Annotated in this window: 52 protein-coding genes and 1 tRNA gene (1 of these 53 only partly in view); 24 read left to right on the forward strand and 29 right to left on the reverse strand. The window is 68.3% G+C overall.

The annotated features are described in order from the left end of the window. Window positions 1-108: 108 nt before the first annotated feature. Window positions 109-1821, reverse strand: coding sequence for an extracellular solute-binding protein (locus AZOLI_RS12665; RefSeq protein WP_244442483.1), 1713 nt, complete (start codon window positions 1819-1821; stop codon window positions 109-111). A 300-nt stretch (window positions 1822-2121) separates the two neighbouring features. Between AZOLI_RS12665 and ppa the strand changes: the two genes are divergently transcribed. After that, complete coding sequence (gene ppa, locus AZOLI_RS12670) at window positions 2122-2679, forward strand: inorganic diphosphatase (protein ID WP_014249059.1); 558 nt, start codon at window positions 2122-2124, stop codon at window positions 2677-2679. A 23-nt stretch (window positions 2680-2702) separates the two neighbouring features. On the opposite strand, the gene AZOLI_RS12675 is transcribed toward ppa, so the two are convergent. Then, window positions 2703-3755, reverse strand: coding sequence for an NAD-dependent epimerase/dehydratase family protein (locus tag AZOLI_RS12675; protein WP_162488070.1), 1053 nt, complete (start codon window positions 3753-3755; stop codon window positions 2703-2705). A 43-nt stretch (window positions 3756-3798) separates the two neighbouring features. On the opposite strand from AZOLI_RS12675, the gene AZOLI_RS12680 reads away from it, so the two are divergent. Then, window positions 3799-4749, forward strand: coding sequence for a LysR family transcriptional regulator (locus AZOLI_RS12680; protein WP_244442484.1), 951 nt, complete (start codon window positions 3799-3801; stop codon window positions 4747-4749). 2 nt (window positions 4750-4751) lie between these two features. Here AZOLI_RS12680 and AZOLI_RS12685 read toward each other — a convergent pair whose 3' ends face one another. Next, complete coding sequence (locus AZOLI_RS12685; protein ID WP_014249062.1) at window positions 4752-5702, reverse strand: L-lactate dehydrogenase; 951 nt, start codon at window positions 5700-5702, stop codon at window positions 4752-4754. A 267-nt stretch (window positions 5703-5969) separates the two neighbouring features. Here AZOLI_RS12685 and AZOLI_RS12690 point away from each other — a divergent pair, with 267 nt between their 5' ends. Next, window positions 5970-8666, forward strand: coding sequence for a bifunctional acetate--CoA ligase family protein/GNAT family N-acetyltransferase (locus AZOLI_RS12690; protein WP_014249063.1), 2697 nt, complete (start codon window positions 5970-5972; stop codon window positions 8664-8666). Between the two features lie 61 nt (window positions 8667-8727). On the opposite strand, the gene AZOLI_RS31130 is transcribed toward AZOLI_RS12690, so the two are convergent. The 4 genes from AZOLI_RS31130 to AZOLI_RS12710 all read right to left on the reverse strand — a co-directional run bounded on the left by AZOLI_RS31130 (window position 8728) and on the right by AZOLI_RS12710 (window position 12210). After that, window positions 8728-9794 (reverse strand): IS630-like element ISAli3 family transposase gene (locus AZOLI_RS31130; RefSeq protein WP_076611116.1). Its coding sequence is split into 2 segments (ribosomal slippage): window positions 8728-9308 and window positions 9308-9794, totalling 1068 coding nucleotides; the frame shifts between segments, so codons are not numbered across the junction. Between the two features lie 200 nt (window positions 9795-9994). Then, window positions 9995-10411: a hypothetical protein gene (locus AZOLI_RS32495; protein WP_162488071.1), complete on the reverse strand. Its 417-nt coding sequence runs from the start codon at window positions 10409-10411 to the stop codon at window positions 9995-9997. A gap of 54 nt (window positions 10412-10465) precedes the next feature. Then, on the reverse strand, window positions 10466-11506 hold the full coding sequence (locus AZOLI_RS12705) for a hypothetical protein (RefSeq protein ID WP_044550150.1): 1041 nt from the start codon (window positions 11504-11506) through the stop codon (window positions 10466-10468). 71 nt (window positions 11507-11577) lie between these two features. Further along, the gene (locus tag AZOLI_RS12710; RefSeq protein ID WP_014249065.1) at window positions 11578-12210 is read right to left on the reverse strand and encodes a type II toxin-antitoxin system Phd/YefM family antitoxin; all 633 of its coding nucleotides are present in this window, start codon (window positions 12208-12210) and stop codon (window positions 11578-11580) included. A gap of 343 nt (window positions 12211-12553) precedes the next feature. Between AZOLI_RS12710 and AZOLI_RS12715 the strand changes: the two genes are divergently transcribed. Continuing rightward, window positions 12554-13879 (forward strand): monodechloroaminopyrrolnitrin synthase PrnB family protein, encoded by a 1326-nt coding sequence (locus AZOLI_RS12715; RefSeq protein WP_014249066.1) that lies wholly within the window; start codon window positions 12554-12556, stop codon window positions 13877-13879. A gap of 83 nt (window positions 13880-13962) precedes the next feature. Then, window positions 13963-14730: an alanine--tRNA ligase-related protein gene (locus AZOLI_RS30370; protein ID WP_014249067.1), complete on the forward strand. Its 768-nt coding sequence runs from the start codon at window positions 13963-13965 to the stop codon at window positions 14728-14730. Here the strand turns inward: AZOLI_RS30370 and modD are convergent. The 5 genes from modD to AZOLI_RS12750 are packed head-to-tail and all read right to left on the reverse strand — an operon-like array spanning window position 14711 to window position 18100. Next, complete coding sequence (gene modD / locus AZOLI_RS12730) at window positions 14711-15541, reverse strand: ModD protein (protein ID WP_014249068.1); 831 nt, start codon at window positions 15539-15541, stop codon at window positions 14711-14713. The two genes, AZOLI_RS30370 and modD, sit on opposite strands and share 20 nt — an antisense overlap. A gap of 19 nt (window positions 15542-15560) precedes the next feature. After that, entirely contained in the window at window positions 15561-16556 is a 996-nt protein-coding gene (locus tag AZOLI_RS12735) for a magnesium transporter CorA family protein (protein WP_014249069.1), read from the reverse strand. Next, the gene (gene folD, locus AZOLI_RS12740; RefSeq protein WP_014249070.1) at window positions 16553-17470 is read right to left on the reverse strand and encodes a bifunctional methylenetetrahydrofolate dehydrogenase/methenyltetrahydrofolate cyclohydrolase FolD; all 918 of its coding nucleotides are present in this window, start codon (window positions 17468-17470) and stop codon (window positions 16553-16555) included. Before folD ends, AZOLI_RS12735 begins: the two co-directional genes overlap by 4 nt. Window position 17471: 1 nt before the next feature. After that, window positions 17472-17813 (reverse strand): DUF167 domain-containing protein, encoded by a 342-nt coding sequence (locus AZOLI_RS12745; protein ID WP_014249071.1) that lies wholly within the window; start codon window positions 17811-17813, stop codon window positions 17472-17474. Window positions 17814-17815: 2 nt separating this feature from the next. After that, window positions 17816-18100 (reverse strand): YggT family protein, encoded by a 285-nt coding sequence (locus AZOLI_RS12750; RefSeq protein ID WP_014249072.1) that lies wholly within the window; start codon window positions 18098-18100, stop codon window positions 17816-17818. Window positions 18101-18394: 294 nt separating this feature from the next. On the opposite strand from AZOLI_RS12750, the gene AZOLI_RS12755 reads away from it, so the two are divergent. Further along, window positions 18395-18470, forward strand: a tRNA-Ala gene (locus AZOLI_RS12755). Between the two features lie 180 nt (window positions 18471-18650). Here AZOLI_RS12755 and AZOLI_RS12760 read toward each other — a convergent pair. The 7 genes from AZOLI_RS12760 to trpB are packed head-to-tail and all read right to left on the reverse strand — an operon-like array spanning window position 18651 to window position 25182. After that, window positions 18651-19709: a DMT family transporter gene (locus AZOLI_RS12760; RefSeq protein ID WP_014249074.1), complete on the reverse strand. Its 1059-nt coding sequence runs from the start codon at window positions 19707-19709 to the stop codon at window positions 18651-18653. 54 nt (window positions 19710-19763) lie between these two features. Next, entirely contained in the window at window positions 19764-21110 is a 1347-nt protein-coding gene (locus tag AZOLI_RS12765) for a bifunctional folylpolyglutamate synthase/dihydrofolate synthase (RefSeq protein WP_014249075.1), read from the reverse strand. A gap of 34 nt (window positions 21111-21144) precedes the next feature. Further along, entirely contained in the window at window positions 21145-22143 is a 999-nt protein-coding gene (gene accD, locus AZOLI_RS12770) for an acetyl-CoA carboxylase, carboxyltransferase subunit beta (protein ID WP_014249076.1), read from the reverse strand. Beyond that, window positions 22140-22604 carry a HEPN domain-containing protein gene (locus tag AZOLI_RS12775; protein WP_044550157.1) on the reverse strand — a complete coding sequence of 155 codons (465 nt, stop codon included), beginning with the start codon at window positions 22602-22604 and terminating at the stop codon, window positions 22140-22142. Before AZOLI_RS12775 ends, accD begins: the two co-directional genes overlap by 4 nt. Beyond that, window positions 22601-23071, reverse strand: coding sequence for a hypothetical protein (locus AZOLI_RS12780; RefSeq protein ID WP_014249078.1), 471 nt, complete (start codon window positions 23069-23071; stop codon window positions 22601-22603). Before AZOLI_RS12780 ends, AZOLI_RS12775 begins: the two co-directional genes overlap by 4 nt. Window positions 23072-23110: 39 nt before the next feature. After that, window positions 23111-23956 carry a tryptophan synthase subunit alpha gene (gene trpA, locus AZOLI_RS12785; RefSeq protein ID WP_014249079.1) on the reverse strand — a complete coding sequence of 282 codons (846 nt, stop codon included), beginning with the start codon at window positions 23954-23956 and terminating at the stop codon, window positions 23111-23113. Window positions 23957-23964: 8 nt separating this feature from the next. Then, a complete protein-coding gene (trpB, locus tag AZOLI_RS12790) occupies window positions 23965-25182 on the reverse strand; it encodes a tryptophan synthase subunit beta (RefSeq protein ID WP_014249080.1) in 1218 nt (405 codons plus the stop codon). Between the two features lie 236 nt (window positions 25183-25418). Here trpB and AZOLI_RS12795 point away from each other — a divergent pair, with 236 nt between their 5' ends. Next, window positions 25419-26300, forward strand: a complete 882-nt coding sequence (locus AZOLI_RS12795; protein ID WP_014249081.1) for a response regulator — start codon at window positions 25419-25421, stop codon at window positions 26298-26300. Window positions 26301-26315: 15 nt separating this feature from the next. Here AZOLI_RS12795 and AZOLI_RS12800 read toward each other — a convergent pair whose 3' ends face one another. Both AZOLI_RS12800 and AZOLI_RS12805 read right to left on the reverse strand, forming a co-directional pair. Then, entirely contained in the window at window positions 26316-26525 is a 210-nt protein-coding gene (locus AZOLI_RS12800; RefSeq protein WP_014249082.1) for a cold-shock protein, read from the reverse strand. A 288-nt stretch (window positions 26526-26813) separates the two neighbouring features. After that, window positions 26814-28232, reverse strand: coding sequence for a sigma-54-dependent transcriptional regulator (locus AZOLI_RS12805; RefSeq protein WP_014249083.1), 1419 nt, complete (start codon window positions 28230-28232; stop codon window positions 26814-26816). A 222-nt stretch (window positions 28233-28454) separates the two neighbouring features. On the opposite strand from AZOLI_RS12805, the gene coaBC reads away from it, so the two are divergent. The 6 genes from coaBC (at window position 28455) to AZOLI_RS12830 (ending at window position 36959) form a co-directional block, all read left to right on the forward strand. Beyond that, window positions 28455-29678 carry a bifunctional phosphopantothenoylcysteine decarboxylase/phosphopantothenate--cysteine ligase CoaBC gene (gene coaBC / locus AZOLI_RS12810; protein ID WP_014249084.1) on the forward strand — a complete coding sequence of 408 codons (1224 nt, stop codon included), beginning with the start codon at window positions 28455-28457 and terminating at the stop codon, window positions 29676-29678. A 163-nt stretch (window positions 29679-29841) separates the two neighbouring features. Beyond that, window positions 29842-30297: a dUTP diphosphatase gene (gene dut, locus AZOLI_RS12815; protein ID WP_014249085.1), complete on the forward strand. Its 456-nt coding sequence runs from the start codon at window positions 29842-29844 to the stop codon at window positions 30295-30297. A gap of 131 nt (window positions 30298-30428) precedes the next feature. Further along, entirely contained in the window at window positions 30429-34124 is a 3696-nt protein-coding gene (locus AZOLI_RS12820) for a hybrid sensor histidine kinase/response regulator (RefSeq protein ID WP_244442485.1), read from the forward strand. Window positions 34125-34297: 173 nt separating this feature from the next. Next, window positions 34298-35179 (forward strand): PAS domain-containing protein, encoded by an 882-nt coding sequence (locus AZOLI_RS33245; protein WP_244442486.1) that lies wholly within the window; start codon window positions 34298-34300, stop codon window positions 35177-35179. A 21-nt stretch (window positions 35180-35200) separates the two neighbouring features. Then, window positions 35201-36577: a sensor histidine kinase gene (locus tag AZOLI_RS33250; RefSeq protein WP_244442487.1), complete on the forward strand. Its 1377-nt coding sequence runs from the start codon at window positions 35201-35203 to the stop codon at window positions 36575-36577. Window positions 36578-36647: 70 nt separating this feature from the next. Beyond that, window positions 36648-36959, forward strand: a complete 312-nt coding sequence (locus AZOLI_RS12830) for a polyhydroxyalkanoic acid system family protein (protein ID WP_014249087.1) — start codon at window positions 36648-36650, stop codon at window positions 36957-36959. A gap of 171 nt (window positions 36960-37130) precedes the next feature. On the opposite strand, the gene AZOLI_RS12835 is transcribed toward AZOLI_RS12830, so the two are convergent. Genes AZOLI_RS12835 through AZOLI_RS32880 form a run of 3 tightly spaced genes read right to left on the reverse strand, consistent with a single transcriptional unit; the run spans window position 37131 to window position 40252 of the window. Beyond that, the gene (locus tag AZOLI_RS12835; protein ID WP_162488073.1) at window positions 37131-38132 is read right to left on the reverse strand and encodes a site-specific tyrosine recombinase XerD; all 1002 of its coding nucleotides are present in this window, start codon (window positions 38130-38132) and stop codon (window positions 37131-37133) included. A 28-nt stretch (window positions 38133-38160) separates the two neighbouring features. Next, window positions 38161-40131 carry a hypothetical protein gene (locus AZOLI_RS12840; protein WP_014249089.1) on the reverse strand — a complete coding sequence of 657 codons (1971 nt, stop codon included), beginning with the start codon at window positions 40129-40131 and terminating at the stop codon, window positions 38161-38163. Beyond that, complete coding sequence (locus AZOLI_RS32880) at window positions 40112-40252, reverse strand: hypothetical protein (RefSeq protein ID WP_167331734.1); 141 nt, start codon at window positions 40250-40252, stop codon at window positions 40112-40114. Before AZOLI_RS32880 ends, AZOLI_RS12840 begins: the two co-directional genes overlap by 20 nt. 398 nt (window positions 40253-40650) lie before the next feature. Between AZOLI_RS32880 and AZOLI_RS12845 the strand changes: the two genes are divergently transcribed. The 5 genes from AZOLI_RS12845 to AZOLI_RS12865 all read left to right on the forward strand — a co-directional run bounded on the left by AZOLI_RS12845 (window position 40651) and on the right by AZOLI_RS12865 (window position 44495). Then, entirely contained in the window at window positions 40651-41298 is a 648-nt protein-coding gene (locus tag AZOLI_RS12845; RefSeq protein ID WP_044550903.1) for a shikimate kinase, read from the forward strand. A gap of 51 nt (window positions 41299-41349) precedes the next feature. Continuing rightward, complete coding sequence (aroB, locus tag AZOLI_RS12850) at window positions 41350-42495, forward strand: 3-dehydroquinate synthase (protein WP_014249092.1); 1146 nt, start codon at window positions 41350-41352, stop codon at window positions 42493-42495. Between the two features lie 132 nt (window positions 42496-42627). Further along, window positions 42628-43119: an SRPBCC family protein gene (locus AZOLI_RS12855; protein ID WP_014249093.1), complete on the forward strand. Its 492-nt coding sequence runs from the start codon at window positions 42628-42630 to the stop codon at window positions 43117-43119. 166 nt (window positions 43120-43285) lie between these two features. After that, window positions 43286-43747 (forward strand): CBS domain-containing protein, encoded by a 462-nt coding sequence (locus AZOLI_RS12860; protein WP_014249094.1) that lies wholly within the window; start codon window positions 43286-43288, stop codon window positions 43745-43747. 127 nt (window positions 43748-43874) lie between these two features. Further along, window positions 43875-44495: a DUF2889 domain-containing protein gene (locus tag AZOLI_RS12865; protein WP_014249095.1), complete on the forward strand. Its 621-nt coding sequence runs from the start codon at window positions 43875-43877 to the stop codon at window positions 44493-44495. A 69-nt stretch (window positions 44496-44564) separates the two neighbouring features. Here AZOLI_RS12865 and AZOLI_RS12870 read toward each other — a convergent pair whose 3' ends face one another. Both AZOLI_RS12870 and AZOLI_RS12875 read right to left on the reverse strand, forming a co-directional pair. Continuing rightward, a complete protein-coding gene (locus AZOLI_RS12870) occupies window positions 44565-45044 on the reverse strand; it encodes a ribbon-helix-helix domain-containing protein (RefSeq protein WP_048816489.1) in 480 nt (159 codons plus the stop codon). Between the two features lie 264 nt (window positions 45045-45308). Continuing rightward, window positions 45309-45584 carry a BolA family protein gene (locus AZOLI_RS12875; protein ID WP_014249097.1) on the reverse strand — a complete coding sequence of 92 codons (276 nt, stop codon included), beginning with the start codon at window positions 45582-45584 and terminating at the stop codon, window positions 45309-45311. A 194-nt stretch (window positions 45585-45778) separates the two neighbouring features. On the opposite strand from AZOLI_RS12875, the gene AZOLI_RS12880 reads away from it, so the two are divergent. The 4 genes from AZOLI_RS12880 to cobT all read left to right on the forward strand — a co-directional run bounded on the left by AZOLI_RS12880 (window position 45779) and on the right by cobT (window position 49894). Continuing rightward, complete coding sequence (locus AZOLI_RS12880) at window positions 45779-46363, forward strand: J domain-containing protein (RefSeq protein WP_014249098.1); 585 nt, start codon at window positions 45779-45781, stop codon at window positions 46361-46363. A gap of 74 nt (window positions 46364-46437) precedes the next feature. Beyond that, entirely contained in the window at window positions 46438-47442 is a 1005-nt protein-coding gene (gene cobS, locus AZOLI_RS12885) for a cobaltochelatase subunit CobS (protein WP_014249099.1), read from the forward strand. Between the two features lie 91 nt (window positions 47443-47533). Then, window positions 47534-47917, forward strand: a complete 384-nt coding sequence (locus AZOLI_RS12890; protein WP_014249100.1) for a GxxExxY protein — start codon at window positions 47534-47536, stop codon at window positions 47915-47917. Window positions 47918-48022: 105 nt separating this feature from the next. Beyond that, window positions 48023-49894, forward strand: coding sequence for a cobaltochelatase subunit CobT (cobT, locus tag AZOLI_RS12895; protein WP_014249101.1), 1872 nt, complete (start codon window positions 48023-48025; stop codon window positions 49892-49894). Window positions 49895-49959: 65 nt separating this feature from the next. Here the strand turns inward: cobT and AZOLI_RS12900 are convergent, their stop codons facing one another. Then, complete coding sequence (locus AZOLI_RS12900; protein WP_014249102.1) at window positions 49960-52008, reverse strand: adenylate/guanylate cyclase domain-containing protein; 2049 nt, start codon at window positions 52006-52008, stop codon at window positions 49960-49962. Window positions 52009-52115: 107 nt separating this feature from the next. After that, window positions 52116-53588: a M48 family metalloprotease gene (locus tag AZOLI_RS12905; RefSeq protein WP_162488076.1), complete on the reverse strand. Its 1473-nt coding sequence runs from the start codon at window positions 53586-53588 to the stop codon at window positions 52116-52118. A 76-nt stretch (window positions 53589-53664) separates the two neighbouring features. On the opposite strand from AZOLI_RS12905, the gene AZOLI_RS12910 reads away from it, so the two are divergent. Continuing rightward, window positions 53665-54513, forward strand: a complete 849-nt coding sequence (locus AZOLI_RS12910) for a thermonuclease family protein (protein WP_014249104.1) — start codon at window positions 53665-53667, stop codon at window positions 54511-54513. After that, on the forward strand, window positions 54510-55394 hold the full coding sequence (locus AZOLI_RS12915) for a cytochrome c (RefSeq protein ID WP_162488077.1): 885 nt from the start codon (window positions 54510-54512) through the stop codon (window positions 55392-55394). The genes AZOLI_RS12910 and AZOLI_RS12915 overlap by 4 nt, the downstream gene beginning before the upstream one ends. A gap of 54 nt (window positions 55395-55448) precedes the next feature. On the opposite strand, the gene ptsP is transcribed toward AZOLI_RS12915, so the two are convergent. Next, window positions 55449-56505, reverse strand: the 3' portion of a protein-coding gene (gene ptsP, locus AZOLI_RS12920; RefSeq protein ID WP_014249106.1) for a phosphoenolpyruvate--protein phosphotransferase. It continues 815 nt past the right edge of the window; only the last 1057 of its 1872 coding nucleotides appear in the window; its start codon lies beyond the right edge, outside the window; it ends in the stop codon at window positions 55449-55451.

Below are 56505 nucleotides of genomic sequence, written 5' to 3' on the forward strand. Positions count from 1 at the left end.
AATAGCAACGATCGATTACCGGACGTCAGTCAGGGACCATCCCGATCACCCGCCCGCCGGAGATTGCCTCCGGGGCCATCACTGGGTGCCCGCCCGGTCGGCAAGGGGTTAGGGCGCCACCCACCAGCTTTCCAGCATCGGCCCGTACAGCGGTGTATTTACCGGACGGTGCAGGGTCGACCGGCGGGCAATCCGGTCCACCGGGCTATGGAACAGCGGGACCATGTAATGCCCCCACAGCAGCACCCGGTCCAGCGCCCGCACGCGACCGATCAACTCCGCCCGTGTGGTGGCCACGGCGATGGAGCGGGCGAGTGCGTCGACCACCGGGTCACGGATGCCGGCCAGATTGCGGCTGCCCTCCTGACCGGCCGCCTCGGAGCCGTAGTAATAAAGCTGCTCGTTTCCGGGAGACAGGCTGGACGCCCACCAGCGCATGGTCATATCGAATTCGAGTCGGTCCAGGCGGCCCTGGAACTGGGCGCTGTCCACCGTCCGGACGCGCGCGTCGATGCCCAGCGGCTCCAGCGATCGGGTGAATTCCAGCGCCACCCGCTCCTCCGACGGATCGGACAGGAGGATTTCGAAGGCAAAACGATTTCCGGCCGCATCGGTCAGCCGGCCGTCACGCACCCGCCAGCCGGCCTGCTCCAGCAGCCGCAACGCCTCGCGCCGGTTGGCGCGCAGGCCCGCCGGGCCGCTGCCGGTCCCGCCATCCGGCAGGGTGAAGGGGCGGATGAACAGCTCCGGCGGCAACCGGTCGCGGAAAGGCTCCAGCGCCCGCAACTCCTCCCCCTCCGGCAGGCCGCGGGCGGCAAGGTCGGAGTTGGGGTAATAGCTGGCGGTGCGGGTCAGCAGTCCATGGAACAGGCTGCGCCCGATCCAGTCGAAATCGGTCGCCATGCCCAGCGCCCGGCGCACCCGCAGATCGGCGAAGATTGGACGGCGTGTGTTGAAGATCAGTCCGCGCGCCGGCTCCGGCCGCCGGTTCGGCAATTCCTCCCGCACAATGCGCCCGTCGCGCCGGGCAGGGCCGTCATAGCCGGTGGCCCATTTGGCCGGATCGCTCTCGTAGCGGACATCGCCCTGCCCGGCCTTGAACGCCTCCAGCGCCACGGAATCGTCACGGTAATAGTCGAATTCTAGCCGGTCGGCGTTGAACTGCCCGAGGCGGGTCGGCAGGTCGCGGCCCCAATAGTCGCGCACCCGCTCATAGACGATGCGCCGTCCAGGATCGACGGTGGCGATGCGGTAGGGACCGCTGCCCATGATCGGCTCCAGCGTCGTGCGGTTGAAGTCGCGGCCTTCCCAGAAAGCTTTCGAATGGATCGGCATCAACCCCATCAGCAGCGGCATCTCGCGGTCGATGGTCCCATCCGCGTTGGAAGCGAAGGCGAAGCGGACTGTCTGCGGATCGGGCGCCTCGGCCGCCGCGACCTTGGCATAGAACAGGCGGCGGTTGGGTGTGCCGTGCCTCCGCTGCATCTCCAGGGAGAACAGCACGTCGGCGGCGGTCACAGGCGTCCCGTCATGCCAGCGCGCATTGGCGTTGATGCGGAAGGTGACGGCGGAGCGGTCGCCGGCCACCTCCACCCGGTCGGCCAGCAGGCCGTAGAGCGAGAAGGGCTCGTCCCACGACCGCGTCAGCAGGGTTTCGAACACATGGCCCAGCCCCAGCGCCGGCACGCCCTTGACGATGTGCGGGTGGAGGCTGTCGAAACTGCCGGTCACCGCCTGCCGGATGGTCCCGCCCTTCCGCGCCGCCGGGTCGACATAGGGAAAGGCGGTGAAATCCGGCGGCAATGCCAGGTCGCCATGCATGGCTATGCCATGCGTTACACCGGCGTTCATGGCGATGCCGTGCGTCGGTGCGCCGTGTTCGGGGACCTCCGCGCATGCCGGACGGAGCGCCGGCAGAGCCAGAAGGATGAGGAGAAGGAGGATCGGGCGGGCCATGCCCGGCAGGGTTGCCCCTTTGCCGCACCTGCGCAAGAGCCCACGCAAGTTCCTTGGCCTTGATCGGCGTTCCGCCTAAACTCCGGCCCCGCGTGGCGCCGGACCGGGCATCGGCGCCGAAACAAGAACGTGCCCTGAATACGCCAGTCGAAGGAACGCGATACCATGGATCTGAGCAAGCTCGCCGCGGGTAAGAATGCCCCCTGGGACGTGAACGTCGTCATCGAGATTCCGATCGGCGGCCAGCCGGTGAAGTACGAAGTCGACAAGGAATCGGGCGCGGTGTTCGTCGACCGTTTCCTGCACACCGCGATGTTCTATCCCTGCAACTACGGCTTCATCCCGCACACCCTGTCGGGTGACGGCGATCCGGTGGACGTCTGCGTCGTCGGCCAGCACGGCGTCGTCCCGGGTGCGGTCCTGCGCTCGCGTCCCATCGGCGTCCTGTACATGGAGGACGAGGCCGGCGAGGACGAGAAACTGCTGGCCGTTCCGGTCGACAAGCTGCACCCCTTCTACACCGACGTGAAGAACTACACCGACCTGCCGTCCATCGTGATCGAGCAGATCGCCCACTTCTTCGAGCACTACAAGGATCTCGAGAAGAACAAGTGGGTGAAGGTCCGCGGCTGGGGCAACGCCGAAGAGGCCGCCAAGAAGATCGAGGAAGGCCTGGCCCGCGCCCAGGAAGCCAACAAGGGCATCCCGGGTCCGGTGGTCTGAGGTAGCGTTCGAACCGCGTTGCCTCAGCCCAGGCGGCTTGAGGCAACGCGGTCGGATATGCATTTCCCCGCCTCCGGCGATCCCGCCAGCTGCGCGGGGAGATGCCCCAATCCGGCAAGCGTCCGACGCACCGCAAGGTCCAGCGGTGTGTGCGGTTCCTCGCCCAGGAAGGCCAGCAGGCGGCGGTTATCGAGCCGCACCGGTTCCTGCCACAGATAGCGCATCTCGCTGAGTTCGCGGAAGAGCGGCACCGCCAGACCCGCCAGCCGCAGCATCCACCAGGGCATCCGCCACACCGGCAGGTCTGGCTCGTCCAGTGCGCGGGCGATGGCCGCGACCATCCGGCCGCCATCGGCATCCCAGTGTCCATCCATGTGGAACATCGCGTCGTCGCCCAACTCCGCCTCGCGGTCGAGCAGGCGCATCGCGGTTTCCGCCACGTCGGGCAGATAGGCCCATTGATGGCCGATCCCCGGCCGGCCCGGCTGGTTGATCCGGGTCGGCGGCTTGCCGGGCGTCAGCAATCCTTGGCTGAACCAGCTGTTGCCCGCCTGCGGACCGAAGAAGTCGCCGCAACGCAGAATCAGCAATCTCGCCCCCTGCCCCACCGCGCGATGCAGGCGGCGCTCCATCTCCACCCGGATGGCACCCTTGCGGGTGAGCGGGTTCTGCGCCGCCGTCTCCGGGATCAGCGGGAAGACGTCGGGGCCGTAGTTGTAGACGGTGCCGGGCAGCAGGATGCGGGCACGGTTGACGCAGGCCGCGGCGATGCTGTTGTCCAGCATGGGTAGAACCAACCGGTCCCAATGCCGGTAGCCCGGCGGATTCACCGCGTGGACAATCAGCGCTACGCCCTCGGCCGCCGCCGCCACGTCGGCGGCATACATCGCGTCGCCGAACATCCACTGAATTCCGTCCTGCCGCCACTCTTCCGCCGGCTTGCGGCGCAGGCCGCGCACCGTCCAGCCGCGCGCCGCCAGCGCCCGCGCCATCTCGCCGCCGAACCCGCCGGTCGCACCCAGAACCAGGGCGGTCCTTGCCGTACCGGTCGCCTGCCGTTCCATCGCTGCCTCCATCGCTTTTCGCTTCGTGATGGCGGAAGGATGGGCCGGGGAGCGGTTGAACGGAATTGTCGAACTGCGGCGGGTTGCTATACTGAAACCGATGAATCCACCACCACCCAGCTGGGACCTCTACCGCAGTTTCCTTGCAGTGATCCGTCAAGGGTCGCTGTCTGCGGCGGCGCGCGCCCTGGGGTTGACGCAACCCACCCTCGCCCGCCATGTCGCGGCGCTGGAGGAGGCGGTCGGCGGCTCGCTGTTCGTGCGCTCTCCACGCGGGCTCGATCCGACCGACGCGGCCCTGGCCTTGCGTCCGCAGGCAGAGGCATTGGACGCGGCGGCGGCCAGCCTGTGGCGCACGGCGTCAGGATGGGGAGCGGAGGTGCGCGGCACGGTGCGGGTCACCGCCAGCGAGGTGGTGGGCGCCCGCATCCTGCCGGCGATCCTGGCCGGCCTTCGGAGCCGCCACCCGACGCTGGAGGTCGAGCTGGTGCTGTCCAACGGCATCGACAATCTGCTGCAACGCGATGCCGATGTCGCCGTGCGCATGGTGGAGCCGGACCAGCAAGCGCTTCTGGTGCGGCGGGTCGGCAGCATCGCTCTGGGTCTGCACGCCCACCGCCGCTACCTGGAGCGCCACGGCACCCCACACAGCCTGGAGGAACTCGACGGCCACAGCCTGATCGGCTTCGACCGGGAGACACCGGACATCCGCGCCATGATACAGCGTGTGCCGGGCCTCACCCTGCCCCGCTTCGCTCTGCGCACCGACAGCCATCTGGCCCAGCTGGCGGCCATCGAGGCCGGGTTCGGCATCGGCATCTGCCAAGTCCCACTGGCGCGGCGGAACCCCGATCTGGTCCGGCTGCTGGCCGGCCGCTTCGAGTTGCCGATGGGGGTGTGGATCGCGATGCACGAGGATCTGCGCTCCACCCCCCGCTGCCGTGCCGTCTTCGACGGGTTGGCGGCGGGCTTGGTGGATCATCTGTCAGCGAATCACGTGACGTAGCATCAACTGGTCCAGCCCATCCGGCGCTCCACCCCGTCGGCGGCCTCCTTCAGGATTTCGGCGCTGCGGCGCAGGGCCGCCGCCTCCTCCGCCGACAGGTTGGGCAGCACGGTGTCGAGCACACCGCCGGCGCCGATGACGCGCGGCAGCGACAGCACCACCTGCGGCACCCCGCAGACATCGTCGGTCAGCATGGCGCAGGTCGCCACCATCCGTTCGTCGGCACCGATGGCCGATACCAGCCGGGCCAGCCCGCCGGCGATGCCAAAGGCGGTGTGGCCCTTGCCGTTGATGATACGATAGGCGGCGCGGCGCACCCCCTCGTCGATGGTGGCGCGGTCCTCCGCCGTCAGGCTGCGGCGGAGCTGGTCGGCCGCCTGCTCCACCGGCAGGCCGGCGACGGTGGCGCTCGACCACAGCAGAACCTCCGAGTCGCCATGCTCGCCGACGACATGGGCATGGACGGAACGCGGGGTCACCGCCAGCTGCTCGGCCAACAGGGCGCGAAAGCGCGCGGTGTCCAGCACCGTGCCCGACCCGATGACCCGGGTGCGGGAGAGGCCGCTGATCCGCGTGGCGATCTGCGTCATCACATCCACCGGGTTGCTGGCGACCAGCAGGACGGCGTCGGGGGCGGCCTTCAGCACCTCCGGAATGATGGCGCCGAACACCTTTGCATTGCGCTCCAGCAGTTCCAGCCGGGTTTCCCCCGGCTTCTGGGCGACGCCGGCCGACAGCACGACCACCCCCGCTCCCTCCAGCGCGGCATAGGAGCCGGCACGGACGGTGACCGCATGGGTGAAGGGCACGGCATGGGCGATGTCCTGCGCCTGCGCCTGGGCCAGCGCCTCGTTCATGTCGACCAGCACGACCTCGCTCGCGGCGCCGGTGGTCACCATGGCGAAGGCCGCGGTGCTGCCGACGAACCCCGCCCCGACGATTCCGACCTTCATGAACAGGCTCCTTTGCGCAAGTTGGCGTCCGGTGGGCCGACAGCTTGGCGACGCTCGGCATCCCGCCGCAAGTGCGCATCCTGTCAGCTGGGCGGTTTTGCATAGGCGCGACGAAACGCCCCTTGCCCAATGGTCATACCAGCCCGTAATGTTGCGGCGCAGCAAATGGCAGGGATGAAAGTCCGGGCCCGCGCTGTTCGTCATCAAAACCGTCGGCGACCCATGGCAGACTGGGGCCGGCGCCCTATCCCAGCACCGGATCCGGTCATGACCGTTCGCAACCTCGACAAGCTGTTCAAGCCCGCCTCCATCGCCCTGATCGGCGCCAGCCGCAAGCCGGGCACGGTGGGGGCCGTGGTGGCCCGCAACCTGTTCCAGGCCGGGTTCGACGGACCGGTGATGCCGGTCAACGCGACCGAGCGCGCGGTGGAAGGGGTGCTGACCTACAAGACGGTGGACAGCCTGCCGATCACGCCGGACCTCGGCGTCATCTGCACGGCCCCCGACACGGTGGCGGCGACCATCGACGCGCTGGGCAAGCGCGGGACCAAGGCCGCCATCGTCATGACCAACGGCATGTCCGCCGACCAGACCCAGGCGATGCTGGACGCGGCGAAGCCCTATCTGATGCGGGTGCTGGGTCCCAACAGCCTGGGCGCCATGGTGCCGGGCCGCGGCATGAACGCCAGCTTCGCGCCGGTGGCGCCCCGCAAGGGCGACGTGGCGCTGGTGGCGCAAAGCTCGATGGTGCTGACCTCCATCGCCGATTGGGCGACGTCGCGCGGCATCGGCTTCTCGCATCTGGTGTCGCTGGGCGACCGCGGCGACGTCGATTTCGGCGACCTGCTGGACTATCTGGCCTCCGACGTCACGGTGCGCGCCATCCTGCTCTATATCGAGAGCATCACCCACGCCCGCAAATTCATGTCGGCCGCCCGCTCCGCCTCGCGCCAGAAGCCGGTGATCGTCATCAAGGCCGGCCGCTCCGACGAGGCGCAGGAGGCCGCGGCCTCGCACACCGGCGCTTTGGCCGTATCGGACGCCGTCTATGACGCGGTGTTCCGCCGCGCCGGCGTGCTGCGGGTGAACGATCTGGCCGAGTTGTTCGATGCCGCCGGCACGCTGGGCACCGGGGTGCCGATCACCGGCGACCGGCTGGCGATCCTCACCAACGGCGGCGGCATGGGCGTCATGGCCACCGACAAGCTGATCCAGGCCGGCGGCCAACTTGCCGCGATGGCACCGGAGACGCAGGAGGCGCTGGCCAAGGCTCTGGGTCCGCAGCCGGGTGGCGCCCCCTTCCGCAATCCGCTGCGCATCGGGGCCGACGCCACGCCCAAGCGCTATGCCGAGGCGTTGAACGCGCTGATGCAGGACACCAGCAACGACGCGGTTCTGGTCCTGCACTGCCCGTCCGCCCTGACCGACAGCGAGGCCATCGCCCAGGCGGTGGCGGAGACGGTGCAGGCCAACAAGGCCCGCCGCCATCCGGTGCTGACCAGCTGGATCGGCGACCAGTCGGCGGTGGAGGCGCGCAAGCTGTTCGCCGACGCCCGCATCCCGACCTACAACGGCCCGTCCGACGCGGTGCGCGCCTTCATGCATCTGGTGCGCTACCGCCGCAGCCAACAGCTTCTGATGGAGACCCCGCCGTCGGTGGCGGAGGATTTCCAGCCCGACGAGATCACCGTGAAGAAGGTGGTCTCCCGCGCCATGGCCGAGAAGCGCGAGTGGCTGAGCGAATATGAGGCAAAGCGCGTGCTTGCCGCCTACGGCATTCCGGTGGTCGACACCCGCGTCGCCGAAACGCCGGAGGAGGCGGCGACCGCCGCCCGTGTCATCGGCGGCCCGATCGCGCTGAAGATCCTGTCGCACGACATCACCCACAAGTCCGACGTCGGCGGCGTGGCTCTCGGCCTGACCAGCCCGGAGGACGTGAAGGCGGAAGCCGAAGCCATGCTGGCCCGCGTCGCCGAACTGGCGCCCGAGGCGAAGATCGAGGGCTTCACCGTGCAGGAGATGGCCGTCAGCCCTGACGCCTACGAACTGATCGTCGGCATGACCGAGAACGAGATGTTCGGCCCGGTCCTGCTGTTCGGCGAGGGCGGTATCGGCGTGGAAGTGGTGGAGGATTACGCGCTGGCCCTGCCGCCGCTGAACATGAAGCTGGCGGCCGAGCAGATGAGCCGCACCCGCATCCACCGGCAGCTGCAGGGCTTCCGCTCCCGCGCCGCGGTCGATCTGGATGCGGTGGCGCTCACGCTCAACAAGGTCAGCCAGCTGGTGGTCGATTTCCCCGAGATCGCCGAGATGGACATCAACCCGCTGCTGGCCGACGCCAACGGCGTGATGGCGCTGGACGCCCGCATCAAGGTCGGCGTGCCGGCCCTGGCGGGTGCGGCACGGCTGGCGATCCGGCCCTATCCCAAGGCGCTGGAGGACCGCATCACGATCAAGGACGGCCGCCAGTTCCTGGTCCGCCCGATCCTGCCGGAGGATGAGCCGCTGGTGCATCATCTGGTGGAGAACCAGACGGCGGAGGATCTGCGCCTGCGCTTCTTCGCCCCGTTGAAGCGGCTGTCGCACCAGGCGGCGGCGCGCCTGACCCAGATCGACTACGACCGCGAGATGGGGCTGATCGCCGTCGGTCCGGACCCGCAGACCGGCGACACCATCATGTACGGCGTGGTGCGCATCACCGCCGATCCCGACAACCGCCGCGCCGAATATGCGGTGATGGTACGGTCCGACATGAAGGGCCAGGGGCTGGGCTATATCCTGATGAACAAGATCCTCGATTACGCCCGCTCGCGCGGCATCCGGGAAGTCTATGGCGAGGTTCTGCGCGAGAACACCAACATGCTGAACATGTGCCGCGCCCTGGGTTTCGTCCGCAAGGAGAACCTGGACGAGCCCGGCGTGGTGGAAGTGCGCATCGAACTGGGCGGCGGGCTGGCGGGGTAGGGCTGAAGCGGAGACGCCAGCCCGGAATCGTTACATCGCGATTTGGGTAATACCAGCGGCTTTAGACATTGACCGCTGCCCACGAGCGTGAGGCGATTGAGCGAATGATTTCGGGTGCCTGGGCGAGAGCGTTCCACGCCTCGCAGCAGGCCTCGACGATGGCGGCATAGGAATCGAAGACGCGATGGCTGAGGTGGTTCTGTCGCAGGAACTGCCAGATGTTTTCGACCGGATTGAGTTCCGGGCAATAGGGCGGGAGATGCAGAAGGCTGATGTTTTCGGGCACGACCAGCTTGTCGCCCGGCTGGTGCCAGCCTGCGCCGTCGAGGATGAGCACCGCATGGTGGCCGTCGCTCACTTGGCCGCTGATCTCGGCCATGTGCAGGGTCATTGCCGCGGCGTTGGCCTTGGGCAGGACCAAGGCCGCGGCGGCGCCACGGCTCGGGCAGACGGCGCCGAACAGGTAGGCCCAGCTATGGCGCTGGTCGCGGGGCGCGCGTGGCCGGCTGCCCTTGGCGGCCCACACCCGGGTCAGGGTCCCTTGCTGGCCGACCCGGGCTTCGTCCTGCCACCAGAGCTCCAGCGGCTTGCCGCGGGCGGTGTCGGGGAGGGCGCCGGCAACCAGAGCGGCAAAGTTTTTTTGTGAGCCTCGAGCGCCTCGCCATCCTGCTGAGGATGCTGGGGGCGCACCGACAGGCGACGGAACCCCAGACGGCGCAACAGCCCGCCAACGCTGCGCTCGGCCAGCACCACGCCGAACCGGCGCTCGATCTTGCGGGCCAGATCGCACCGCCGCCACCGAACCACGCCATCCTCGGCGAGGTCCGGACCGGAGCGGACCCAGGACGCCACCTCCGCTTCCTGCTCCGCCGACAGCTTCGGCTTGGCTCCCGGTGCCTTACGATCCCGCAGCCCCGCCACGCCTTGGGCGTTGTAGCGGTGAACCCAATCCCGCAACGTTTGCCGATCCATCCCGCAAGACCGCGCGGCGTCCTCGCGAGATCGCCCCTCCAAAACCAGAGCTAGGGCGAGAAGGCGCCGCGCTACATCCGGATCGCCAAAACGCACCGCCCGCTGGCGCAACTCCGCTGAACTCAGCTCCAGCCGCGTGATCGCAATCGCCGCCATACCCGCCTCCTTCCGAGAGCTGGCAGCGAATCACAGGGCGGACCAAAAGGGAATCCACCGTGACGAGTCACACTTCAAAGCCGCTGGTATAAGTTGGCACGGCTGGAATTCCCGATCCCGAAGGTCCGTGATCGGGAATTCCAGCCATCCGAGGCGCCGCTATATTTCCCGCCGGCATAACGCCCCATCATCGACAACAGTCACTCATCTCGCAATGACATAGCCAGCCTCTCCACCTCTCCACAAAGACTCATGTGGTCACAGCAAGCATTATCGACTTCGTCTTGAACTCCGGTTCCAGTCATCAGAAAAAGAGATCCAAGTATAATAGAGAAATTGACAGCGCCCATATCAGGATCCAATACAATCCTTCTCATTTTACCCACACCAATATGGGAAATGTTATTCTCGGCCTCCAAAAACAACTTTTTTATAAATGGATAGAGTTCAATATACTTCTCGATTATTTCTTCACTCAGCGTAGATTCGTTATGGGTTATTGCTGGGATAAAAATTTTGTCCCTATAGAACAGAACGGCGAAATGCGGAAAGAAGTCACCTTCCTCGAATTTCCTCTCGAGGAGATTCCTGAACTTTTGCTTGTGAATTTCCAGCATTTCCGCAACTCCAAGACGTATAGCGGGACTAGCGGCGCTCATATAACATATTCATCATATTTTCTCAATCTTTGAGCCTATGTTGAACCTTCCTTTCCACTCTTTGTTTGTCACCGTATGGAGGATGTTCACCGAGAAAATTGCCGGTACGGCAACAGAAATTATCTCTGGATGAAATCTTTCGAACAGCAATGCCAGGAGGATTGCCGTCATTCCATTCTGCTGTGCCAGAGCGATATAAATCCGGTCGGCCTTGTCCAAACCGGCGGACATTGGAAGCGACACGATCAAATGAGCCAGGAACACGCCGATACCGATGCCAATGCCGAGCCAGACCATCGATACATCGGTGAATAAGAGACCAATCAACAGCGCTGACATGAACAGTGCCATTTTCGTCGCAAAGGCAAGATATCGGTCAATCGCCGGTCTGAGAAAAAGGCCAAGAACCGCAGGTGCCAGCATGAACTGGAAATATGCTGCCGAAAAAAGCACCGACACCAAAAAAACAGGGCTGTATTTTTCAATGTACCGAAAACTCGAACAGATCCATATGAACACAACGCCCAAAACAATTATCGATAAATTTCCAATTACCTCTAATATAATCCCGTAATATGAAATATTATCATTGGCCCCTAAATACCGATACAGAATGAAAGCAATGATGATCGTCACAGGATCATCGAATGAACACCAAACGCGTATGATGTTCTGCGCCCGTGCCGAGATAACGATGGAGCGGCCCACTCGTCCCGATGACAGGGCCGCCGCCACCGAAACCGGATCAATCTGCGCCAGCGATATCCCCAGGACGAGGGCGAGAACAGGATCCCCGGACAGAAATTGGACAGCCGCGGCGATCAGCACGGCTTTGGCGGCGACGCCAACGGTGATCGCCAGGAGGATACGCCCCAGATCGGTGCGCAGGACACTGCGGTCGATGCCATGCACGCTTCCATACAGGCCGACGGCAAGGAGACTGTAGACCAGGAACTCATACCAGGCGCCGGACGGATCGATCCCGATACCTGTCGACACCTGCAACAGCAGGCCGGACACGGCCGCCAGGCCGAACAGTGCGAACTGGCTCACTCTTCCCCTCCACTCAGCCGAACGGGAAGAGGACGATGCAAGGCATCGCCCCCAAGGCATCGCCCCCGTCCTTATTTCCCCCGCTGATCCGCTTCCGCATCCTTGCGGGATTGAGGGTCGGTTATGGAAATCTTGGTTCTTTCCAACGCGATTCCGGCGTTGACCGGCCGGTCGGCCAACCGGACAACAGTCCCGTCCCCGGCCGGCAATTTGATCTTCTCGCCATCGGACAGTTCCAGAATCACAAGATAGCCTGGACGCGCCAGGGTCACGGCACCGGTGAGGACCTGCCGTCCCTCCTCATCGAGATTGAGGGCAAGCCAGCCGCTGCGGACCAGATCGTCGTCGCCGAACCGCATCAGCGCGACCGTTCCGTCGGCTTCCCGCGCTTCGCTGGTCCGCGGAAATTCCATCAGTCCCCTCGCTCCCGAGACGCGCTCCTGCACCGCAAATTTCAGGGAGGCGACCAGATTGCGTCGGACGAAATCCCGCTTTCCTTCCTCAGGGCCGCCGTCCTGCAACGAAAGCGCTTCAATAACCTGATCGACCGTTTCCGCCGAGCCGAGCTGTTCCAGAAATGACAACGCCGCCGGCGAGACGACGGCGGCGACGATCTGATTGTTCCTGTCTATTCCGATCCGATTCCCAGCGAAGGCGGAATCGAGCAAATCCGCGAAATGCTGCCGCGCATGGCGACTGTTCATTGAATATTCCGGCACCGCTCCAACCCACTCTTCCATGCAGATGCGGACCCATCCTCGGGGGATGCGTCCGCTGTCAAGAACTACGTATACATTCCTTGCGGGCGGTACGCAATATAGGATTCACCCCAATTTTTTAAACCATCTCTCGAACGATGAACGCACATAGCTTCCATGCGGAAAGATCTGCCTAGTTCGAGGGAATAAGAAAGAAACACCGTTGCAGAGAAGTGAACACAATGTCAGATTTGGTACGCGTTCAGCGCGACACCGGGAATTTCCCAAGAGCTACGACGCGAGCTGCCGTTAGTGCCCTCCCCAACCGCCATGCGAGAGGACCAGCAACATGCGTACTCAGCCGACGACCACGCGAACTTCCACCCAGATCACCACCGTCGCGAACGATAACGACGGCCATCCGCGGCCGCCCGCGGCGGCGCTTCGGATGCCGATCCCGGATCGGCAGGCCGAAAAGGCATTGAGGGAACTCGAGGCGTTCCTGCGGCGCCTCCCGCTGCTGAATCGCGGAGTGGAGTATGGCACGGTCAGTTTCAGCATGAGTCTCCTGGAACGCGAGGTTGCGGCCCACATCGATCCTCAGATCATCGGCCCCATCGTGTATTCCGGTCATGTCGATCAGGAACTGGCTCTGCGCTATCTGGGCCTCCTCGGCTTTGCCGTCAGTTCCCTGGAACGCCATGCCCAGGGAGCCGGCCGTCCGGCCGGCTCGGCGCTCGCGGCGATGCCCGGCGTCGAACGCTGTCTCCTGGAACTCGGCAGGATCGCCAATCATCCGCCACGCGATAGCCACTATACATATTGGCTTAACAATAACTCTGACGACCCATTGACCTTTACTGGAGAGACAGGAGAGAAATTCTTCAATTTCGCGGTCAACCAGACCGATCTTCTGCTCGGAAATGCAGCAGACTATCTGCTCGATATCCGCATCGGCGCCCTGTCTCTTCGGGATCCGCAGGCGGTCCTCTGCATCGAGGAGGCCGCCGCTTCCATCGCCATATTGCGCCGGGTCTATCTCGATTACCGGCGTCCGGTGGAAGGCGGCACCGGCGCGCGGATGACGCCGCTGGATTTCAACCGCATGCGCAACTATCTGCTGCCCTACCCGGTCGGCGGGATGATGCACAGCGGCCCGAATGCGACGAATGTCGCCGCCTATCCGCGCGTGGATCTGGCGATCGGCTGGGCCGACGAGGCGTTCTGCGCGACCATCGCCCAGCGGCTTTCCCACATGAACGACCGTGATGCCGCATTGGTGAGACGCGATCTCGGCTTGCCGAGCCTTGCCGAGCGCCTGCTCGACCTGATCGGTCTTCGGACGGAGAAAGGAGTGTCGCCGACGATCGAGCAGTTGATCGATCATATCCGGCAATCGGGGTCAGATGGACGCAAAGTCGCGCATGCGTACTCACTTTTGGTAAAGGAGGCGCATGCGCTCAGTGCGCTCCACTGGGGACACATCTCGCATTACCTCGTCCATGGCGGCAAGACCATCCCGGCCGAAATGGCCGCGACCATGCCGCTCAAGCCGCACACCGGCGTCAGCGGTTCCAGCCTGGACCGAACCCATGCCCTGATGTCCGGACGATCGGCTCACTGGACCGTGACCTGTCTTCCTAAGGCGGTGGATCGGCTGACCTTCGCCGACTGACCGCCGGCGGCCCGCCCTTGCTCCCGCGGCAGGGGGCGGGCCGCCCCCTCTTCGCCTCACAGGATTTTGAAAGGAGACTCGTCATGGCCACGAACTGTCGCCTTCTCTATCTCGACAATATGACGGACCTGACCGGCAATGCCGAAATACTCGACCTGACGGATCGGGAGACCGGAGAAACCGACCTGCGGCTGGATCGAACGGTGTTTTACCCGCAGGGCGGAGGGCAGCCTTCGGACACTGGCACGATCATCAGCGACACCGCCGTCTTCCAGGTGGAGTCGGTAAGACTGTGCGATGGCGCCGTCATCCACAAAGGCCGTCACCTGTCGGGCCGCCTCCACGCCGGCCAATACGCACGGCTTTCCGTCGACCGGGAAAAGCGCCTGCGGCACACGCGTCTGCATTCGGCAGGCGAATTGATCTGTACAGCAGTTCGCATGCTGGGCGTCGATTGGCCCGCCGTCTCCGCCAACCATTTCCCCGGCGCGTCGAAAGTCGTGTTCGAAGGATCTTTGGATCCGAAGGCAAGGGATCCGATGGAAAAGGAAATGGTGGCGCTGCTGAACCGCCTTGTGGCGGCGAATCAGAACATCACCATTGAATCGACCGACGATCTGGACGAGGTGGAAAGGCTGTGCGGATTTCGCCCCACCTATCTGGATGCCGGCTCCACTTATCGGGTGGTGGTGATGCCCGATGGAATTGGACGCCCTTGCATGGGCACCCATGTCGGCAGGACCGGCGATATCGGTGAAATCAAGCTTCGCCATTTCCGTGCGAAAGGCGGTCGGATCGACATCGGCTATGACCTTGCCGATGAACCGCCGGTCACAGCGGCACCAACCTGACCTTCACGTCGGCGGGCTGGCCGAAGAAGGGGGCGGAGGTGATCAGCAGGCGGCAGCCGGCCGCGGCATAGGCGGCGGCGTTCGCCTCGGTCACGCCGCCGGCCGGGGCGACCAGCGGCGGCGGGGTCAGGTGCCTTGTCGCCCCGATCACCGCGCGGGCGGCCTCGGGCGGCAGCTTTTCCAACTGGATCACGTCGGCGCCGGCCGTCGCGAAGGCCACCGCCTGCTCGACCGATCCGACCTCGACCACGATCTTCTTTTCCGGCGCCTTGCGGCGCAGTGCCGCGATCCATGTCTCCGGCGGTTCGGTCAAAAAGGTGCGGTGTTCGGGGAAGACCAGAAACGTTTCCGACAGGCCCAGCCTGTGCATCACCGCCCCGCCCGCCTGCACCGCCTTGACGCTGAGGTCCTTGGCGCCGGGAAAGTTCTTGCGGGTGCAGGCGACGGTGACGGCCGGAGCGGCCTCGACGATGCGCCGGGCGCGGGTGGCGATGCCGGAGGCGTATTCGACCAGGGTCTGCGCCACCTTCCAGGCCCGGTGCAGCGACCCGGCCGGGCCGTCCGCCTCGAGGAAGACCGCGCCGGCCTCGGCAGCGGTGCCGCTGGGCTCGACGCGAAGGACATGGCCGCCGGCTTTCTCCACCAGCCGCGCCGCTTCCTCCGTCCCCGCCAGCACCATGGCGCCGCGGGCGGCGAAGCTCATCCGCGCCGGACGGGCGGCGATGCCGAGCGCGTCGGTGGTCAGGTCGCCGTAGGGAACATCCTGCGCCAGAAGCGCGTCGAGGGCGGCGTCGGGCAGGATGGTCGTCATCGGCGGGATTTCCTTAATTCTAAAGCCAGCCGCGCCGGCGGAAATACCAGAGCGGGACCACCGCCGACAGCACCATCAGCAGGATGGCCAGGGGATAGCCGAAACTCCACTCCAGTTCCGGCATATGCTTGAAATTCATGCCGTAGGCGGACGCGATCAGGGTCGGCGGCATCAGCGCCACCGAGACGACCGAGAAGATCTTGATGATGGCGTTCTGTTCGATGTTGATCAGGCCGAGCGTGGCGTCGAGCAGGAAATTCGCCTCGTGCGCCAGGAAGCCGGCATGCTCGGTCAGGGAGCGCAAGTCGCGCGTCATCGTCTTCAGCGCGGTCTTCTGTTCCTTGTTCAGCCGACCGCCGCTGACCGAAGTCATGAACACCACCAGCCGGTCGAGGCCGGCCAGGCTGTCGCGCACCTTGTGGGTCAGGTCGCCGGCCCGGCCGATGCCGCGCAGCACGTCCTGCAACTCGTCCGGCTTCTTGGCCGCCTTGCCGAAGCCGCCGCCGTCCAGCGAATCGTCGAAGACGCGGGCCGACAGCTCGTCGATGCGGCCGCCGACCAGCTCCAGCACGTCGGCCACCCGGTCGATCACCGCGTCGAGCAGGCCGAACAGCGCACTCTCCCCCGTCGCCAGCAGTTCCGGCTGGCGGACGCAGCGGGCGGCGAAGGTGATGACCGGCAGCGGTTCGGTGTAGCGCAGCGTGATCAGGTGGCGCGGGGTCAGCACGAAGGTCAGCTCGCCCTGTTCCGGATGGGGCGAGGTGGCGCGCGAGATGATGGGAGAGGTCATGTAGATCCCCTCCCCCTCCACATAGAGCTGGCTGGAGGCCTCGATCTCCTTCATCTCCTCGCGCGTCGGCAGGTCGCAGCCGGTCAGCGCGCCGACATGGGCGCGCTCCGCTTCGGTCGGGCGCAGCAGGTCGATCCAGACCGCGCCGCCCGGCAATTCCTCGCCGAGTTCCAGCGGCTGGCGCACCACCCGCCCGTCTTCGGCACGGGCATGGACGGTGATCAAAGGGCGGCCCCCAGGCTCGCCTCTGCCGGCACCGGCGCGCCGGCAGCGCGGCAGGCGGCGGCCAGCGTGTTCAGCATCAGGCAGGCGATGGTCATCGGGCCGACGCCGCCGGGAACGGGCGTGATGGCGCCGGCGACCTTCACCGCTTCGTCGAAAGCCACGTCGCCGACCAGCCGGGTCTTGCCGGGCTCGGCCGCCGCGACGCGGTTGATGCCGACATCGATCACGGTGGCGCCGGGCTTGATCCAATCGCCGCGCACCATCTCCGGCCGGCCGACCGCCGCGACCAGGATATCGGCGCGGCGGCACTCCACCGGCAGATCGACGGTGCGGGAATGGGCCATGGTCACCGTGCAGTCGGCCTGCAGCAGAAGCTGGGCCATCGGCTTGCCGACGATGTTGGAGCGGCCGAGCACCAGGGCGCGCTTGCCCTTCAGGTCGCGGCCCAGCGTGTCGCGGATCAGCAGCAGGCTGCCCAGCGGCGTGCAGGGCACGATGGCGCCCGGCTGGCCGGTGGCGAGCAGCCCGGCATTGACGACATGGAAACCGTCGGCGTCCTTTTCCGGAACGATGCGGGCCAGCACCTTCTGGCTGTCGATGTGCCCGGGCAGCGGAAGCTGGACCAGAATGCCGTGCACGGCCGGATCGGCGTTCAGCCGGTCGATCAGGGCCAGCAGGTCGGATTCGGCCATGTCGGCCGGCTCGTGATGGTCGAAGCTGTTCATGCCCAGCTCGACCAGGGCCCGTTCCTTGGAGCGGACATAGACCTGGCTGGCCGGATCCTCGCCCACCAGCACGACGGCCAGACCGGGGGTGACGCCATGGCTGGCCTTCAGCGCCGCCACACCGTCCGCCACCCGCGCGCGCAAGCCGGCCGCAAAGGCCTTGCCGTCGATGATCTTCGCGTCCGCCATGCTACACTCCACCCTCGGTACCCACATCGTCGATCAGGGCCGACAGCCGCGGCAGCAGAGCCGCCGGGTCACCGGCCACATGCAGTATCTTGTTCCGGTCGGTGGCGCCGGCCACCACCGTCAGGCTCGTCTTGGGCAGTTTCCATGCCTTCGACAAAAGTTTTATGACGGCCTCGTTGGCTTTGCCGTTTTCCGGCACCGCCGTGACCGCCAGTTTCAGAACACGTCCCCCGCCCGCCGTTTCGGCCGTGCCGGTCACCGCGTTGCGCGACGCCTTGGGCGTCACCCGGAGCGCCACCCGCAAGCCGTCGGCCACCGCTTCGAAGGGAGAGGACGCCGCCACGGTCAGAAGCGCGGCCAGTACTGGGCCATCAGGTTCTGGATGAAGGAGATCGCCAGCAGAACCACGATCGGCGACAGATCCAGTCCACCCATGTTGGGCAGGACGCGGCGGATCGGGCGCAGCACCGGTTCGGTGATGCGATACAGGAAGTCGCCGATCAGATAGACCGCGCGGTTGCGCGTGTTCACCACGTTGAAGGCCACCAGCCAGCTGAGGATCGCCGACAGGATGAGGACCCAGAAGAACAGGTCCAGAATGGTGTTGATGAGCATATACAGCGCGATCATGCCGGGCCAGCTCCATGGCGGTTCTTTGGGATGGCCGCGCGCAACGCACTGCGAAGCGGGCGCCAGCCTTTTCCGGGCACCCTAAGCATAAGCGGAGAGACCTGTCCAGTACGGCGGCCCGCCGATAGGCCGGGTGGACTGCGGCGCATAGACCGGAGTACCGCCGGCGCAGGGGTCTTGCCAGGCCGTTGCGCCCGCGCTTCATTTTTTCTGAATCAAGCGCTTGACAGCACCCCCCGTCATGGACAATATCCGCGCCACGCCGGGGCGGCGAAGACGCCGCGGTGTGAGTGTGGGGCCGTAGCTCAGCTGGGAGAGCGACGCGTTCGCAATGCGTAGGTCGGGAGTTCGATCCTCCTCGGCTCCACCATTTTCCCCTTCTCCGGAAGGGTGAGAGAAGTTGTTTGGTTGTCAGCGGGCGTTGCCGGGAACGGCATCTGGCTCGCTTTTTTGTTTTGCCGATTGCGTCCGCTCCGACGGTGTTCCCGACGGCAAGCCGACGGCCCCCGCACTCCCCATTGGCTTCCCGACCGGTGCTTTGGCTCACGCCTCAGTGCGTGTGGACGTGGTGGGCATCGGGGAAGTGGGCGTGCCGGTGCCGCAGTCGCCCGTGTCGATGCCGATGGCTGTGCGGTTCGGTCACCGGGCCGTCGTGATGATGCCGATGATGGTCGTCATGAACATGCGGGTGATCGTGCTCGATCTCCTCATGAACATGCTCATGGTCGTGGTCCTCGGTCAGGTGCAGCCAGACGCCGATTCCCATCAGGACCGCCGCAACGACCAACCCGGCCGTCAGCGGCTCGCCGAACATCGCCAGGGAGGCAATGCCTCCGACGAAGGGGGCCGTGGAGAAATAGGCGCCGGTCCTGGCGGTGCCGATGTACCGCAGGGCGAATACGAACAGGACGAGGCTGACGCCGTAGCCCAGCAGCCCGACCAGCATGGCCGCGGCCGTCGTCGGCATGGCGGGCACACCGTCGCCGAGGGCCAGGGCGATCCCGACATTGACGCTGCCGGCGACCAGCCCCTTGATCATGGCGATGTCCATAGGGTCGGCCAGCGAGACCTTGCGGGTCAGGTTGTTGTCCACCGCCCACATCAGGCACGCGGCGGCGACCGCGGCCGGTCCCCATCCGCCGGCCAAACCGCTTGCGATGTCCGGCGGTCCGCCCCAGGACAGCACGGCCGCCCCCGCGACGATGGCGACCATGCCGGCAACGAGCCGCCGGTCGAAACCTTCATGGAAGACGAACCACGCCAGGAGAGCGGTGAACACCCCTTCCAGATTGAGCATAAGCGAGGCGGTCGAGGCCGGGGTCGCCGTCAGGCCGGACATCAACAGCACCGGTGCGGCGATCCCCCCGGCAAAGACGGCGCCCAGCAGCCAGAGCCACTCGGTGCCGCGGATGCTCCGTTCGCTCCGCTCCGCCGACACCGCCAGTCCACGGACCAGCCGGACCAGCCCCAGGCCGAGCCCGGAGCCGAGATACAGCAGGCCCGCCAGCATCCATGGCGACAGGTCATGGACCAGCAGCTTCGCCAGCGGCGTGCTGACGCCGAACAGCACGGCGGCCAGAATGGCGGTCGTCGAACCCGTTTGCCCCATGGGAGCCTCACCCGTGCGGTGGCTGGGAAAACCAGCCCCCCGAATATGCCGATCTCAGCCGTTCTCCGCCAACACTGTACCGGCGAGATAGAGCGAGCCGCAGATCAGGACACGCGCCGGGCCCGGGCGATTGGCCACGAGGTCGGCCAGGGCCGAGTCCACGCCGTCGGCGGCCGCATGGTCGCGGATGCCGCAGAGCTTGGCGGTCTCGCAGGATTCCTCCGCGGTGAAGCTGGCTTCCTCGCCGGGGATCGGCACCGCACGCAGGCAATGGGTGAAGGGAGCCAGCGGGCCCAGGAACTCGAACGGGTCCTTGCTGGACAGCATGCCGTAGATCACGAACAGCGGCAGGGCGGCCCCGCCGCCCGCTTGGCCGCGCGACCAGTCGACCGCCTGCCGGGCCAGCACTTCGCCCGCCGAGTCGTTGTGGCCGCCGTCCAGCCACAGCTCCCAGCCCGGCGGCAGGCTTTCTGCCAGCGGACCGCGGGTCAGGCGCTGCAGCCGGGCCGGCCATTCGACGGTGGCGAGGCCCTTGCGCACCGCCTCGTCATCGACGGCCAGCGGCAGGTGGTCCAGGCAGGCGATGGCGACGCCGGCATTGGTGATCTGATGGACGCCGGCCAGTCCCGGCATCGGCAGGTCGAGCTGCCGCTTGGCGCTTTCGAAGCGGAAGCCGTCCGGTCGCTCCTGCACCGTCCAGCTCTGGATGGGGGCGGCGATGGCGTTGGCGCGCAGCTTCAGCGCCCTCAGCGCGTCGGCCTCCGGCTGCGGGGCCAGCACCACCGGGACGCCCGGCTTGAAGATGCCGGCCTTCTCGCTGCCGATCTCCAGCAGCGAATCGCCCAGGAACTGGCGGTGGTCGTAGGAGATGCGGGTGATCGCCGTCACCGCCGGCTTCGCCACCACATTGGTGGCGTCCAGCCGCCCGCCCAGCCCGGTCTCCAGCAGGACCACGTCGGCCGGCTCGCGGGAAAAGGCGAGGAAGGCGGCGACCGTCGTCACCTCGAAGAAGGTGATCGGGTTGCCGGCATTGGCGATCTCGCACTCCTCCAGCAGGGCGGCCAGATGATCGTCGTCGATCAGCCGGCCGGCCAGCCGGATGCGCTCGTGAAAGCGCACGAGGTGCGGCGAGGTGTAGACATGGACGCGGTGGCCGGCCGCCTCCAGCATCGCCCGCAGGAAGGCGACCGTCGACCCCTTGCCGTTGGTGCCGGCGACATGGATCACCGGTGGCAGCTTCCGCTCCGGATGGTCCAACGCCGCCAGCAGACGGTACACCCGGTCCAGCGACAGGTCGATGACCTTGGGATGAAGCCCCTTCAACCGGTCCAGCACCGGGTCGGAACGGGTCGCTGCCGGCCTGGCGGGCGGATTGGCCAGCGGAAGGGAGGCGTCGGTCATGATCGTCTCTGGTCGGATGGGCGGGAGGTGCCGGTCAGTCGTCGCCGGCCTGGACCGGAGCCGCCGGCTGGGTGGAAACCGGCTGGGCCGCCGTCGGCTGCGTGGCCGGCTGGGGCATCTGGGCGGGCTCGCCGTCGGCCGCCTGGGCGGCGGTCAGGTCGAGGTCCTCCGCCACCGCGTCGATGCGCGGGGTCATCAGCAGGCCGATGGTGCGGACCAGCGTCGGCCGCAGGTCGCGGCGGTGGACGACCATGTCGACCATGCCGTGTTCCAGCAGGTATTCGGAGCGCTGGAAGCCTTCCGGCAGGGTCTCGCGGATCGTGCTCTCGATCACGCGGGCGCCGGCGAAACCGATCTGCGCCCCCTTCTCGGCGATGTGGATGTCGCCCAGCATCGCGAAGCTGGCGGTGACGCCGCCGGTGGTCGGATCGGTCAGCACGACGATGTAGGGCAGGCCGGCTTCCTTGACCATCTCCACCGCGATGGTGGTGCGCGGCATCTGCATCAGCGACAGGATGCCTTCCTGCATGCGCGCCCCGCCCGAGGCCGGAACGACGATCAGCGGCGCGCTCTTCGCCACCGCCAGACGGGCGGCGGTCAGCAGCCCTTCGCCGACGGCGATGCCCATCGATCCGCCCATGAAGCCGAAGTCGAAGGCGGCGACCACGGCGGCATGCCCGCCGATGCGGCCCTCGCCCACCACGATGGCATCGGTGCGGCCGGTCTTGGTCTGGGCTTCCTTCAGGCGGTCGGTGTAGCGCTTCTGGTCGCGGAACTTCAGCGGGTCGGCGACCGACTTCGGCAGCTCGACGCCCTCATAGGCGCCGTCGTCGAACATCGACTCCAGCCGCTTGATGGGGTCCAGCCGCATGTGGAAGCCGCAATGCTGGCAGACGTGCAGGTTCTCTTCCAGATCACGGTGGAACAGCATCGACTCGCAGCTCGGGCATTTGTGCCAGAGATTGTCGGGCACTTCCTTGCGGGCGTAGAGCGCGCGGATCTTGGGACGGACGTAGTTGGTGAGCCAGTTCATGATGCCTCGTTCAGACCGGCGGCGAAGAGCTGGATTTCACGAGCTATCTCCGCGACGTCGATCTCTTCGGTCAGCAGGGTTCCATGGGCGATTCGGTTGCGGATGTCGTAAAGCTCTTTGATGCGCTTGTAAATGTCCCCGCCTTTGTCGGTAAGCAATGCAACCCGCTGCATGAGCTGCATGTTGCGGACTTTATCGTCAAGGAGGTCCCAGGCGCGGCGATCCCGCCACTCCGTCTGGTTCCGCATCCGCTCGATCAAGGCCGATGAATGCGTCTTCAGCTCTGCTTCGAACAGTGCAAACAGCAGAACGAAAAATGCTTGCTGATTGACAAGCGCCAAGCGGTCCAAACGCCGGAGAACATCAGCGTCATCATTCCAGAACGATGCGTCCTGTTGGATCCGCTCCAGATTTTCGCTGGCAATCTCGAACGCCCGCAAGGTGTCGGCGAAGTCTTTCACCCGACCTCCCGCAGAAGATCGAGCAGGCATTCCCGACCCCATGGCTTTCCGCCCGTTTGCCAGCTGCCCGTCGTCCAGTATGTCCACTCTGGTCCTTCGGCATCCGCCTCCTTGGCGAGCAGGCGGTCGCCGGCGCGGATGGTGCCGACATACAGCTTGACCCGGCCGCGGGTGAACAGGACCCAGCGGGCGTCAGGCTGGAACATCAGGATGTCCCGGCCGTCCCGGCGGATCCGCAGCAGCGGAATCTCGTAGCCGGGAAGCTCCAGGATCTTCTGCATGTTCTCGTGCCGGGGGAGCAGGCGCGAGCGGTCGACCTCATAGCCTTCGCCGGGCGGCAGCCAGCCGACGATCTCGTCATAGAGCGCGTCGATCCGCCGCTTCCACTCGGCGATCTCGGCCTCCGCCTCCTCCCGGCTGGGGAGCGGCTTCTCCGGTTCGTCGTCGTCGATGTAGAGATAGGCCATGGCTGGTCTCCCGGTGGCGCCGCTCCCCCCTATATAGCCTCACCCCCGCGCCGCGCGCACCCCGGCGGCCAGTTCGCCGACGAAGCCAAGCACGTCCTCGACAGCGGCCGCCCCGTCGACCCCGGCGGCCAGGCTGTCGGCCAGACGGGTGACGATGGCCGAGCCCACCACGGCGGCATCGGCGACGCGGGCGACCTCGGCGGCCTGATCCGGCGTCTTGATGCCGAAGCCGACGGCGACCGGCAGGTCGGTGTGGCGCTTCAGCCGGGCGACCGCCGCGTCAATGGCGGTGTTGGATGCGCTGGCTGTGCCGGTGATGCCGGCGATCGACACGTAATAGACGAAGCCGGAGGTGTTGCGCATCACCATGGGCATGCGCGCCTCGTCGGTGGTCGGCGTGGTCAGGCGGACGAAGCTGATGCCCGCCTCCACCGCCGGGATGCACAGCTCCTCGTCCTCTTCCGGCGGCAGGTCGACGACGATCAGCCCGTCCACCCCGGCCGCGCGCGCGTCGGCCAGGAAGGGCTCCACCCCATAGGCGTGGATCGGGTTGAAATAGCCCATCAGGATGATCGGCGTGTCGGCATCCTGCTTGCGGAAGCCGCGGACCATCTCCAGCGTCCTGTGCACCGTCATCCCGGCCTTCAGTGCGCGCAGCGAGGAGGCCTGGATCGCCGGGCCGTCGGCCATCGGATCGGTGAAGGGCATGCCCAGCTCGATCAGGTCGGCGCCAGCGGCGGGCAGGCCGTTCAGCACCGACTGCGAGACGGCGGGATCGGGATCGCCGGCGGTGATGAAGGTGACCAGACCGGCGCGTCCCTCCGCCTTCAGCGCATTGAACCGGCGGGCGATGCGGCCATCGGCCCCAACATCGGCACTCTTCATGTCGGCACTCACAGTTCCACTCCCAGATGCTTGGCGACGGAGAAGATGTCCTTGTCGCCGCGGCCCGACAGGCACAGCACCATCAGGTGGTCCTTGGGCAGTTTCGGTGCGCGCTTGATGACTTCGGCAAGGCCGTGGGCGGATTCCAGCGCCGGGATGATGCCCTCGGTGCGGGCGCAGAGCTGGAAGGCGTCCAGCGCCTCCTGGTCGGTGGCATAGGCGTATTCGACGCGGCCGACGTCATGCAGCCAGCTGTGCTCCGGCCCGATGCCGGGATAGTCGAGGCCAGCGGAGATCGAGTGGCCTTCCAGGATCTGGCCGTCCTCGTCCTGCAGCAGATAGGTGCGGTTGCCGTGCAGCACGCCCGGACGCCCGCCGTTGATCGAGGCAGCATGGTCGAGCGGCCCCTTCTCGATGCCGCGGCCGGCGGCCTCGACGCCGATCATCTGCACCGAGGAATCGTCCAGGAACGGGTGGAACATGCCGATGGCGTTCGACCCGCCGCCGACGCAGGCGACCAGGCTGTCGGGCAGGCGGCCTTCCAGTTCCTGCATCTGGGTCCGCACCTCGTCGCCGATCACCGACTGGAAATCGCGGACCATGGCGGGGTAGGGGTGCGGGCCGGCGGCGGTGCCGATGATGTAGAAGGTGTCGGCGACGTTGGTGACCCAGTCGCGCAGCGCCTCGTTCATCGCGTCCTTCAGCGTGCCGCTGCCCGACGTCACCGGGCGCACCTCGGCCCCCAGCAGCTTCATGCGGAAGACGTTGGGCTGCTGGCGGGCGATGTCGGTCTCGCCCATGTAGATGACGCAGGGCATGTCGTAGAGCGCGCAGACCGTCGCGGTCGCCACGCCATGCTGGCCGGCGCCCGTCTCGGCGATGATGCGGGTCTTGCCCATGCGCCGGGCCAGCAGGATCTGACCGATGCAGTTGTTGATCTTGTGCGCGCCGGTGTGGTTCAGCTCCTCGCGCTTGAAGTAGATCTTGGCCCCGCCCAGCTGCTCGGTCAGCCGCTGGGCGTAATAGAGCGGGTTGGGGCGGCCGACATACTGCTTCAGCTGCTGGCGCATCTCGCCTTCGAAGGCGGGATCGGCCCGCGCCTCGCGATAGGCCTTCTCGACCTCCAGGATCAGGGGCATCAGCGTCTCGGCGACGAAACGGCCGCCGAAAATTCCGAAATGCCCGCGCTCGTCGGGACCGGAGCGGTAGGTGTTCAGTTTGGTCATCGTCTGCGGCACTGCCTGAAGTCGAAGGAAAGCCGGGATAGGGCTCGGTCTTGCGGGCGGGAGTCCGGTCCGGACGCCGGCCGAGCGCGCCACCATACCGGTGGGACGCGCCGATTTGAAGCGCCGGGCCGCGGAAATCGGTGATTTCCACCCGTCCGCAAACATGGAGCGGGGCTTTGCATGGACAAGGCCGCGCCCTTACACTGGCGCCTTCTTCATTCCGGAGCATGCTTCCGATGACGCAGCGGATGCCGCCGTCGCTTCTCCCCACGGATCTCCAGCCGGTTCCCCGCCGGATTCTGGTGGTGGAGGACAGTCCGCTGAACCAGATGCTGGTCACCGCCATCCTCGCCCAGGCCGGCCACCGCGCCGACACCGCCAACAATGGGCTGGAAGCGGTGATGGCGGCACAGGCCGGCGGCTACGACCTGATCCTGATGGATTTGTCGATGCCGGAGATGGACGGGCTGACCGCCACCCGGCTGCTGCGCGACCTGCCGGGGCCGGCCGGCCGGGTGCCGGTGGTCGCCATGACCGCCGACACCGAGGAGGCCGACCGCGTCCGCTGCCAGGACGCCGGCATGAACGACCATATCGCCAAACCGGTGGACCGGACGCTGCTGCTGGAAACGGTGGAGAAATGGCTGCGTGCGTCGCTGTGCTCCGGGCCATCGGCCGACGCATCGACAGGCTTCGGCCCCTGCGCGGCAGCGGCTCCGGAAGCGGCGGGCGAGGTGCTGGACCGCGAGGTGCTGGCCCAACTGGCCCAAGATCTGGAGGCGGATCTGCTGGCCGACGTGTTGCGGCAGTTCGTGGAGGAAACGCGGGAGCGGGTGGCGCGCATCATGGCGGAAACCGACCGCGCCGTCCTGACGCGCGAGGCGCACACGCTGAAAAGCACCGCCGGGACCTTCGGCGCCCGCGCCCTCTGCGCTGCCGCCCGCGCGCTGGAGATGGCCTGCCGGGCCTCCTCCGCAGAGCCCGACCCTGCAGAGCCGCAGTCTGCGGAACTTGGGGGAAAGAGAGTGGCGGACGCGGTGGATCGGCTGCGCAACGACATCGCCCGGCTGGCCGGGGATGCCATCGCGGCCTACCGCGCCGCCGGATATCCGGTCTGACCTAACGGAACCGCATCACTCGACGACGCTGATGTTCACCGCGGAATCCTTGCCGTTGGTGCCGCGGGCAACCTCGAACTGGACGCGCTGGCCTTCGGACAGGGCATGCAAGCCGGAGCGCTGGACCGCGGTGATGTGAACGAACACGTCCTTCGAACCGGCCTCCGGCGCGATGAAGCCGTATCCCTTGGTGGTGTTGAACCATTTTACGGTGCCGTTTGTCATGGGCCTCCCCCTAGTCACTGCGAAGCGGGTCTTTGCGAAGCAAATCGGTCCGGAATCGCCGGCATCGGCCGCGCCGTGAGGTCTGCCGGGCAAGCGGAACCAAGACATTGTGCGGGGAGGCTAGCCGCATGCTGTGGTTGCGGGCAATTCCGTCTCACGGCATAGGACAAAGGATGACGAGATCCCGAGTGGAATTACGACCAAGGCGACAGGACTTTGTCGAAGGGTATTAGCCCATGTCTTGGCAGTTTTCGGGCATCGTCAGGAAATCATTGCCTAAATAAAGGGTTAGAGCTTTCCTTCAGCCTGCCAGGCCAGACGTTTGCGGTAGATCGTGGACGCGCTGATCTGCAGCAGAGCGGCGGCGCGCGGGATGTTGCCGTCGCAGGCGGCGATGGCGTCCTCGATGGCGTCCTTCTCCACCTCCCACAGCGGCTTGATCGAGTCCGGGGAGGGCGGGACATGCGGGCGCGGGACCGGAAGGGCGCCGGCCGGCGCAGTGGCGGCGGCATGGACCGGCACCGGCTGCGGCGTGCCGAGCGGCGGCGGCAGCATCTCCTGCGTCACCGTGTCGCCGTCATGCAGCACGGCGACGATTCGCACGACATTCTGCAGCTGGCGGACGTTGCCCGGCCAATGGTAGTGGCGCAGCGCCTGTTCCACCTGGGGCGAGAAGCGGGTGAACCCCTTCTTCTCCTCCTTCGCGAACTCCGCCAGATAGTGGCGGGCGATCTCCAGCACGTCGTCCTCGCGCTCGCGCAATGGCGGCAGGTGGATGGGGATGACGTGCAGGCGGTAATAAAGGTCCTCGCGGAACCTCCCCTCCTCCACCTCGCGCAGGGGATCGCGGTTGGTGGCACAGACGATGCGCAGATCGACCTTCTCCAGCTTCGACCCGCCCACGGGCGTGAAGGTGCCGGTCTGGATGAAGCGCAGCAGCTTGGTCTGCAGGTCGGGCGCCAGTTCGCAGATCTCGTCCAGGAACAGGGTGCCGCCGTCGGCGCGCGACGCCGCGCCCTCCCGGTCGGACACCGCCCCGGTGAAGCTGCCCTTCACATGGCCGAAGATCTCGCTTTCCATGAGATCCTTCGGGATGGCGCCGCAGTTGATGGCGATGAAGGGCTTGGCCGCCCGCTGGCTCTGGCGGTGGATCGCCTCGGCGCAGACCTCCTTGCCGGTGCCGGACTCGCCGGTGATGAAGACGGTCGCGCGCGAAGAGGCGGCGCTGTCGAGGATGCGGTAGACCGCCTGCATCGCCAGCGACGAGCCGATGAAGCCGTGATAGCGGGCGCGGTTCAGGTCCTTCTCGAAGGTGTCGACCAGCTGGGCCAGCCGCAGCCGCTCCATGGCGTTGCGGACCGTCACCACCAACCGGTCGGCGGAGAAGGGCTTCACCAGGAAATCGTAGGCGCCGTAGCGCATCGCCTCCACCGCCGCCTTCACCGAGCCGTGGGCGGTGATGACGATGACCGCGCAGGGTAGGGCCTGGGAGTCGATGCGTTTCAGCACCTCCATCCCGTTCATGTCCGGCAGCTGCAGGTCCAGAAGCACCACCTTGGGCGCGCCGTCGTTCAGCTGCGCCAGCGCGTCGGCCCCCGTCTCCACCGAGATGACGGTGTGGGACTCCTTCTTCAGGTATTCCGCATAGACACGGGCCAGCGACGGCGTGTCTTCGATCAGCAGGACGGGGATGGAACCGGGCGGCATGCTGTGGGCGACACGCAGAGGCAGGGGCGGGGCTGGTCCTATTGTCTAACAGATATTTCTGAAAATCCCACCCCCACGCGCATGTACGGACCGGGGAGCGTATCGATATCCCCGCCGGACCGGATATGTCGCGGCGCCGCCGCTTGCCGGGGGAGGCGCGATGAACTATCAGCAGCGGGCATCGGGGCGTCCGGAAGGGGCGCCGGGAAGAGGGGGGTCGCCATGGCCGATCACGCCATTCTGGCCGGCAAGCGCGTGCTGCTGGTCGTCGCCGGCGGCATCGCCGCCTACAAGAGCCTGGACCTGATCCGCCGCCTGCGCGAACGCGGCGCGACGGTGCGCGCGGTGCTGACGGAGGCCGGCGCCCGCTTCGTCACGCCCCTGTCGGTGCAGGCACTGACCGAGGACACCGTCTACCGGGACCTGTGGTCGCTGACCGACGAATCGGAGATGGGCCACATCCGCCTGTCGCGCGAGGCCGACCTGCTGGTGGTGGCGCCGGCCACCGCCAACCTGCTGGCGCGCATGGCGGCCGGCATGGCCGACGATCTGGCCGCCACCGTCCTGCTGGCCACCGACAAGCCGGTGCTGGTCGCTCCCGCCATGAATGTACGGATGTGGCAGCATGCCGCAACCCAGGCAAACATGGCGCTGCTGGAAAGCCGCGGCGTCAGGCGCGTCGGCCCGAACGAGGGCGTGATGGCCTGCAACGAATACGGCCCCGGCCGCATGGCAGAGCCGATGGAGATCGTCGACGCCATCGCCGCGATTTTCGCGGAGGACGCCCATCTTCCCCTGGCCGGCCGCCATGCGGTGGTGACCAGCGGCCCGACGCATGAGCCGATCGACCCGGTGCGCTACATCGCCAACCGCTCGTCCGGCAAGCAGGGGCATGCCATCGCCGCCGCCCTGGCGAAGCTGGGAGCGGCGGTGACGCTGGTCAGCGGCCCGACCCGCCTGCCCGACCCGCCCGGCTGCAGCGTGGTCCATATCGAGACGGCGCGCGAGATGCTGGCGGCCTGCGAGGCGGCGCTGCCCGCCGATATCGCGGTCTGCGCCGCCGCGGTCGCCGACTGGCGCGTCGACGGCCCGTCCGACCGCAAGCTGAAGAAGGACGGCGGCGGCCCGCCGGCGCTGGCTCTGACCGAAAACCCCGACATCCTCGCCACCCTGTCGCGGCCCGGCGAGCGCCGCCCGGCGCTGGTGGTCGGTTTCGCGGCGGAGACCGGCGACGTGCTGGCCTACGCCACCGCCAAGCGCGCCCGCAAGTGCTGCGACTGGATCGTCGCCAACGACGTCTCTCCCGGCACCGGCACCTTCGGCGGCAGCGACAACACCGTCCACCTGATCCGCGCCGACGGGGTCGAGTCCTGGCCCACCATGCCCAAGGACGCCGTCGCCGCCCGGCTCGCCGAAGTGGTGGCGGGGTATTTCGCAGGGAAGTAGTTTCGCAGATTGCCCCATTTGTACGGTCCCCCTCCCTAACCCTCCCCCGCTCACGCGGGAGAGGGGATTGCCGCCGCTTCGCATAAGGCACCCTCTCCCGCAAAGCGGGGGAGGGTTGGGGAGGGGGCATCCGCCAGCCGACACTCAACCATAGGATCCACCCATGTCCCCCACCGTCGCCTTCCTCCGCCTGCCCGGCAACGACGACCTGCCGCTGCCCTCCTATGCCACCGATGGAGCGGCGGGGTTCGACCTGCGCGCCGCGGTGCCGGCGGATGAGCCCGCCGTTCTGGAGCCCGGCAAGCGGATGCTGGTGCAGACCGGCTTCGCCGTCGGGTTGCCGACAGGGTGGGAGATGCAGATCCGGCCGCGCTCGGGCTTGGCGGTGAAGAACGGCGTCACGGTGCTGAACACGCCGGGCACCGTCGATTGCGACTATCGCGGACCGGTCGGCGTCTGCCTGATCAATCTGGGGGAAGAGCCCTTCACCATCGCCCGCGGCGACCGCATCGCCCAGGCGGTGATCGCCCCGGCCCCGAGGGCCACGCTGATCGAAGTCGGGTCGCTGGACGACACCGCACGCGGAACGGGCGGATTCGGGTCCACCGGCGTCGCCTGAGAACCCCATCCCCCGCCCCCGTTTCTGTGGCATGATCGCAGCGCCGGAAGGGGTATGACGCATCGGGCGAAGCACCCCCTCCGGCGCTGGCGGCGGGCGAGGGGGTGGTCATGCGGAGTCCCCGGCGGAGCGTGGCGTTCCGCATCCTGGCGGGATTGACGGTCATCGGCGGGCTGGCCGCGGCGACCAGCGTCGTCGCCGTCTCGCTGTTTTCCCGCTTCCACCAGGGGTACGAGCAGATCGCCACGGCCAAGGTGCCGGGGCTGGTCGCCGCCGCGCAGCTGGTACAGCAGAGCGGCGCAGTGGCCGCCATCGCTCCCGCCCTGGTCGCCGCCCAGGACCAGACCGCGCGCGAAGCGGTGATGGCGCGGATGGGCGATCAGATCGTCCGGCTGGAACAGCTGATGGCCCGGCTGATCGCACATGGCGGCCAGGGCAGCGGCGGCCAGGGCAGCAGCAACCAGGGAAGCGATGGCCAGGAAAATGGCGGTCAGGCCGATCTGGGCGAACTTGACCGCCGCAAGAACGAGCTGGTCGGCACGCTGCTGACCCTGAACGCCCAGGTCCGTCAGCAGTTGGCCCTGACCGCCGAGACCAACGCCCGCGCCCAGTCCCTGGCCGCCCTGACCGGCCGGCTCGGTGCCGCCGAGTCGCGGGAGGAGGAGGCGCCCTGGCCGATGGAGACGCGCTCCGGCCTTCCGGATGCCGAGGCGGCGGAGCGCAGCCGCGATGCGCTGGAGCGCTGGCGCCGGGACCTGACCGCGGCGGCCACCACGCTGCTGGCCGCCTTGCGCGCCGACCGCGACAGTCAGCTGGACGGGTTCCAGGCCGAGACCCGCATGGCGCTGAACAATGCCGCCGCGGCGCTGGCCATGCTGCCGCCGGACCGCGCCGCCCGGCTGCGGCCGCTGCAGCGCGAGGTGGAGGAGGAGGCCTTCGGACGATCCCCCCTGTTCACCCTGCGCGCGGCGGAGCTGTCGCTGCAGCGGGCGGTCAAGCGGTCGGCGGCCCGCAACCAGGCGGTGTCGGACCAGCTGGTCGGCATCGTGTCCGACTATTTCCTGGCGGTGGAGCAGGACGTCGCCCGCCGCTCGTCCGAGTTCGAGCGGGTGATCCGCGACGGCGAGCGGGCGGTGATCGCCATGGCGCTGCTGTCGATCCTGGGCGCCGCCGCGATCTTCGCCTACATCCACCGCAACGTGGTGGCGCGGCTGCGCCGGCTGCGCAGCGCCATGCAGGCGGTCGAGACGGCCGAGCCGGCGGCGATGCCCGACCTCGACCTGCCCTCCGCCACCCCGTCCGGCAGCCGGGACGAGATCGGCGAGATGGCCCGCGCGCTGGCCTATTTCGTCACCACCATCCGCGCCCGCGAGAGCGCGCTGGCCGACGGCGAGCGGCGGCTGCGCACCATCCTGGAACAGAGCCCGGTCGGCGTCTCCATCGGCCGTACCGACGGCACCGTCGCCTTCGCCAACGCCCGCGCCGCCGAGCTGGCCGGCCGGCCGCTGGACGCGTTCGTCGGCAGCCGCCACGCGCTGGCCCTGCCGGGCGCCAGCATCAGCCGGGGCGGAGCGGGGCAGGGGCAGGAGGGAAAGGCGGAAGCCGGCGGCGTGGTGGTGCGCGATGCGGAGGTCGCGGTCGACCGGCCCGACGGCAGCCGGGTCTGGGCCCTGCAGACGCTCCAGCGCACCAGCTTCGAGGGCGAGCCGGCGGTTCTCGCCTGGAGCTACGACATCACCGCGCGCAAGCAGGCGGAGGAGGCGCTGCGCGCCGCCAAGGAACAGGCGGAGATCGCAGCCCGGTCGAAGGCGGAATTCCTGGCCACCATGAGCCACGAGATCCGCACGCCCATGAACGGCGTGCTCGGCATGCTGGAGCTGATGGCGCTGACCCCGCTGGACGAGGAGCAGCGCACCCTGGTCTCCACCATGCGGGACAGCGGGGCGGCGCTGCTGCGGATCATCGACGACATCCTCGACCTGTCGAAGATCGAGGCCGGGAAGCTGGAGCTGGAGGATCTCGACCTGCGCCCGGCGGAACTGGTGGAGGGGGTGGCCGACCTGCTGGCGCCTCAGGCCCACCAGAAGGGGCTGGCGCTGATCTGCGACATCCATCGGTCGGTGCCGGCGCGGTTGCGCGGCGATTCCGGCCGGCTGCGCCAGATCCTGTTCAACCTGACCGGCAACGCCATCAAGTTCACCGACCGCGGCCGGGTGGTGCTGCGCGTCCATGCCGCCGAACCGGCAAGCCTGGATCATGTGCGCCTGCATGTGGCGGTGGAGGACACCGGCATCGGCATCGGGCCGGAGGGGCAGGCGCGGCTGTTCCAGCCCTTCAGCCAGGCCGACAGTTCCACCACCCGGCGCTTCGGCGGCACCGGGCTGGGGCTGGCGATCTGCACCCGGCTGATCGAGCGGATGGGCGGACGGATCGGCGTCGAGTCAGTGCCCGGCCGGGGCTCGACCTTCTGGTTCACGGTGGACCTGGCGCGGGGGGAGGAGCCCGCCTTGCCCGCCCCGGCGCCGCTGGCCGGACTGGCCGTGCTGGTCGCCGACGAGGACGAGGTGCAGCGCGACGTGCTGGCCCGCTACCTGGAGCAGGGCGGGGCAACGGTGACCGCCGCCGCCACGGTGGCCGAAGCGGCGTCCCGCCTGGGGCGCGGGGGCTGGGGGTTGCTGGTCACCAGCACGGCGATGGCGGGACGGCTGGAACCGCTGGCGGGCGCCTGCGGACCCGGACTGCCGCGGCTGCTGCTGGGTGACGGGCGGGGGAACGGCCCCGCGGTCGCTTCGCCCCACGGCGGAGCGGGCGGGCTGGTGCAGCCGGTCCACCGCACCGCCCTGATCCGCGCCGCCGCCCTCCTGACCGGCCGTGCCGCACCCGATGCCGACCGGGCCGGTGCCGCGGGTGGCACTTTGGGGGCTTCCATGGAGCGGTCCGGCCTGCCGCTCGCCGTTCCAGTCGGCGCGGGAGAGGGACAGCAGGGCGGCCCGCCGGCCTACGGTCCGGTCCTGGTTGCGGAAGACCATCCGACCAACCAGCAGGTCGTGCTGCGCCAGCTGCGCCGTCTGGGCTGCACGGTGGAACTGGCGGCCGATGGGGAGCAGGCGCTGTCGGCCTGGCGCATCGGACGCCACCGGCTGGTCATCACCGACTGCCACATGCCGGTGATGGACGGCTACGAGCTTGCCCGCCGCATCCGGGCGGAAGAGGGCGGGATCGGCCATCCCACCGCCATCGTCGCCATGACCGCCAATGCGCTGTCCGGCGAGATGGAGCGCTGTCTGGCCGCCGGCATGGACGATTACCTCGCCAAGCCGGTGACGCTGGCCCAGCTGTCGCAGGTGCTGGCCCGGCGGCTCGGCGCGCCTCCCCGCCCGCCGGAGACGAAGGAACCGCCGGGACCGCAACCCGTCCGCCCGCCGGACGAATCGGCCCTGCCGGTGCTCGACCTCGACCACCTGCGCGAGACCTTCGGCGGAAGCCGGGAGGACGGCATCGATGGCGGCACGCTGGACATGATGGACTTCTTCATCGAAACGACGCGGCCGACCCTGGAAAAGTTGCGGCAGGCGCTCGACGCCGGGGAGATGGAGGAGGCGCGGGCGGCAGCCCATTCGGCCGCCGGAGCGGCACGAACCGCAGGCGCGCGGGTGCTGGCAGCCGCCTGCACCGCGCTGGAGCGCGCGATCGTAGACGCGCGACTGGAGGAGGTGGAACGCCATGCGCAGGCGATGGCCGCGGCCTTCCCGGAGGTCGAAAAGGCGATTCACGCGCTGCGCCACACGAAAGAGACGGTATCGCAGCCGGAAGAGAGCATGGCCTGACCGGATGTGTCGGGTCGTAATCTACCTGGACGGGAGCGGCAATCCGAAAAGGCGCACGGCTGACGCGAGTTGCTTGTCGGTGGGGTAGGGCTGAACTACTCTGGCCATCTTGATTGATTTCGACTGATTCAGCCGGGCCGTCGCCAAGCCCTGGCGGTCCGGGGGTGGAAAGCGTGGTCGGTTTCGCTGGCTTCTTTTGGAACAAGGAAACCCGGCGCCAGGCCGACCATGCAGCCGCAGACCGCGACCGCTGGCAGGCGATGCTCGCCGCCTCTCCCTATCCCTGGTGCGCCTGGACCGAATCGGGTGGCGGCGCCCTGTCGGACGAGGCGGCGGCCCTGCTGGGCATCTCCAAGGCCGACGCGCTGCCGGACGCGGTGTCGTCGCCCGATTTCGCCGCCGCCCTTGCCCGCCTGCGCCGCGACGGCGAGCCTTTCCGCTGCGAAGGACTGGTGCCGGATGGCCGGCGACTGATGCTGACCGGCCGGCGGGGCTGTGTCGGCGACAGCTGCTGCGACGTGGTGTGGATCGAGGACGTCACCGTCGCCCGCGACGCCGTTCAGGACGCGAACCGCCGTCACGAGACGGAAAGCGGGGTCGCCCGCTCCCGCCTTGCCGAGCTGCAGGCGATGGCCGATGCCCTGCCGATCCCGGTGTGGATGCGCGACCGCTCGTTACGGCTGTCCTGGTGCAACCGCGCCTATGCCCGCGCCGTCGACAGCGATCCGGACAGCGTGGTGACGGAGGGGCGGGAACTGACCGCCACCGGCCCGGCGCTGGCCGAACGGGCGCGCAGCGGCGGCTTCGCCCAGTCCGACCGCGCCCCCGTGGTGATCGGCACCGAGCGCCGCCTGCTGGAGGTGACGGAGGCGCCGCTGCCGCTGACCGACGGCGGCGGCACGCTGGTGGTCGGCTATGCCCTGGACCTGACCCCGCTGGAGGAGCTGCGCGGCGAACTGGACCGCCACCTGACGGCGCATGCGGAGGTGCTGGAGCGGCTGGGCACCGCCATCGCCATCTTCGGCCCCGACACCCGCCTGACCTTCTTCAACTAGGCCTATGCCCGGCTGTGGGATTTGGACGAGGCATGGCTGCGCACCGAGCCCACCAACGCCGAACTGCTGGAGGAGCTGCGCGCCCGCCGCCGCCTGCCGGAATATGCCGACTACCAGACCTTCAAGCGCGAACGCCTGACCCGCTACACCCATCTGGTGGAGCCGGTGGAGGAGATGCTGCACCTGCCGGACGGCACCACGCTGCGCCATCTGGCCGCCCCCCATCCGCAGGGCGGGCTGATCACCATCCTGGAGGACGTGACCAACACGCTGGCGCTGGAATCCTCCTACAACACGCTGATGGCCGTGCAGCAGGAGACGCTGGACAATCTGGCGGAGGGCATCGCGGTGTTCGGCGGCGACGGCCGGCTGAAGCTGTCCAACCCGGCCTTCGCCCGCATCTGGGATCTGGCGGACGGCGACCTGCACGGCGAACCGCACATCGCCGATGTCTTCGAGCGCATGCGCCCGCTGCTGGAGATGGCGCCGCCGGACCGGCAGGGGGAGGCCGCCGCCTCCGGCTGGGAAGCCCTGAAGGAGGAGTTGATCGGCGCCACGCTGGAACGCAGCGTCCGCTCCGGCAGGGTGGAGCGCAGCGACGGGTCGGTGGTGGAGTTCTCCACCCTGCCGCTGCCCGACGGGGCGGTGCTGAACAGCTATCTGGACGTGACCGACGGCGCCCGGCTGGAGACGGCGCTGCGCGCCTCCAACGCGGCGCTGGAGGCCGCCGACCAATTGAAGAGCGAGTTCATCGCCAACGTCTCCCACCATCTGCGCACGCCGCTGAACGGCATCATCGGCTTCGCCGAGGTTCTGGCGAACCAGTATTTCGGCGAGCTCAACGCCCGGCAGATGGAGTATGTGCGCAGCATGCTGACCGCCGGGGAGCGGTTGCTGGAACTGATCGACGACGTGGTCGACCTGACCAGCCTGGGAGCCGGCGTGACAACGCTGGAACGCGAGACGGTCAGCCTGCCCGACCTGCTCGACTCGGTGGCCAGCCTCACCCGCGAATGGGCCCGGCGCGAGGGGCTGCGCATGGAGGTCGTGGCGCCGGAGGCGCTTGGCGAGATCGAGGGCGACGGCAAGCGGCTGAAGCAGGCGCTGTTCACCCTCGTGGTCGGCGCCATCCGCAACCCGCCGCCCGACCGCCGCATCCGGCTGGCCGGCGAACGGCTGAACGGCAGCATCACCCTGTCGGTCAGCGGCGCCGCTCCGCCGGACGCCGATCCGCAGGGCGCGGCAGCCCTCGGCGTCTCGCTGGCGCGCAACGTGATGGAGCTGCATGGCGGCCGGCTGGAGCTGGACGAATCCGGTGGCACCGGCGTCTTCCGCAGCGCCCATGTCCGCTGCATCATGCCGGTCCGCGCGCCGGTCAACGGCGTGAAGGCCGGCTGACCGGGACCCAGGACGCGTCTCCGGCGTTACCCATGTCCACCCGATCCCGTGCAGTGCGGAGCCGCCGACGATGCCCAAGCCCCTGACCCTGTCCATCCCCCACTCGCTCGGCCGGGCGGAGGCCAAGCGCCGGCTGGTCGACGGCATGGGCGAGGCGCGGGCCCGTCTCAGCACCGTGGCGGCCAGCGTCGACGACAGCTGGACCGACGACCGCCTGAACTTCCGCGTCGTGGCGCTGGCCCAGACCATCGCCGGCCACATCGACGTGCTGGACGACAGCGTCGAGATGGAGGTTCAGCTCCCCTGGGCGCTGGCCCTGCTGGCCGACAAGATCAAGAACAAGGTGTCCCGCCAGGGCACGCTGATGCTGGAGAAGAAGTAAGGATCGGGGGGAGGTGTCGGCTGACGATGCCCCCACCCCAACCCTCCCCCGCTGGGCGGGGGAGGGAGTAAATGCTTGATTGGTAAGGAAGCGGTAGTCCCTCCCCCGCCCAGCGGGGGAGGTTAGGAGGGGGCAATCGAAGCCCGCACCTCCCCCCCATCCTTACCTCCCTCACCCCTCCGACGGCTCTTCCACCCTGCGGCGGGCGAGCGGGTGGTGGTCGTGCATGACCTTCTTCAGCCGTTCCGTCACCACATGGGTGTAGATCTGCGTCGTCGCGATGTCGGCATGGCCCAGCATCTTCTGGACCGAGCGCAAATCGGCGCCATGGTCGAGCAGATGGGTGGCGAAGGCGTGGCGCAGGACGTGCGGGCTGACCTTCTCGGGGTCGATTCCGGAATCGATGGCTAGCTGTTTCAGCAACTGGGCGAAGCGCTGGCGTGTCAGGTGCCCTTCGCCGGAGCTGCGTGACGGGAACAGGAAGGGGCTGTGCCCGGCATCCCCTCCGGCAACGGGCGGAATGAAGTGGCCGCGCAGCGGGATATAGGCGGCCAGCGCCGCCAGCGCCGGGTCGGACAGCGGCACCATCCGCTCCTTGCCGCCCTTGCCGCGCACCAGCAGGCCGCGGCCGTCGCGCATGATGGCGGTCATCGGCAGGCCGACCAGTTCCGACACGCGCAGGCCGGTGGCGTAGAGCACCTCCAGCAAAGCCACCAGCCGCAGCCCCTCCGGCCCGCCGCGCGCCTCGGCGGTGGACAGCATGGCTCCGACCTCCGCCTCCGTCAGGATCTTAGGCAGCGGACGGCCCTGCTTGGGGCTGTCGAGCGGCGAGGCGGGATCGTCGACCCGCCGGCCTTCCGACAGCAGGAAGCGGTAGAACTGCCGCATCGCCGACAGCCGCCGTGCCACCGTGCGCGGGGCGCCGTCCCTGCTCTGCACCGCCAGATAGGCGCGCAGATCCTCGGTGCCGGCCCCCTCCAGCGCCACGCTGCGCTGGGCGAGCCAGCGGCCGAGATCGGCGAGGTCGCGCTCATAGGCCAGCCGCGTGTTCACCGCCGCCCCGCGCTCCGCCGTCAGCATGTCGAGGAAGGCGTCCAGATGCGGGGAGGTGGCGAGCGGGCGCGGCTTGCACGGCCGGCCCCGCCGCTTGGCGGAACTTTTGGAAGCGGTCATCGTGGTGGCAGGCTTTCCGGGCATGAGGTCATTGCACGCCCCGTTCGGAAAGGGTGGGGGCGGAAAGGGCGGGATCGGGTGCGGCGGGTCCGGCGATGGCCGCCATCGCCTCGCGGGCGAGGGCGCGGGCGTCCGGCTCCAGCCCGACCGCCTTCAGGTTGGCCGCCACCCGCGCGGTGACGACCGGCGGCAGGCCGGCAGGCCCGGCCTCCCCCAGCAGGAGCAGGGCGGCGACCACCGTCTCGCCGACCCGCCCGCCGCCGGCGGCATCGCCCAGCCGCTGCCACAGCGTCGGATCGACCCCGGCATCGCTGCCGCTGGGCGGGCCGGCGCCATCGGTGGCCTGCATCCACGCCTCGTCCGGTACCATCACGCCCGTCGCCTGCAGAAGGGCGAGCTGTCCGGCGATGCGGCTGCGGGCCGGTGTATCGGCACCGCGCAACACCTCCTCCAGCCAGGCGGCCAGCGCGCGCGGATCCTCGGCGCCGCGCCCTGTCGCCACCACGGCCAGCGGCCACAGCCAGGCGGTGTCGGCGCTCCGCCCGCTGCGCAGGGCGAGATCGTGCCAGCGCCGCGCCTGATCGAGCCGGCCAAGCGCGTAATAGAGCCGTGCCGCCGCCGGGGCCAGCGCCGCGGCGTCCCCACTCGGCGACACGGTGTCGAGAAGCCCGGCCGCGGCGCCGCCGACCGGCCCGGCGCGCAGGCGCGGGTCGACCAGCTCCACCGCCAGGGAAGCGAGCGCGATGCGGCGCTGCCCGTCCATCGCCGCCGCCATCGCCTGATGGACCAGGGCGCGGGTGCGGGCGCCGCGGTCGCGCCGGGCGATGTCCCTCACCCGCAACAGCTCGTCGCCCGACGGCGGCACTTGGACATAGAGGTCGAGCAGTTGGCGGGCGTCGAGGAACAGGGAGGCCGCCGCGCGTTCCCCGGCCGCGGCGCGGGTGGCGGGATCGGTGGACGGGTTGGTGGCGATGGCGGCAAGGGCCGGCAGGTTGTCCAGCGGCAGTCGGTCGGGCGGAACCCCGATCCGCGCCGTCCGCATGGCGGCCAGCGTCAGCGCCAGCCCGTCGGGGTCGCCCTGCAGGATCAGCGAGCGGGCAGGGGGCGGCGCTGCGCCGGCCAGGGCATCGGCCACCATCAGGAACGGATCGGAGCGGCGGGCGCCGCCGCTGCGCAGGCTCGCCAACGCCTCGTCCGTGCCGGCGCGGTTGCCGACGCGGGCATGGCAGAACAGAGCCAGCCTAGTCCAATAGGCGGAGGCGAAGCTCTTGCCGCGGGCGAGCGCGCGTGTGCAATCCAGGCCGCCGCGCACCAGCTCCGCATCGGTCAGCGCCTTCGCCGCCGCCTCATCCGCCGCCAGCGCCGCGGGCAGCAGGGCCGCCAGATCGGCGGCTCCGGCGGGATCGCCGATCCGCGCCAGCTTCTCGATGCGCAGCGCGCCGAAGCGGCGGGGCGGCGGCACCTCCCCATCCGCCACGGCCGGCGACCCGGCGCTCAACAGCAGCCGGCGTTCCAGCGCCTTGACGGCGGGGGAGGGGGTGTCGACAGGAAGGGCGGCGATCAGCGGCAGAAGCTCCGCCCGGCCGATGCCGCGCCAGGGGTCGGCACCCAGCCCCTGCAGCCCGCTCAGCGTTCCCGCACCATCCGGATCGGGCGCCCCCAGAGCCTCGCGCGCGACCGGCACCGGCCGCGCCACCACGGGGGAGACGGGCGGCGGCGCTGCGACCGCGGGCGGGTAGACCGGAACGACGACGGGCGCAGGCGTGGCGACAGGCACCGGTATGGGAGCCGGCGCGTCCGTTCCGGCGTCGGGCGTCAGCCGGATCGGCGGACCGGCGACCTGTGCCGCGGCGGACGCCATCCAGCCGGTGGCCATCCAGCCGGTGACTGTCCAGCCGGCCGCCAGCAGTCCGGCCAGCAGCAGGGCGGCCGAAAGCGGGAAGCCCGAATGCGGACCGGCCCCGGCCGATGGTCGGGGTTCAGCGCGGGAAGCGCTCATCCGGCAGAACCTTCTCCACCGTCTTCGATGGAGCCGGCAGGTCCCACGAGGCGAGGAAAACCATGCCACCGGCGATCACCAGCAACAGCAGGACGATGAGGATCGAGAGAAACCGGCTCATGGCACCAAGGACGCGTTGTGTCGGAAAACAGCGGATCGGAGCGGAGCTACCACGCCCGGCGGTCGCAGGGCTTGGGACAAGCAATGGCTTTTCTGCTAAAGCATCCGCACCCCGGCCGCGGCGGTGACCGGCGACCGGGAGCACCGCCAACGGAGACACCGTTCAGCGGCGGCGCAGTGTAGCCACAGGTTGGACCGCCGCGCAACCCGCCCACCCGGCTTTCGGGCCGGCTTTCCGGAGGGGCGCCCCGGAGGAGCGCGCTTGTGCCGGCCAGCTTTCGGCGGGTATGAGTGTTGTCTGTTTCAGCGGTATGACGGCTGTCCCGCTGGATCGGGCGGACAGCGGAGTTGCGGGTACGGGTGGCGGATCAGATGGACGTGATGGGATTGCACAAGGCGATGACGGCCCTGCTTCCGGAGACGGGGGGCGGAGCGGCGGAGGACAAGGCACCGCTGCTGCCGCGCACCGTGGTGCTGGTCGGCCTGATGGGTGCCGGCAAGAGCGCCATCGGGCGCCGGCTGGCGACACGGCTCCACCTGCCCTTCCGCGATGCCGACACCGAGATCGAGGCCGCGGCCGGCTGCACCATCGCCGAGATCTTCGCCCGCGACGGCGAGCCGGTCTTCCGCTCCGTCGAGCGCCGCATCATCACCCGGCTGCTGACCGACGAGCCGGTGCACATCCTGGCGACCGGCGGCGGCGCCTTCATGGACCCGGACACCCGCGCCGCCATCCGCCAGCATGGCATCTCGGTCTGGCTGCGCGCCGAACTGGACGTCCTGGTCGCCCGCACCGCGCGGCGCACCCACCGCCCCATCCTGAACCAGGGCGACCCGCGCGCCATCCTGGGCCGGCTGATGGAACAGCGCTATCCCGTCTATGCCGAGGCCGACCTGACGGTGGTCAGCGACGAACGCCCGCCGGACGTGACGGTGGAACTGGTGATCGACGCGCTGGAGGCGCATTTCGGCGTCCAGCTTCCCCACCGCCAGGGCACGGGTCATGGCCCGCGCGGCGGCCGGACCGCCAAGGCCGACGTCCCCTGACGGCCGGTCCACATGCCCTTTCCTGAACCTCCAGCTTTGCGGACTGCTCCGATGACCTCCGTCTCCGCCGCCACCCCGGCCGCCCTCGACACCGTTCGCCTGGAGCTGGGCGCCCGCAGCTACGACATCCTGGTCGGCGACGGCGTACTGGCCGATGCGGGCGAGCGTATCGCCGCCGTCACCCGCGGCCGGGCGCCCATCGTGGTGACCGACGCCAACGTTGCGCCGCTGCATCTGGACACGCTGAACGCCACGATGCTGGCGGCGGGGATCGCGCCGCAGCCGGCCATCGTCCTGCCCGCCGGCGAGAAGACCAAGGACTTCGCCCATTTCCAGCAGCTGATGGACGACATCCTGGGCCGCGGGATCGAACGGTCCACCGTCCTGCTGGCGCTGGGCGGCGGGGTGATCGGCGACATCACCGGCTTCGCCGCCGCGTCGGCCCTGCGCGGCATCGACTTCATCCAGGTGCCGACGACGCTGCTGTCCCAGGTCGACAGCTCGGTCGGCGGCAAGACCGGCATCAACAGCCGCCACGGCAAGAACCTGATCGGCGCCTTCCACCAGCCGCGGCTGGTCATTGCCGACACCGCCACGCTCGACACCCTGCCGCGGCGCGAGGTGCTGGCCGGCTATGCCGAGGTGGTGAAGTACGGCCTGATCCGCCAGCCCGACTTCTTCGCCTGGCTGGAGCGGAACGGCCGCCGCGTGGTGGACGGCGACAGCGATGCCCGGCGCCATGCAGTGACCGTCAGCTGCCGCGCCAAGGCCGACATCGTCGGGGTGGACGAGCGCGAGAGCGGCGACCGGGCTCTGCTGAACCTGGGCCACACCTTCGGCCATGCGCTGGAGGCGGCGACCGGCTTCGGCCAGACCCTGCTGCATGGCGAGGGGGTGGCGATCGGCATGGTGCTGGCCTTCGACCTGTCGGTCCGGCTGGGGCTTTGCCCGGCGGAGGATGCGCGGCGCGCCCGCGCCCATCTGGCCGAGGTCGGGCTGCCGGTGCGCCCGGCCGACATCCCCGGCGTCGCCTGGGACGTGGACGGGCTGGTGCGGTCGATGGCCAAGGACAAGAAGGTGCAGGACGGCCGCATCACCTTCATCCTGGCCGACCGCATCGGCAACGCCTTCACCCGCCGCGACGTCGATGCCGCCGCCGTCCGCGCCGTTCTGGAGGAGGCGGTGACCCCGGCCTGATCCCAGCACCTCTCATTTGGACCTTTGCGGATAGTCAGTCTTTCGCACAATAGCGGCCCTCGCCGTTGCCCGCCCATACTCCCGGCCAAGACCGCGGCCGTCCCGCCGCGGCGCAAAACGGGAGGATGGGCGATGAAGGCGATGCTGGGCGTGTCGGCGTTGGGTGCGTTGATGGTGGCGGCGACCGCGCCGGCCATGGCGCTTGAGGTGCGCGAGCAGGCGACGATCAAGGCGCCGATCGAGCAGGTGTGGAAGCAGATCGCACCCTTCTGCGCCATCGCCGACTGGCATCCGGCCGTGGAGGGCTGCACCCTGCGCAAGACAGGCGGCATGCAGGAGCGCGACCTCGCCCTGAAGGGCGGCGGCGCCATCCAGGAGCGGCTGGTGTCCGTCTCCGCCGGTAAGCACCGCCTGCGCTATACGCTGCTGAACGGACCGCTGCCGGTGAAGAACTACAGCTCCACCATCCGGCTCGGCGCGGTGGACGCCCGCACCACCCGCGTCACCTGGTCCTCCAGCTTCGAGGCCAGCGGTGCCTCCGATGCGGAGGCGCGCAAGACCATCGCCGGCATCTACACCAGCGGCTTCGAAGGGCTGCGCAAGCGGCTTGATTCCGCACAGTAAAACCGGCGGAGGCGAAAACCAATCCGGAAACATGCATGGTTTTTAACAATCGGTTCTATTGACTATCTGCACATCAAGCTGACAGGATCGGTATGCCGCGTTGCGAAATCGCGGTCGAGTGCATCGTTCGTCCACAAAACCTGCAATCACGAGGGAGATGGGACACATGCCGACACGCCGACTGATGCCGGACGTCATCAAGAACCAGGAGCTGACCTGCCTGCCGCCCGGCGCCACCGTGCGCGATGCCGCCACCCTGATGGCGGAGAAGCGCATCGCCGCGGTGCTGGTCACCGAAGGGCGCACGCTGAAGGGCATCGTCACCGAACGCGACATGACCACACGGGTGGTGGCCGCCGGACTCGACCCCGACACCACGCCGCTGTCGTCCGTGATGACCGCAGATCCCGATACGCTGGTACCCTCGGCCACGGCGCTGTCCGCGCTCGACCTGATGGAACGGCGCCATTACCGCCACCTGCCCATCGCAGTGGACGGCGAAGTGGTGGGCATGGTGTCGATCCGCGACCTGTTCGCCGTCGTCCGCGCCCATCTGGAGGACGAGTTGCGCAGCCGCGAGGCCTACATGTTCGGCAGCGGCTATTCGGCGGAGGCCACGCCGGGCTGAGGAGCCGGGATGGGGACGAGGCTGACCTATAGGTAACGCTGCGTTGCGGCGGGGTCGGGTTGACCGGGCGCCCGGCCCCGCCGATAGTCGAGGATGAGCCATCCTAACTGCTGAACTGGAAAGCCCGATGTCCGCGCCCTCGCTGTCCGCCCCCGCCGCGCGCGAGCCGATCCACACCCGTCGCGTCACCTGCCAGGGCTTCCGGCGCGCCGACGGGCTGTGGGACATCGAAGGGCACCTGACGGACGTCAAGAGTTATGGGTTCCATACCGAGGAGCGCGGGCATCTGGAGCCGGGAACGCCGATCCACCAGATGTGGATGCGTCTGACCGTCGACGACAAGCTGACCGTCCAGGCGGTGGAGGCGGTCACCCAGGACAGCCCCTACAACGCCTGCGGCAGCATCACGCCGCAGTTCCAGAAGCTGGTCGGCCTGCGCATCGGTCCGGGCTGGACCCGTGCGGTCAAGGACCGGCTGGGCGGGCCGAAGGGCTGCACCCATCTGGTGGAACTGCTGGGCCCGCTGGCGACCACCGCCTTCCAGACCGTCTATCCGATCCTTGCCCGCGAGGCGGCCGAACGGGCGAAAGCGGCCGGCAAACCGCCCCACGACGACGGAAAGCGGCCGGCCCTGCTGAACATGTGCCACATCTTCGACAGCAACGGCGAAGTGGTGCGCAGGCATTGGCCTGCCCACTACACCGGCGAGCAAGGCGAAGGCTCCGCCCGTGGGGAAGCGGCGGATTAGGCGACGCCGCTCTGCGAAACAGCGGAAGGAAAGGCGGAGTGCGGCCGGCGGCCAGGCCGCCGCGCGCCTTTATGCCTCCAGCAAGGTGCTTGGCGACGCGGATTGGCCACCGGGGGTGGGAAAGCTGCCGCCTGCCGCGACCGCGGACTGGCCGCCGTCGACGTCATCGACAGCCGGCAGTTCGAAAGGCGTGCCGATGAACGGATCGCTGCCGCCGTGGCCGGCGCGCAGATGACCATCCTCCGTGCAGGCGCGCCGGTAATAGGACGCGATGAAGACACGCACGGCGGAGGTCAGGGTGACGTCCGCCTCCTCCGGATCGATGCCGCGGCGACGGGCCTGCTCTTCGATCCGTTCCTTGATCTGCGTGCAGAGACGATTGACGGTCAGTCCTTCCCGACGGCCGATATCCTCCAGAGCATCCCACATCGACGGTTCCAGCCGCATGCTCGTGCGATGTCCGCCGATCATGATGTTCTGGCTTCTCAACGGTTCCACCCCTGCCTGTGGGGTGTTCACCCGCTTTTTCTTCGGCCCACGCTTCGCCATCCGCAGCCCCTTCCACGAAGCCGCCGGCGGACATGCGAAGTTTGTGTCCGCCACGGCGCGATAAATGGTTGCATATATCGCACTTTACTAAACGCAGCGGGAATTGCAACCACGCACGCGCCTTCCATTCTTACAACATTTTCTAAAATCGACTCGTAGTTGCATTCATATGTATGCTATTTCGGCCTCTCAACCGCCCGTTACTTGTGCGGCGGCAAACGAGTGTTGACGCTGGGGTCCTGCCGGTAGTCGGCGAAGCTGCTGTCAGGCTCCTGCTTCGCCGGGGGCGTGGGTGGTCAGGCCCAGCGCATGCACCCGCTCGCGCAGTTCATCGGCCAGCAGGCCATAGACCATGCGCTGGCGCTCCACCCGCGACTTGCCGGTGAAGGCGGCGGAGACGACGGTGACGTGGAAATGGGTCTCGCCCGCGGCGTCCGCACCGGCATGGCCGGCATGGCGGGCGGAGTCGTCGACCACCTCCAGACGATCCGGCGCCAGTCCGGCTGTCAGCTTCTCGCGGATGCGGGTGGCGTATTCCATGGTGGGGCCCCGGTTTCTCTCGCATGAGCGGTGGAAGGGCGGCGACCGTGGGAGCGGCTTCCCCCGGCGATCCGCACCGGAAAGGAGAGGGCGCGATTCACCGTCTGTCAAGCTCCGCGACCCGCGCGTTGCGGATGACGGAAGCCCGATTCGGCATGCTTGCCAGAGGCATCGGCTCTTCCCATACTTGCCCGATGACCAGGAACCGCGCCCGCTCCAGTTACGACAGCTACGCCGCCCCGCGTGCGGCCACCCGTGCGTGCGACCATCCCGATTGCGTCGCCGCTGGCGAATACCGTGCGCCGAAAAGCCGCAGCAGTCTCAACGAGTACTGGTGGTTCTGCCTGGACCATGTCCGGGAGTACAATCGCGCCTGGGACTATTATGCCGGCATGTCCACCGACCAGATCGAGGCGGAGGTGCGGCGCGACACCACCTGGCAGCGGCCGAGCTGGCCGCTCGGCAAATGGGCCACGCAGGAACGCTTCATCCGCGACCGCGTGGTCAACGGCTTCAGTTTCGAATTCGGCCAGGACACCGGCAAGACGAAGGACGAGGAAAAGGCGCAGCGGCGGAGCCACGCGCGGACCGACGAGGAAAAGGCGCTGGCCATCCTTGAACTGACGCCGCCCGTGGACTTCACGCGCATCAAGGCACGCTATCGGGAGCTTGCGAAAAAGCACCATCCCGATGCCAACGGCGGCGACAAGGCTGCGGAAGAACGCCTGAAGGAAATCAATCAGGCCTACAATACGCTGAAAGCCTGTTATGCTGCCTGAACCCCCGTTGGCGGGCCGGGTCAATCCCGCGGCCGCTGGACAACCGACACTCGCTGGAACGTAAGAAACCACCCATGGCTTCCCAAGGAGCGACCCAGGCCAGCTCGGCCCTGTTCGACCACAAGCCCGATACGACGGTCTCGGTGCGCGAGGTCTTCGGAATCGACAGCGACATGCAGGTGCCGGCCTTCAGCCAGCGCACGGAGCATGTGCCCGACCTCGACAGCGCCTACCGGTTCGACCGGGACACGACGCTGGCCATCCTCGCCGGCTTCGCCTACAACCGCCGCGTCATGGTCCAGGGCTATCACGGCACCGGCAAGTCGACCCACATCGAACAGGTCGCAGCCCGTCTGAACTGGCCCTGCATCCGCGTCAACCTGGACAGCCACATCAGCCGCATCGACCTGATGGGCAAGGACGCCATCGTTCTGCGCGACGGCGTGCAGGTCACCGAATACCGCGAGGGCATCCTGCCCTGGGCCCTGCAGCATGCCTGCGCCCTGGTGTTCGACGAGTATGACGCCGGCCGCCCCGACGTGATGTTCGTGATCCAGCGCGTGCTGGAGGTGGAAGGCAAGCTGACGCTGCTCGACCAGAACCGCGTCATCCGCCCGCACCCGGCCTTCCGCCTGTTCGCCACCGCGAACACCGTGGGCCTGGGCGACACCACCGGCCTGTATCATGGCACGCAGCAGATCAACCAGGGCCAGATGGACCGCTGGAACATCGTGGCGACGCTGAACTACCTGCCGGTCGATGCCGAGGTGAAGATCGTCCAGGCCAAGGTCGCCTCCTATGACGACGCCAGGGGCCGCGACACGGTGGCGTCGATGGTGCGTCTGGCCGACCTGACCCGTGCCGGCTTCATCAACGGCGACATCTCCACCGTCATGAGCCCGCGCACGGTCATCACCTGGGCCGAGAACGCGCGCATCTTCAACGACGTCGCCTTCGCCTTCCGCATCACCTTCCTCAACAAGTGCGACGAGGTGGAGCGGCCGACGGTGGCCGAATACTACCAGCGCTGCTTCGGCGTGGAGTTGCCGGAGACGGGGGTCCAGGCGAACCTCGTGTGACGATCCTGCGCCCTTGCTTTCCCTCCTGAAGTCGGGGCGCAGCACACAAGGATTCACACGGATTTCACGGATCAAAACACGGATTTCACGGATGAAGGTGAGCCTGGGTGCCGATCTCGACCGCTTGACCGAGCGGGTCATCGGTGCCGCCTTTGCGGTTCATGCCGCATTGGGCCATGGATTCGCAGAGCAGGTCTATAAAAAGGCCCTGTTTCGTGAGTTATCCGACGCCGGTTTGACGGCTGCCACGGAAGTGCCTTTCAAGGTGCTTTACAAAGGTGATCCCGTCGGCAGCTATTTTGCGGATCTCGTGGTCGAACAGCGGCTGATCGTGGAGTTGAAGGTTTACGAGGCTTTGATCCAAGCCCACAGCCGCCAAGTCCTGAACTATCTGCGGGCAAGCGGATTGCCGGTTGGCCTTCTGTTCAACTTCGCCGGACCAAGCCTTACGGTCAAGCGAGTACTGACACATTAGAAAATCCGTGAAATCCGTGCCCAAATCCGTGAAATCCGTGTCAATCTTGCCCGCAGCTCTCCGACCTTGTCCGAAGCCGGTACCACAACCCGAAGACGCCCCGCGATGACCACCCAGAACGACTCCCCCGTCGAAGCCTTCAAGCGGTCCACGACCGCCACGGTGCGCGCCATGTCCCGGCGGGCGGAGGTGCAGGTGGGCTTTTCGTCCGATCCGCCGGGCTTGTCGGGCCAGCGGGTGCGGGTGCCGCTGCCGGCGCGCGATCTCAATCCCGTCGATGTCGCCAAGCTGCGCGGGGCGGCCGATGCCGTGGCGCTGCGGCTGCGCTATCACGACGCCACGGTGCACGCCCACCGCATGCCGCTGGGCGATGCCGCGCGTCAGGCCTACGACGCACTGGAGCAGGCGCGCTGCGAGGCGCTGGGCAGCCGCGACATGGCCGGCGTCGCCCATAACCTGGAAGCGGCGCTGGACGACCGCTACACCCGCCAGGGCCTCGACCGCGTCGAGGATCGCGGGCAGGTGCCGCTGGCCGAAGCGTTGCGGCTGATGGCGCGCGAGGCGATGACCGGCGCACCGCCGCCGCCCGCCGCCGCCCATGCGGTCGATCTCTGGCGCCCCTGGATCGAGGAGCGGCTGGGCCGCGACATGAAGGGGCTGGCGAATTATGCCGGCGATCAGGAGGCCTACGCCAAGGCCGTGCGTCGCCTGCTCGCCGACCTCGACATGGAAGTCGGTCAGGAAGCCGACCAGGAAGAGGAGGAGGACCAGCAGACCCAGTCCTCCGAGGATGAGAATTCGCCCGAGAGCGGCCAGACCCGCGGCCAGGACGAGGACCAGTCCGAGTCCGAATCCATGGCCTCGTCCGAGATGCAGGACTCCTCGGAGGCCGGCGACAGCGCCGAGGAGGGCGCCGGCGAGGAAGGCGACATGGAGATGGGCGAAGGCGAGGGGGCGGAGGAGCCCGCCGGCCCCGGCCAGCCCTGGCGCAACGACGCCAACCGCCGCAACGAACCCGATCCCAACGCCTATAAGGCCTTCACCACCCAGTATGACGAGGTGGTGGACGCCGCCGACCTCTGCGACCCGGCGGAACTGGAGCGGCTGCGCCATCTGCTGGACCAGCAGCTGCAGCATCTGCAGGGCGTGATCTCCAAGCTGGCGAACCGGCTGCAGCGCCGGCTGATGGCCAAGCAGCAGCGCTCCTGGAACTTCGACCTGGAGGAGGGCATCCTCGACGCCGCCCGGCTGGCCCGCGTCGTCGCCAACCCGGTGCTGCCGCTCTCCTTCAAGGCAGAGAAGGAGATGGATTTCCGCGACACGGTGGTGTCGCTGCTGATCGACAATTCCGGCTCGATGCGCGGCCGGCCGATCTCCATCGCCGCGATGAGCGCCGACATCCTCGCCCGCACGCTGGAACGCTGCGCGGTGAAGGTGGAGGTGCTGGGCTTCACCACCCGCGCCTGGAAGGGCGGGCAGGCGCGCGAGGCCTGGGTCGCCGCTGGCAAGCCGCCGCATCCCGGCCGGCTGAACGACCTGCGCCACATCGTCTACAAGGCCGCCGACATGCCGTGGCGCCGCGCCCGCAAGAATCTGGGCCTGATGCTGCGCGAAGGCATCCTGAAGGAGAACATCGACGGCGAGGCGCTGCAGTGGGCGCACAACCGCCTGCTCGGCCGGCCGGAACAGCGCCGCATCCTGATGGTGATCTCCGACGGCGCGCCGGTGGACGACTCCACCCTGTCGGTGAATGCCGGCAACTATCTGGAACGCCACCTGCGCCAGACCATCGAGCAGATCGAGACCCGGTCGCCGGTGGAGCTGGTGGCGATCGGCATCGGCCACGACGTGACCCGCTACTACCGCCGCGCCGTCACAATCGTCGATGCGGAGCAGCTGGGCGGCACGATGATGAACAAGCTGGCCGAGCTGTTCGACGAGGATGACCGCCGCGGCGGCCGTCGCGGCTGGCGTTGACGTAAGGATGCAGGCGAGAGTGTTTCCAGCTTTATCAATGCATTAGCTGGAAACACCGGCCCGGTTCAGGGCGCATCCTTACCTACGAATTCCGGCTTGATGCCCTCTACCGGTCCGGGAGAAGGTGCTGGAGATGGCGTCGCATTGGCTCCCGACGGTGCCGCCACCTTTGCGGCCTCCTTCCTTTCATCCTCCGGCACCAGGCGCCAGAGTTCGGTCATGCCGGTGCGACCGCGCAGGGAACGGCCACCCTGGCGGACCAGAGTAACGGCATTCTTGCCCTTGGCCGCAGTAACGCCGCTGGTCAGCACGATCACCTCGGCATCGCCCTGGAGTCCGCCCGACAATTCTTCGATGCGGGCGGCGACGTTCACCGTGTCGCCGACGATGGTGTAGTTGATCCGGCTGTCGGAGCCGATGTTGCCAACCACCACCGGGCCGCTGTGCAGGCCGACGCGGACATGGATCGGCGCCTGCCCGGCGGTGACACGGCGGCGGTTGTCGGCGCGGATCGCGTGATGGATGGCAAGGGCGGCGCGCAGCGCGCGGACGGCATGGTCCTCCTGCGCTTCCGGCGCGCCCCAGAAGGCCATCAGGGAATCGCCGATGAACTTGTCCACCGTGCCGCCTTCCGCCTCGATGCAGGCGGCGAGCAGGGTGAAATGCTCGTTCAGCAGGGTGGCGGTGTCGGCGGCGGCCATATGTTCGGCCATGCGCGAGAAGCCGCGGATGTCGGTGAACATCACCGTCACCTCGCGCTGGACGGAAACGAGCCCGCCCTCGGTCTCGCGCTGGCGCATCAGGCGCAGGACCAGCGCCTTCGGCACATAGGTCTCGAACCAGCGCAGGCCCGCCACCATGGCGTTGAAGGCGGTGGCGGCGCGCGCCATCTCGCGCAGGCGGGAATCCGGCAGATCGGGGATTGCGCGGAATTCGAAGGCGCGGACGCGGTCGGCGGCCTCGGCCAGCCGGGCCACCTGCCGGCTGATCCGCCGCCCGACCAGCAGCGCCACCCCGACCGACACCAGCAGGATGGCGAAGCCGACGGCGCCGGTGATGTAGAGCCGGCGGATCTCGACGCCCATCTCGCCATCGCGATAGCCGATGCCGATGATCCAGTCCTGCTGGCCGTATCCCGCCATGCTGCGGGTCAGGAACATGTAGTCGCTGCCCAGCACGCGCACGCCGCGCGCCTCCACCCGCTTCTTCAGCGACTGGACCGGGACGCCGCTGGTCCACAGCGCCGCCAGCGCCGGGTCGTCCACCTGATCGATCCGCGGCAGCGGCGGCCCGTCGAGCTTGCCGGAAAAATCGAAGCTGCGGCCGACCAGCGCCGGGTGGGCCAGCACATGGCTGTGGTCGTACAGCACGAAGGCGTTCAGCCCCTGCTCCACATACAGCACCGACAGGAAGCGCGACAGGTCGCCCAGCGACACGCCGACCGCCACCTGCCCCAGATAGCGGCCGTCTCGCCGCACCGGCTGGTACAGGGTGAGGAAGCTGTTCTGCGCCTCCTTCAGCCAGCGCGGATCCGCCCAGCTGGCGGCGCTGCGGTTGGGGCCGTCCAGCACCTCCGGCGGGATGTCGCTCTCGCCCTGCATGTCGAAGGGTTCGGCGATCAGGTCGCCGTTCAGCCGGGCGACCCGGATCCCGGTCAGGTCGGGGCGGATGAAGGCCAGCCCGGTCACGTCCGGCGCGCCGGCCAGCGCGCCGCGCAGCGTGTCGGTCATCGCCGTGCCGTCATTCGCCCGCAGGTCGCCGCGCTCGATCAGCCCAGAAACGAAGCGCGCCATCTCCCGCGCGGGGTCGAGTTGGTGGCGCACCCGCACCTCCACCCCCGCCAGCGCCAGATCGGCCTTGTCGTTCAGCAGGGCGAAGGTGTTGGTGCTGGCGCTGACCAGCCCCAGGACCAGCACGCTGGCGACCGCCGCCAGCATCAGCGACCCGAAACCGGCGACCAGCACCGCGGCGATCGGCAGCCGCAGCCGTCGCCGTCTGGCCGGCTCCGGCGCCAGCTTCGCCCGCGTCTTGCTGCCCGCCTGTCCGGCCGGTTTCGCGGCCGACGCCGGAGCGGGCAGAGGCAACTGTACGCGTGCTGAGGGGCTGTCGGGCATGCGCCGCAGCCTACCCGCCCGTAAGGTCAGGAGCAACCCGCCGGGCCGCATCCTTACGCGGATTTCATGCGGCCAAGCCGGTGCTTGCGGACTCCCCTAATCGCCCCCTATTTGCCGACGATCACCTTCACCCGCTGCCCCGGCTGCAGCGGCGTGCCGGGGGGAAGGTCGTTGATGATCCGGAACAATTCCTCGGCATAGGGCTCCTGCGGCATGCGGCGGACGAAGCCGGCGACGCTGTCGCCGGGCTGCACCGTCGCCACCTGGACGCGGCGCGGGCGGTAGCGGGCGACCTCCTGCGCGGTCAACCGATGGAAGCTGTTGGCCGTCGCCTGGAAATCGGCATCGAAACGAGCCAGGTTTCCCGCGGGCGCCAGGAAGGTGAAGCGGTACATCCGCCCGTCCGGCACACGGATCGCCACCAGCCGGATGTCGGCGCTCTCGCCCTCCGCCTCGCCGTGGGTGGTGGCGGTGGCGGCCGGCATGCCGCCGATGGTGGTGCGCTGGAGGTTGGACAGGTTGGCGCCTTTTCCCCACACGCCGGTCAGGAAGGACGCCGGGTCGGAGACGCCGGCCGCCGACCCGCCGTCGAAGGCCATGGCGGTGCCGTTCTGCCCCTTAGCGACCACCTGATCCGCCCCGTTCAGCAGGGAATAGCCCTTCGGCACGGTGAAGGCGATGCCCAGCTGCGGGTGGGCGAAGGTCCGGTCGCGGACATAGCCGTTCTCCGGGCTGTCGCCATAGATCATGCCGTCGACCACCGCCAGGTAAGGATCGCGCGGGCGGGCGCCGCCCTGCGGGATGGCGCGGGCAAGCTCGGCGGCGCGACGTATGCGGTCCTCTGTCGCCGGGTGGCTGGCGAAGAAGTCGAAGCCGCCCTCGCCCTTGTTGCCGGCGCGCAAGCCCTCATACTGGCTGTCTCGGCGCAGGGTTTCCAGGAAGGTCGCCATGGCGAAGGGATCGTAGCCGGCACGGCGTAGAGTCTCGACGCCGAGCTGGTCGGCCTCCAGCTCCTGCTCGCGCGAATAGCCGGCGACCACGGCGGTGCCGCCCAGCCCGGCGAGCTGTGCCAGCGTGTCGTTGCCGAACACCAGCCCGACCCCGGCGGCCAGGATGCCGGCGATGGTTTGCCGGGTCTGGCGCTGCGCCGAATGGCGGGCGGTGATGTGGCCGATCTCGTGCGCCAGCACGCCCGCCACCTCCGCCTCGTCCTTCGCCAGGGCCAGCAGGCCGCGGGTAACGTAGACATAGCCGCCGGGCACGGCGAAGGCGTTGACCACGTCGCTGTCCAGAACGGTGAAGGTCCAGGGTTCGCGCGCCCGCGCCGTGGTGGAGGCCAGATTGCGGCCCAGCTGCTCGACATAGCCCTGCAGCCGGGCGTCCTTCACCGCCCCGCCGAACTGGGCCAGGATCTTGGGATGCTCCTGCGCGCCCAGCGCCGACTCGTCGCCGGACAGGACATTGTCCAGCAACCCGGCCATTGCCGGGGCGGGGACGGTCAGGGCGGGCGCCGTGACGGCCAGGCACAGGGCTGCCAGCGCGGCACGGAACGGCTTGCGGAAGGGGACGTGGATCGGCATACCGGTCAAAACCCCGCCCGGCGGCGGTTGTTCCGCAAAGACGGCGATCTCCATGCGACCTGTCCCGCTCCCGCTCGTGAGCCTGCCGGTTCTGCTGCTGGGCTGGCTGTTGCTGGCCGGCGCCGCGTCGGCGGAGCCGTTGCGCGTCACCGCGGTGCTGGACGGCGACACGCTGGAGCTGGAAGACGGCCGCCGCGTCCGGCTGGCGGGGATCGAAGCCGCCAAGCCGCCGCGCCACGCCAACCCGGCCGACGGCCGCGTCTGGCCGCTGGCGGAGGCGGCGACCAGGGCGCTGTCGGAACTGGCGCTCGGCCGCCGCGTCGTCCTGCACGGGCCGGCCCCGGTCGACCGCCATGGCCGGCTGCTCGCCCATCTGGTGCGGGAAGACGGCTTGTGGCTGCAATCGGCCCTGCTCGTCCGCGGGTTGGCCCGCGTCCACACCCACCCCGACGCCCGCGCCTATGCCGCCGAATTGCTGGCGGGCGAGGAAGAGGCGCGCACCGCCGGGCGCGGGCTCTGGCGCAGCCGGGTCTATGCGGTGCGCGATGCCGCCGATCCCGACGATCTCGCCCGCGACCGCGACGGCTTCCAACTGGTGGAAGGGGTGGTGCTGGCCATCTCCAAGAGCGGCGGCGAGGCCTGGCTGGATTTCGGCACCGACTGGCGGAGCGACGTCACCGTCCATATCGGCCGTGCCGCGATGCGCCAGGTCACCCGCGCCGGCATCGACCCGCTGTCCTTCGAGGGACGCCGGGTGCGCGTGCGGGGCTGGATCACCCTGCGCAATGGCCCCATGATCGAGATTACCCACCCCGAACAGATCGAGCGGCTGGAACGGGAGGCAACCGCCTCCACCCGGCAGGGTCCCGGACCGGACGGTGAGGATCTGTGGGACGTGAACGACGCGGAGGACGAACCGGAATGATGAAGCCGCCGATTGCGCGCATGCTCGGCTCCATGGTCGGAGGCCGGGCCGGACGCCTGCTCGTCCTCCTGTTTCTTATGCTCGCCGCCTTGCCGTTTCATCCGGCACTGGCGGCCGGGCCGGCGCTGACGATCGCCGTCGCCGGATCCGAACGGGTGTTCGACCGCGACGCCCTGCTGGCCCGTCCCGACATGGTGACCGTCGACATTCCCGCCGACATCTCCTATGGCCGTCCGATGAGTTACCGCGCCGTGCCGCTCGCCAGCCTGCTCGGCACCGGCGAGTTTCCGCCCGGCACCGTGCTGGAAGGGGTGGCTTCGGATGGATTCACCGCGCAACTGCCACCGGAGCTGTGCTTGCGCACCGGTCCCGACGGCGCCGTCGCCTTCCTCGCGGTGGAGCCGGCCGACCGGCCCTGGCCCAACCTTCCGGGCAAGGAGGTGTCGGCCGGTCCCTTCTATCTGGTGTGGGTGCGGCCGGAAGCCTCGGGAGTGCGCAGCGAGCAATGGCCCTATCAGCTGGCCCGCATCGTCGCTTCGGACGATCCGCTGAAGCGCTGGCCTCAGCTGGCGGCCGAAGCGGGGCTGGCCGCCGACTCGCCGATCCGAGCCGGACAGACGGTGTTCATCACCCAATGCATGGCCTGCCATACCCTGAACGGCGCCGGCAGCGCCACGATGGGGCCGGACCTGAACCGGCCGATGAACCCGACCGAGTATCTCACGCCGACTGGGTTGAAGAGGCTGGTCCGCGACCCCCGCTCCGTCCGGACATGGCCGGGCCAGCAGATGCCGGGCTTCGATCCGGCGATGCTGAGCGATGCCGATCTCGACCGCGTCGTCGCCTATCTCGGGCATATGGCGGGGCGGAAGGCGCTGTGACGGAGGAACCATGGGAGGGGGCTTCCACCCCATCCCATGGCAGCGACCGGAACATCACAGGATGGCGTTGAAGTCGTCCAGCAGCGTGGCGATCCGTCCGCTGTCGCTCTGGTCCATGATGACGCGGGCGCGGCGGCTCGCCTCCATCAGGTCGAGCGAACGAATCCGCTTCTTCACCGCTGGAACCGACAGCGGCGCCATCGACAGCTCGCGCACGCCCAGCCCCAGCAGCAGGGCGGAATAGCGCGGGTCGCCGGCGATCTCGCCGCAGACCGACACCGTGATGCGGGCGCGCAAGGCCGCCTCGATGGTGAACTGGATCAGCCGCAGCACCGCCGGATGCAGCGGGTCATACAGCGTGGCGACCTGTTCGTCGGAACGGTCGATGGCCAGTGTGTACTGGGTCAGGTCGTTGGTGCCGATGGCGAAGAAGTCGGCGGCATATGCCAGCGCGTCGGCCGACAGGGCCGCCCCCGGCACCTCCACCATCACCCCCACAGGCGGCAGCGGGTCGGCGATGGCGACGCCGCGGCGCCGCAGGCGGCGGGCGACCTGGCCCATCATCTCCCGCACCTTCTGCACCTCCGCCACCGACCCGATCATCGGCAGCAGGATGCGCAACGGCCCATGCGCCCCGGCACGCAGCATGGCGGCGAGCTGGGTTTCCAGCAGCTTCGGTTCGCGCAAGCCCAGCCGGATGGCGCGCAGGCCCAGCGCCGGGTTGGCCGGCTCGCCATAGCGGCCCGCCATCCAGCCGGCCAGCTTCTCGCCGCCCAGATCCATGGTGCGGGCGGTGACGGTGCGGCCGCCCATCCCCTCGATCATGGTGCGCAGCACACCATACTGCTCATCCTCGTCGGGCAGATGGTCCCGGTTCATGAACATGAACTCGGTCCGCAGCAGGCCGATGCCCTGGGCGCCGTGCTCCAGCGCCTGATCCAGGTCGCGGGGCAGCTCCAGGTTCGCCATCAGCGTCACCGCAGTGCCGTCGCGGGTGACGGCGGGCAGCTTGCGCAAGCTCTTCAGTCCCTGGCGCTCGCGTTCGCGCGCGGCGCGGCGCTCGCCATAGTCCGCCAGCACGTCGGCCGGCGGGTCGATTAGCACGCGGCCC

It is taken from the genome of Azospirillum lipoferum 4B (genome assembly GCF_000283655.1).
GTDB classification, from domain to species: Bacteria; Pseudomonadota; Alphaproteobacteria; order Azospirillales; family Azospirillaceae; genus Azospirillum; species Azospirillum lipoferum_C.

Bases quoted from the DNA above. Each gene is read 5' to 3' on its own strand.
- AZOLI_RS12840 (WP_014249089.1), bottom strand. From the start codon at position 40,131: ATGAGCGCTTCCCGCGCTGAACCCCGACCATCGGCCGGGGCCGGTCCG.
- AZOLI_RS12860 (WP_014249094.1), top strand. From the start codon at position 43,286: ATGCCGACACGCCGACTGATGCCGGACGTCATCAAGAACCAGGAGCTG.
- folD (WP_014249070.1), bottom strand. From the start codon at position 17,470: ATGGCGGACGCGAAGATCATCGACGGCAAGGCCTTTGCGGCCGGCTTG.
- dut (WP_014249085.1), top strand. From the start codon at position 29,842: ATGTCCCCCACCGTCGCCTTCCTCCGCCTGCCCGGCAACGACGACCTG.
- cobS (WP_014249099.1), top strand. From the start codon at position 46,438: ATGGCTTCCCAAGGAGCGACCCAGGCCAGCTCGGCCCTGTTCGACCAC.
- trpB (WP_014249080.1), bottom strand. From the start codon at position 25,182: ATGACCAAACTGAACACCTACCGCTCCGGTCCCGACGAGCGCGGGCAT.
- AZOLI_RS12900 (WP_014249102.1), bottom strand. From the start codon at position 52,008: ATGCCCGACAGCCCCTCAGCACGCGTACAGTTGCCTCTGCCCGCTCCG.
- trpA (WP_014249079.1), bottom strand. From the start codon at position 23,956: ATGAAGAGTGCCGATGTTGGGGCCGATGGCCGCATCGCCCGCCGGTTC.
- AZOLI_RS12750 (WP_014249072.1), bottom strand. From the start codon at position 18,100: ATGATCGCGCTGTATATGCTCATCAACACCATTCTGGACCTGTTCTTC.
- AZOLI_RS12685 (WP_014249062.1), bottom strand. From the start codon at position 5,702: ATGAAGGTCGGAATCGTCGGGGCGGGGTTCGTCGGCAGCACCGCGGCC.
- modD (WP_014249068.1), bottom strand. From the start codon at position 15,541: ATGACGACCATCCTGCCCGACGCCGCCCTCGACGCGCTTCTGGCGCAG.
- AZOLI_RS12880 (WP_014249098.1), top strand. From the start codon at position 45,779: ATGACCAGGAACCGCGCCCGCTCCAGTTACGACAGCTACGCCGCCCCG.
- AZOLI_RS32880 (WP_167331734.1), bottom strand. From the start codon at position 40,252: ATGAGCCGGTTTCTCTCGATCCTCATCGTCCTGCTGTTGCTGGTGATC.
- ppa (WP_014249059.1), top strand. From the start codon at position 2,122: ATGGATCTGAGCAAGCTCGCCGCGGGTAAGAATGCCCCCTGGGACGTG.
- AZOLI_RS12800 (WP_014249082.1), bottom strand. From the start codon at position 26,525: ATGACAAACGGCACCGTAAAATGGTTCAACACCACCAAGGGATACGGC.
- AZOLI_RS12855 (WP_014249093.1), top strand. From the start codon at position 42,628: ATGAAGGCGATGCTGGGCGTGTCGGCGTTGGGTGCGTTGATGGTGGCG.
- AZOLI_RS12875 (WP_014249097.1), bottom strand. From the start codon at position 45,584: ATGGAATACGCCACCCGCATCCGCGAGAAGCTGACAGCCGGACTGGCG.
- AZOLI_RS12905 (WP_162488076.1), bottom strand. From the start codon at position 53,588: ATGCCGATCCACGTCCCCTTCCGCAAGCCGTTCCGTGCCGCGCTGGCA.
- cobT (WP_014249101.1), top strand. From the start codon at position 48,023: ATGACCACCCAGAACGACTCCCCCGTCGAAGCCTTCAAGCGGTCCACG.
- AZOLI_RS12835 (WP_162488073.1), bottom strand. From the start codon at position 38,132: ATGACCGCTTCCAAAAGTTCCGCCAAGCGGCGGGGCCGGCCGTGCAAG.
- AZOLI_RS12830 (WP_014249087.1), top strand. From the start codon at position 36,648: ATGCCCAAGCCCCTGACCCTGTCCATCCCCCACTCGCTCGGCCGGGCG.
- AZOLI_RS12865 (WP_014249095.1), top strand. From the start codon at position 43,875: ATGTCCGCGCCCTCGCTGTCCGCCCCCGCCGCGCGCGAGCCGATCCAC.
- AZOLI_RS12845 (WP_044550903.1), top strand. From the start codon at position 40,651: ATGACGGCCCTGCTTCCGGAGACGGGGGGCGGAGCGGCGGAGGACAAG.
- AZOLI_RS12710 (WP_014249065.1), bottom strand. From the start codon at position 12,210: ATGAACAGTCGCCATGCGCGGCAGCATTTCGCGGATTTGCTCGATTCC.
- AZOLI_RS12805 (WP_014249083.1), bottom strand. From the start codon at position 28,232: ATGCCGCCCGGTTCCATCCCCGTCCTGCTGATCGAAGACACGCCGTCG.
- AZOLI_RS12870 (WP_048816489.1), bottom strand. From the start codon at position 45,044: ATGGCGAAGCGTGGGCCGAAGAAAAAGCGGGTGAACACCCCACAGGCA.
- AZOLI_RS30370 (WP_014249067.1), top strand. From the start codon at position 13,963: ATGGCCACGAACTGTCGCCTTCTCTATCTCGACAATATGACGGACCTG.
- AZOLI_RS12760 (WP_014249074.1), bottom strand. From the start codon at position 19,709: ATGGGGCAAACGGGTTCGACGACCGCCATTCTGGCCGCCGTGCTGTTC.
- AZOLI_RS12765 (WP_014249075.1), bottom strand. From the start codon at position 21,110: ATGACCGACGCCTCCCTTCCGCTGGCCAATCCGCCCGCCAGGCCGGCA.
- AZOLI_RS12915 (WP_162488077.1), top strand. From the start codon at position 54,510: ATGATGAAGCCGCCGATTGCGCGCATGCTCGGCTCCATGGTCGGAGGC.
- coaBC (WP_014249084.1), top strand. From the start codon at position 28,455: ATGGCCGATCACGCCATTCTGGCCGGCAAGCGCGTGCTGCTGGTCGTC.
- AZOLI_RS12780 (WP_014249078.1), bottom strand. From the start codon at position 23,071: ATGGCCTATCTCTACATCGACGACGACGAACCGGAGAAGCCGCTCCCC.
- AZOLI_RS32495 (WP_162488071.1), bottom strand. From the start codon at position 10,411: ATGCTGGAAATTCACAAGCAAAAGTTCAGGAATCTCCTCGAGAGGAAA.
- AZOLI_RS12795 (WP_014249081.1), top strand. From the start codon at position 25,419: ATGACGCAGCGGATGCCGCCGTCGCTTCTCCCCACGGATCTCCAGCCG.
- AZOLI_RS12715 (WP_014249066.1), top strand. From the start codon at position 12,554: ATGCGTACTCAGCCGACGACCACGCGAACTTCCACCCAGATCACCACC.
- aroB (WP_014249092.1), top strand. From the start codon at position 41,350: ATGACCTCCGTCTCCGCCGCCACCCCGGCCGCCCTCGACACCGTTCGC.
- accD (WP_014249076.1), bottom strand. From the start codon at position 22,143: ATGAACTGGCTCACCAACTACGTCCGTCCCAAGATCCGCGCGCTCTAC.
- AZOLI_RS12675 (WP_162488070.1), bottom strand. From the start codon at position 3,755: ATGGAGGCAGCGATGGAACGGCAGGCGACCGGTACGGCAAGGACCGCC.
- AZOLI_RS12890 (WP_014249100.1), top strand. From the start codon at position 47,534: ATGAAGGTGAGCCTGGGTGCCGATCTCGACCGCTTGACCGAGCGGGTC.
- AZOLI_RS12690 (WP_014249063.1), top strand. From the start codon at position 5,970: ATGACCGTTCGCAACCTCGACAAGCTGTTCAAGCCCGCCTCCATCGCC.
- AZOLI_RS12665 (WP_244442483.1), bottom strand. From the start codon at position 1,821: ATGCATGGCGACCTGGCATTGCCGCCGGATTTCACCGCCTTTCCCTAT.